Here is a 46912-nt window from a genome sequence, read left to right as displayed (position 1 = left end):
GCAAGCTGCGGTGCTCGACCACTCGCGTCACAAGCCTCGTCCGAGCGGTCATGACCCTGCATTTGGCCAGCTCAGACCGATGATGGAAAAGGCTCCGTGTCGTGAAAGGACAGAAAAGTGTTGAACCGGGTAAAGCGAGTTTCGGCGGGTCTGGCCCTGATCGCGGTGGCGGCGACCGGAACTGTAGCGGTCACCGCAGGCTCCGCCTCGGCAGCCGCTCAATACACCTATGTCAATGACTTCGTACGCGAATTCAGCCCGCAGACGGACCCCAACAGCCCCGTTACCCCCCAGGGCCTCTGCTTGGAAGCTAAGCAGACCTACAACATGTCTGTATACGGCAACGTCAACGGCGGTGGTGATCAGTACTACTACTGCGCCACGCGATCCGACGGCGGAGAGAATATGTGGTGGCGGCACAGGGTGTAAGCGGTAGGCGGGGTCGGTAGCTGCACCCTGCGCCAGGCCTACCGCCGGCTCGTTACCGACGGCCTGATTCCACACACCCCGCCCCACATGGCGTCCGTGCCGGCCTCGCCCCATACTTTCTGGCCCTGGCGGTAGGACTGAAGGTGAGACGTGAGAGGGTGCGAGGCGTGAGTGAGACACCGTCGAACACCCTGCAATACCGCTTTGACGGGCCAGAAGACGCCCCCGTCCTGATCCTCGGTCCCTCACTGGGTACCACCTGGCACATGTGGGACCGCCAGGTCCCCGAGCTGGTGCGGCAGTGGAGGGTCTTCCGGTTCGATCTGCCGGGGCACGGCGGCGCCCCCGCCCACCCGGCCGGTTCGGTCGGCGACCTCACTGCACGGCTGCTGGCCACGCTGGACGGCCTCGGCGTGCACCGCTTCGGGTACGCCGGCTGCGCGCTCGGCGGCGCGGTCGGCGTCGAGCTGGCCCTGCGCCACCCCGAGCGCCTCGCCTCCCTCGCGCTGATCGCCGCCTCGCCGCGCTTCGGGACCGCCGACGAGTTCCGCCAGCGCGGTGTGATCGTCCGTACCAACGGCCTGGACCCCATCGCCCGCAGCTCGCCCGACCGGTGGTTCACCGGCGGGTTCGCCGCCGCGCAGCCCGCGATCACCGAGTGGGCCGTGCAGATGGTCCGCACCACCGACCCCGGCTGCTACATCGCCGCCTGCGAGGCGCTCGCCTCCTTCGACGTCCGCCCGGAACTGGGCCGCGTGGGCGTGCCCACCCTGGTGCTGGTCGGCTCCGAAGATCAGGTCACCGGCCCCGCCGAGGCCCGTACCCTGGTCGCCGGCATCCCCGACTCCCGCCTCGCCGTCGTCCCCGGCGCCTCCCACCTGGTGCCGGTCGAGCAGCCCGCCGCCGTCACCGACCTCCTGGTACGGCACTTCGGTACGGCCTGGCAGCCCGCCGCCGACGCCACCGGCCAGACCGTCATGCCCGCCGTCCCGCCCAGGCCCGCCACGGTCCCCGTACCGCAGCAGTCCGCGCCGGTCGCCGAGATCGCCCCGCCCGCCGCCCCGCCGCGCGCCCAGGGCCGACCCGACCGGTACGAGACCGGCATGCGGGTCCGCCGCGAGGTGCTCGGCGACGCGCACGTCGACCGGGTGCTGGCCGAGGCCGGCGACTTCTCCGGCGACTTCCAGGAACTGCTCACCCGGTACGCCTGGGGCGAGGTCTGGGACCGGCCCGGCCTGGACCGCCGTACCCGGAGCTGCGTCACCCTCGCCGCGCTGATCGCCGGCGGCCACCTGGAGGAACTGGCCCCGCACCTGCGGGCCGCGCTGCGCAACGGGCTCACCCCGGACGACATCAAGGAAGTGCTCCTCCAGACGGCCGTCTACTGCGGGGTGCCGGCGGCCGGCCGCGCGTTCCGCGTCGCCCAGCAGGTCGTCCTGGAGGAAACCACCCCCTCCGAGTGACCCGTGCGGACCCCGGGGCCAGGATGGAGACATGAAGCTCACGAAGATGTCCCACGCCTGCGTCCGCCTGGAGAAGGACGGACGGACCCTCGTCCTCGACCCCGGGGGCTTCACCGAGGAGGACGCCGCGCTCGGCGCGGACGCCGTCCTCGTCACCCACGAGCACCCCGACCACTTCGACGAGTCCCGGCTGCGCGCCGCCATGGAGGCCGACCCGGGCACCGAGATCTGGACGCTGCGGGCGGTCGCGGAGCAGCTCTCGGCCGCGTTCCCGGGCCGGGTGCACACCGTCGGCCACGGCGACACCTTCACCGCCGCCGGCTTCGACGTCCAGGTCCACGGCGAGCTGCACGCCGTGATCCACCCGGACATCCCGCGGATCACCAACGTCGGCTACCTGATCGACGGCGGCAAGGTCTTCCACCCCGGCGACGCCCTCACCGTCCCCGGCAGCCCGGTCGAGACGCTGATGCTGCCCGTGATGGCCCCCTGGAACAAGATCTCCGAGGTCATCGAGTACGTCCGCGAGGTCCGGCCGCACCGCGCCTACGACATCCACGACGCCCTCCTCACCGATCTCGCCCGCCCGGTCTACGACCGCCAGATCGGCGCGCTCGGCGGCGGCGCGGAGCACCTGCGCCTGGCACCGGGGGAGTCCGCACAGGTCTGAGACGGCGTTGTCGGTGCCGCCGGGTAGGTTGTGGGACATGCGTATCGCGACCTGGAACGTGAACTCGATCACCGCCCGTCTGCCGAGGCTGCTGGCCTGGCTGGAGAGCAGCGGCACCGATGTGCTCTGCCTCCAGGAGGCCAAGGTCGCCGAGGACCAGTTCCCGTTCGACGCGCTGCGCGACCAGGGCTACGAGGCCGCCGTCCACGCCACCGGCCGGTGGAACGGGGTGGCGGTGATCAGCCGCGTCGGCCTCGAAGACGTGGTCAAGGGCCTGCCCGGCGACCCCGGCTACGAGGGTGTGCGGGAGCCCCGCGCGGTCTCCGCCACCTGCGGCCCGGTCCGCGTCTGGTCGGTGTACGTGCCCAACGGCCGCGAGGTGGACCACCCGCACTACGCGTACAAGCTCCAGTGGTTCGAGGCGCTGCGCGCCGCCGTCGCCGGCGACGCCGCGGGCGGCCGTCCGTTCGCGGTGCTGGGCGATTACAACGTGGCGCCGACGGACGACGACGTCTACGACCGCGCCGCCTTCGAGGGCGCCACCCACGTCACCCCCGCCGAGCGCGCCGCCCTCACCGGCCTGCGCGAGGCCGGCCTCGCCGACGTGGTCCCGCGCCCCCTGAAGTACGACCACCCGTTCACGTACTGGGACTACCGCCAGCTCGGCTTCCCCAAGAACCGCGGCATGCGCATCGACCTGGTGTACGGCAACGAGCCGTTCGCGAAGGCCGTCACCGACGCCTACGTGGACCGCGAGGAGCGCAAGGGCAAGGGCGCCTCCGACCACGCGCCCGTCGTCGTGGACCTCGACATCTAGGGCCTGTCGTCCGGATCAGCCCGCGGACGCGGGGCCCGGCACGCACATCCGCGGCGTTGCCGTCGGTTGTCGACGCTCCGCGCTGCCGCCCTCCTCCGCCTCGCATCCGCACGCACCAGGGCCCGCTCACCGGCATGAGAAGGCGCGGCAGACTCCCTGCGACCTGATCCGAACGACAGGCCCTGGAACGGCGGCCGGAGGTTCACGACCGGGAGTCCGCCGTCGTGGACCCCGGCGTCCGGGCCAGCAGCCGCAGGTCCACCGACCGTGCCAGGGCCGCGAGGCCCGTGTCGCCGGGGTGCAGGTGGTCGCCGCTGTCGTAGGCGGGCCGCATCCGGGCCGGGTCGGCCGGGTCGCGCAGCACGGCGTCGAAGTCGAGCACGGCGTCGAAGGCCCCGGAGGCCCGAATCCAGGCGTTGACCTCGGCCCGCTCGGCGTCCACGGCGGCCGTGCACCTCGACCGGCCCCCGCACGGCAGGACCGTCGCCCCGAGCATCCTGAGCCCGCCGGCCCGCCCCCGGTCGGCGAGGGCGCGCAGGCCCGCGATCACGCGCCGCGCGTCGGTGCCCGCCAGCAGGTCGTTGACGCCCTCGAACACCACGGCCGTCCGCGCCGAGGTCTGGGCGAGGACATCGCGGTCGAAGCGGTTCAGGGCGCTCACCCCGGCCTGGTCGGCCGAGACCCCGTCGCCGGGATAGCGGTCGGCGACCACGCGGTTGCCGGAGACGCCGTGGTTGAGCACCCCGTAGCGCGGCACCGCGTCCTGCGCCCGCAGACGCCGGGCCAGTACATCGGGCCACCGCCGGTCGGCGTCCACGGTCGACCGGTCGCCGTCGGTGATCGAGTCCCCGAGCAGTACCACCGACCCGGGCCCGCCCCCGACGTCCACCCCGGCCAGCAGCGGCCAGCTCGTCAGGGCCGGGGTGTACGGCGCGCCCGAGGCGTCCGCCGTGTGATCACCCGCCCCGCTCAGATACGACCGCTGCACCGCGAGCCGGTGCACGGGCGCCGCCGCCACCCGCCGGGGCAGATGGAAACTCACCAGCAGGTCCGCACCGGCCGGGACGGCGAAGCGCAGCGGGTCGCTGTACGCCTGCGCCCCCGCCGGGATCTCCACCCCGCTTCCGCCGCCGAACGACAGCGCCACCGGCCGGCCCCGCGCCGCCGCGCCGGACGCCCGTACCGCCACGGTCGCGGCGCCGATCCGTACCGGCGCCGCCGCGAAGGTGTTGTCGAACCGCACCCGTACCCGGGACCCGCCGGCCGAGGTGTGCACCACCAGCCGCAGCGTCCGGTCCGCCCACGGTCCCACCGCCGGATACCCGGACGTCGACGCCGCCCAGCTCCCCGTCCAGCCCCGCGAGGAGTCCCGTACCGACACCGCGAACACGTGCAGACCGGCCGCGTGCGGCAGGCGCACCCCGGCCACCTCGCGTCCGGGCGCGACGGGCACCGTCACCGCGTACAGCCGGGCCCGCTCGGTGAGCCGGCCGGACGGGGTGTTGATGTGCGGCAGGGCGACGGCCTTGGTGGCGAGCGGGCCGGTGCGCCAGTGCGGGGCGGTCAGCGTGTACGCCGAGCGGCCGCCGTCCGCGTACACCACCTCGCCCCGGCCGCCGGCCTCGGTGCCGGAGGTGCCCGCTACCAGGAACGCCAGGGCGTCACCGCGCCCGGCGAGGCGGACCGTCTGCCCGGCGGCCCGCACGTTGTCCGGCTCGCCCGGACGCCGGGCCGGCCAGGTCAGCCGGGCCCCCGCACGGTGAGGACGCGGCCCGGGGTCCAGCCCGCGGCGGTCAGGTCCCGCGCCGACAGCGAGGCGCCCGCGCCGTCGAAGCCGGCCTCGCCCGGACGGGCGTCGGCACTGACCGCCGTGTTGTCGAAGTACCGCTCCAGCGGAAGCCCCACCGCGGGCCGCGCCCCGGCGGCCGGGCGCTCGGCGTCCCGCCCCGCGGCGGCCGGCGCGGGGGCACCCGGGCCGAGCAGCGTCAGCAGCGCCAGCGTGAGCGCACCACCACGGACCCACCGGAGCACCCCGGTTCCTCCCCTTCGACGGACAGCCGCACCGAGAAGCTAGAAAGAGCCGCGTAAAGGGTCAACACGCCATGCCGCAACGGCCGGTGAACCCGTCGAGAAGCCAAGGCCCGCGCGCCTGTGGTGCGTACGGCGGTACGAATGACAGGCTGAGGGTATGAAGATCCCCTTCCTGGGCAGGCGGCGCGAGGACCCCGGGGCACTGGACCCGGAGGGCATCGCCGATCTGCTCGCCGAGTGCGAACTGCTCCGCTCCCAGGCCACCCAGGAGGGCGTCCGGCTGGACGACTCCCCGGCCTCGCTGGAGGAACTCGACCAGTTGGTGCCGCGCTGGCGGGACGACGAGGAGAACCTGCACCGGCTCGGCAACGACGCCGGTCTCTACCTGGGCACCGTCATCGTCCGGACCGTGCCCGGGGCCGCCTGGCGGTTGTGGCCGGACGGCCATCCGGTCGTCCGGCTCGACTCCGGCCGGGAGTTCGACGTCGTCGCCTCGGGACAGGAGTGGGCGGCCAGCGGCGCGCCCGAACTGTCCCAGGTGTACGCGGAGGTCGCGGAGTACTGACGCAAGATGCACCGACGCGAGATGTGCTGACGCGCGGTGCACTGGCGGACCGGGCACTGGCGTACGATCTACTGGCGTGCGGCGGCGGCGCGGTACGACGGTCCTACAACACCGGCCGTAAATACGGCTTATGCCCGGAAAGTGCGTGTCGGGTGTGAGGCGTCACCCGCGCTCGATACGTTGCGGCAGCCAGGACGCGGCTGATCGACAGGGCAGCCGCGAGCCCCCCACCGACCCGGACCCGCCCGGCGCCGGCCGCAGATCACTCCTCCTGCCGGGGGAGAAGGTCAGCTTGCGCCGGCGGGTGGGGTGCGGACCCTCCACGGCCCCGCGGGTGCGGCGCCCTCCTGGATCACGGTCCGGCCTGTTCCCCGCGGCTCGCTGAGAAACAATCACCTCGCGGGCGCCGGGGGAGTCGCAACACGGCCGGGCCGAGTGGGTTTCCGATTCTCCCTTCGGTCGGGTTGCGGGTCGCCGCGAATCGGCTCGCGCCCGCGGAGCGTTCACGTTCGGTCGCGTATTCATCGAAAAACCCATGGGGCCGGTCCCGCACCGGCTCGGGAACCCCGGCTGTCACACGCTCTTCTGCGCATACGGCAACCAGGCCCACGCATTCCCCACCAGCTCACTCACGCACGGCTAATGACCCTGAACCCAAAGCGTCCCGGATCGATATGAGTACACACATGCCCGCGCACGGAAAGATGCAACGCGTGCAACACGGAAACTGAATTGCGCTGGCATGACCGTCCTATCTCTTGAGCACGATTCACCTCGGCATACGGACCGGACTGACTTTTCGAACAAGTGAGAGGGCGCCCATGCCGAACCCGATCCGCACCGGAGACCGGAACCGTCAGACAAAAGATCACATGAGTTCGAAGGATCTGCTCATGTGGCGCCTGGAGAAGGACCCGAGGGTACATCCCGTCATCGTGCTGCTGGTGGTCCTCGACGACACGGTGGACCTTTCGGCCCTGTACGCGTGGCACCGGCAGGCCGCTCATTTCGTGCCGCGGATGGCGGGCAGGGTGGTCACCCCGAGGAACCCGTTCGCAGCTCCCTACTGGGTGTCCGACGAACTGTTCGACCCGGCCCAGCACATCCGACGCCTCACTCTCGAAGGCAAGGGAACGGAGAAGGACCTTTTCGCGCTGGTGGAGTCATTGACGCCGCTGCCGTTCGTGCCCCGTCGCGCCCCTTGGGACGCCTACCTCATCGACGGGCTGGAGGGCGGACGTACCGCCTACCTGCTCAAGATCTCCCACACCATCGTGGACGGCATGCGCCTGCGGGACATGTTCCTGCGGCAGCCTCCCACTGTGGTACCTCCTGCCGCGGTGACCGACGCGGCGAGGCCGGCGGAAGGGAGTGCGACCACCGCGACGGCGAGGCCGGCGCGTCGGACGGGGCGCACGCGGCGCACGTCCAGGGTCCGGCGCTGGGGCGCCTGGGCCCGTCTGGCGGCGGAGATCACCCAGCAGGTGGTGCACCGTCCTCAGTTGCCCCCGGCGCACGGTGACGGGGTGAGCCGTCGGTACACCGGCCTGGACGTGCCGGTGGCGGCGCTGCGTGCCGCCGGCGCCGAAGGCGGGGGCAACGAGCAGGACGCGCTCGTCGCGGCCGTCACCGCCGGCTGCCACCGCTATTACCGCTCTGCCGGGGTCGACCGCCCCAAGTTCTACACCCTGGCCCCCTACGCCCGAGCGCCGTTGACCCGCCAGGACCCGAACCCCGTCGGCAACCACTGGTTCGTCATCCGCATGGGCCTGCCCGCGGCCGGCGCGTGGACCGACCGGGTGCGCGCTGCCCGCCGGGGCGCGATCCGCGCCTACCACCCCAACGCACCGGACTGGTTCGGCGCCGGCGCCCAGGCGATCCGGGTCGCTCCGGGGGCCTGGTTCCCCTCCGTGTTCCACCGCTTCTGTGCCACGTTCGACTTCCTCAGCACCAGCATCCCCGGCCCGAGACGAGCGGCGGTGCTCGCCGGGACGCCCGTGGCGAAGGTGTACGGCATCGCTCCCACCCTGGGCAGCGGAGCCACCGTGACGACCGTCACCTATGCCGGCCGCTGCCACCTCACCCTGACCGTCGACCCGTCGGTCGTTCCGGACCCGGACGGGTTGGCCCAGCACATCCGGCGGAGCGTCATGGAGGCGGTCGGCCTCGACGAGTCCCCGGGGGCCGCTGCCGCGGGCACCGACCGACCGGTGTCGGGAGGTCCCGCTCGCGCCGCGGACTGACGTCCGGTCCGCGGCGGACCACACCACCCGCCGCGACGGTACCCGGCGGGACGGCTGTGGCGATCACCGCCGGCACGTCCCGGGTGACACGTCGCCGGCACGTCCCGGGTGACACGTCCGAGCGGCGGCCGCCGGGCACGACAGCGGGACACCCGACCATCGCGAACCGGCGCGCAGTGGCCGGCCCGCCCCGCGCGGGGCGACTCCGCCCGGTTCCCGCCCGCACCACCTCGCAACCTGACAGGGAGGCATCATGCCCGGGAAACGCCCTGCCAACGCGTCACTGCGCGCGCTGCTCGCCGAGGCCGAGTGGACGGAAGAACAACTGGCACGGAAAGTGAACGAGATCGCCGTGGAAAACGGTGAGCAGGCTCGCTACGACCGGTCCTCGGTGTCCCGCTGGCTCAGCGGTACGGTGCCGCACTCCCGGCGCAGGCAGTTCGTCATCGAGGCGCTCAGCCGCCGGTTGCGCCGTTCCCTGGGCCCCGCCGACGCCGGCTGGCCGCCGGAGCCGGAACAGGAGGCGGTGCCCAGCGACCCGCTGGCTCGCCTCGAACCGTTGCTGGAGTCCCGCTCCCTCCTCACCGGCGAGTTCACCTACCGGGTCTTTCCGCCACCGGTGGCGCCCGTCCTCGGCGACGCCGCGGACGCCCCTTCCCGCCTGGCGCCCGAGGATTCGATCTCGCGGACGCTGAACGACGCGGTGTCCTTCTTCGCCCAGGCGGCCGACGTGGGAGGGTGGCGGGCCCGGACCGCTCTGGCGGCCTACGTGCGCCACGAAGCCATACCGTCCATACGCGTCAGCGGCCCGACCGCGGGGCCACGCCTGGCCGACACGGCCCGGCTCGTCCACCTGCTCGCCCGCATAGCCCAGGACGACGACGCCAGCGGGCTGGCGCAGCGCTACTACCATGCCGCCGCCGATCTCGCGGTCGCGGCCGGCGACAGCGTCACGTACGCCACCGTGCTGCGCGCCATCAGTGCCCAGGCCTCACTTCTGGGGCACCGACGGCATGCTCTGCGAGTTGCCGAACGTGCCCGGGAGGCGATGGACGCGAGTGCCCCGGCCGGGGTCCGCGCCTACGTCCTCACCCAACTCGCGGTGTCCCAGGCCCTCCTCGGGGAAGCGCGGCGCGCCTACGACAATCTCGGCCTGGCCGAGCGTGCGTACGGGGAAGGACACGCGTCGGAGCACGAGCACATCCCGCCCGCGTTCAGCACGTACACCGAAGCGTCGTTCCGGTATCAGAAGGCCCAGGTCCTCGTGGCGGACGGGCGCCGGTCGCTCGCCGTCACCGAGTTGCTCCACTGCCTCCGGCAACGGCCCCTGGGCAGCGGCCAGGCAGCCGCCCAGACCCAGCTTCTCCTCACCCGGCTGCTGTTGCGGGAGAAACGGATCGACGAGGCCTGCGGCAGTTGCCGGCAGTTGCTGGAGTTGCCACACCTGATGCGCTCGCGTCGGCAGCGGCGGGGACTGGCCGAGCTGCGGAGGGAGTTCCGGTCCTTCGCGGCCTTACCGTCCGTACGGGATCTGCTGAGCACCGCGGAACTCGGCCACGCACCTCCGGCTCCCCTGCACCGGAGCCGCACCTGAACTCCTGTCGTGGAGGACCGGTCGCGGGCGACGGCGAAGGAAATACAACTCATGCAACAGGATGACCGCGGCCCGACGGCATGGCAGTGGCACTTTCTGAGTACTTTCGTTCTGAGGCGCATCCGTCGAATCGGAGTGCCGAAAGGGTGATGAGGGACCCATGCCGACCCGGCCTTTCCCTCCCCACCGAACCACGGGAAAAGCATCGCGTGAGCCCGCTGGATCGACTCACGCGGAGCATGGAAACCGACGCTCCATCCCACTCACTCGAAGAAGGGCATGTCATGAGCTCTCGACGACGCGGCCGACGCACCCCGGTCACCCGTTTCCTGGACGAGGTGATCGACAGCGCACGGGATCTGACCGATGACGTCCTCGACCGGATGAGCGATTCGGAACGGGACATGCGGCGCGGCATCGTCCGCCTGGTGCGGGTCGACGGTCGACGACGTCGGCGTTCGCGCAGGTGGGACGACGACCGCAGGGAGCGCGGTGAGTCCGCTCGGCGGGACGACCGGAGGGACGAGCGACCCGCCATCGACTCCGACGACGACCGCGACCGCAGCGCTCCGAGCGGCGCGTCCGCCGGCGCGTCCATCCGTGCGTCCGGTGGTGTGTCCGGCGCGTGAGCCCCGGCATGTGCCACCGCACGTAGACCGCAGGAGCACCCCGGGCGGGATGGGGAGGCCCGTCCGGGGTCCGCGCCGAGAAGGAGGAGCACGGTGAGTGGTATGGCTGTCGGACTCGGACGGTGTACCGGTGTGCCGGTGTACGGCCGGCCGTCGTGAGTGCCGGGCGGTTACGGCTGCTCACCCGGGTCACCGGCGAGCTGCTGAGGCGCGAGATCACCGAACGGAGGTCCGCGGGCAACGTCGAGGAAGCCGCCAGGAGACGCGCGATCGCGGTGCGGGAGGCGTTCGAGCGGCTCGGGCCGCTGTACATGAAGGTGGGGCAGATCCTGTCGACCCGTCCGGACATCGTCCCGCCGGTGCTGGCCGAGGAATTGGAGAAGCTGCACGACCAGGCGGAGGTCCTGCCCTTCGCGGCCATGGAGCCCGTACTGGCGGCGGATCTGGGACCGGCGTGGCGCAGCCGTTTCGCCTACCTCGATGCGGCCCGCCCGCTGGGCGCGGCCTCACTGGCCCAGGTGTACGGCGGCCGGTTGCGCGGCGGTGAGGACGTGGTCGTCAAGGTGCAGCGTCCCGGGATCGCACCGGTGATGAACGCCGATATGCGGCTGCTGCGCCGGGCGACCAAACGCCTCGCGCGTTGCGCCCCGCACTTCAGCGAAACGGTGGATCTGCCGGCCATGCTCGCCGTGGTGTTCGACGCCATCCGTCCCGAACTCGATTTCCGGGCGGAAGCGCGGAACATGGACACGGCTCGCAAGCACGTGCACGGCTTCGGCAGTCTGAGCGTGCCCGATGTGCTGCACGCCACCGAGAGAGTGATGATCCAGACCTTCGCCCCCGGAGTGAACATCCGCGACGCCGACCACACCGCGTTCAAGGACGACGACCGCGAAGCGATCGGCCGGGACCTCCTCGCTTTCATGCTGCGCGGGTACTTCGAGAGGCGCTTCTTCCACGCGGACCCGCATCCCGGGAACATCCTGGTGGACCCGGAACACGGTGCCGCGGTCATCGACTGGGGTTCGATCGGTCAGATCGATCGCCACACGAGCATGCAACTGATGCTCGTCCTGCTGAGCGTCTCGCAGAATGACGGGCAGGGTGCCGCTCGCGCCTGGACGGCCATGGGCAAAGCCACACCACGGGCCGACCTGCCCGGATTCAGCGCGGACATCAGTCTGCTGACGCCCCAGGTGTTCGCAGCGACGATGGAGGAGCTGAATTTCGGCAGCCTGTTCGCGGCGGTGCTGCAGCGCAGCACGAGGAGAGGAATCGCGACCAACCCCATCGTCTCGGTGCTCGGTAAGTCCTTCGCGAACATCGACGGGTCCGTGCGCTACTTCACGCCGGAGATCTCCGTGATCGACGTGTTCGTCGAAGTGCTCGGCCAGATCGTGCATTCCCTGGTCGAAGAGGCGACCTCCGAGATCCAGCTCACCCGCACGCTGCTGGAAGGACTCACGTCGGCCAGCGCCGTGCCCGCTCAGTTGCAGGACATCGTGCGTGACATGGCCAACCGGGAGACCACGCTCAGGTCCTTCAACCGTTACGACGAATCGAGATCGATCAGCATACGGACGAAGCAGTTGGCACCGCTCGTCGCGGTCTATCTGCTGTGGCGCGGACGGAGGACGAGGTGACCGGTCCCGATCACGCGCGGGAAGTGAGCCGGCAGCACGTGCGCCCCACTCGACCGCTCGCCCCCGGCGCCGCCCAACGGCCGGGGAGCGGCTCCCGCCCGCCGCAGGACGTACGACTGCTGAGTCTGGTTCCCCCCGCGTACCGGTCTCTGATACTCGACTCCACTCCGCCCACGCCGGCGCAGCGCTGGCTGGCCGACCGCACCCAGGACCTGCCCGCTCCCGGGCCGGTACTGATACCGCACGGGGAGGCGACGCTCCTGACGCTGCTCGCGGCCTCGTGCAACGCCCGGCGCATCGTGGAAGTGGGGACGTTCACCGGTTACGCGACACTCGCGCTGGCCATGGGTGTCCCTCCTGGCGGCCAGGTCGTCAGTTGGGAAGACGTTCCCGACTGGGCGCTGATCGCCACGGAGGCGTGGACCAGGGCCGGAGTCACCGACCGCATCGACTTCCATGGCAGGTGTCCCGGGAGTGCTGACTACCGCGGTGCGCGGGATACCGGGCCCGCACCACGCCGCGGCGCCGAGGAGGACCGGAGGCTGGACCTCGTGGTCGTGGATTCGGGGCGGGTCGAGTACCACACGTACTGGGACCTGCTCGTTCCCCATGTGCGGCCGGGTGGGATCTTCGTGGTGCGCTTCGCGCGCCCTCCGGCTCCCGGCCCCGCAACCTTGTCACTCCAGGACGTGGTGAGCCGGGTACGGGGCGACGATCGGATGCAGGACATGTCACTGCCGTACGCGCGAGGGCTCGTCGTGGCGCGCAAGCTGAGTGACGAAGACGTCATGTCCGAATTCGCCGGGACGGATCGGAGCGACGGGCCGGCGGACTGAACACGATGTGACGAGGAGGAGGCCCCCTGCGGGCACACCGATGAACTCCCTCGACGCCGGGAGGCGACAATGTTCTTCCGTGGACGCGGCCTGACGTTCTGGCTCCTCTTCACCACCTTCTTGTACCTCGTCGCCACGCGCCCCGTGGACACGGCGGACGCCCTCATTGCCGCGGTGCTCGCGACGATACGTTTCCTGCGTTCCGTCGGACATTTCTTCGACGCCCTGAGGACGTAGTCGGCTCCGCTCATGTGCCCGTCGGAGACCCTCATGCTCCGGGGAAGGAACCCATGATCATCGGTAAGGTCGTCGTCGGCCTCCTGGCGGCTGCCACTGGTCTGATCGCCGCGTTGACCTACTCGCTCCAGCACCCGAGGCCCGGCGCCACCGTGCACATCACCGTGCCGACGGCGGCGGCCTCGCCCGTTCCGTCGTCCGCGCGCACGGCCAGCGCGCCCTCGTCGGTTCCCCCGGCCCTCCGCGCGGCGCCACCTCCCGCCGTCACCCGCCGGGTGACCGTGTCTCCCACTCCCTGGGCGCCGGCCCGGTCCACGCTCGCCACGCCGCCGCCCGGCCGGCCTTCCGCCTCCCCCTGCGTCAGCCCTTCTCCCACGGAGTCCGCACCGGAGGACCCGGCACCACCACGAACCCTTCCGCGGGCACCCACCGCGACGGCCGACGCCGGTCCAGGCGGCCTGCCGCCCGGCACCCTCGGTCCTTCCCCGCACTCGTCACCCTCGCCACCGGCCGAGACGGAAACCCCCTCACCGTCACCGCGTCCCGCGTCGTCGGCACCCCTTACCCACGAGCCGCTCCCCGGCCGGCACGACACACCAGCCGTGCCCCCCACCGAAGCGACGCGCCCGCTCCCGGCTCCGGAGCCCTCCGGCTGCCGGCCGTGACGGCCCACCCCACCCGTAGTCACTCGGTCACCCGAGAGGATGCCATGACCAACCCGCCGGCACGTATCACCCGTGGGCGCCTGCTTTCCGTCGTCGGCGCCCACGCCGTGCGCCTTCTGCCCGCACGCCCCCGACGGCAACTGCTGGGCCGTGCCCCCTGTCACTTCGCGGCCAAACTGTCCTTCGGGGACCTGCACCGGTTCCTGGAGACCGGAGGGCCCGCCGTCTCCTACGTACTGGACACCTCCGACCCCGTAGGCGTGTTACGCACCTACCCCGAGCTGGCCGACGTCACCGTACAGGAGGTGCGCCTGGGGCCGGGACGACCGCCCGCCCGCCTCTACACCGGCCCCGACACCTCGCCCCGCAGTGCCCTCGTCTGGACTCACGGCGGAGCTTTCGTCAGCGGCACGCTGGATGCCAACGAGTCGCACTGGGTCGCCCTCAGCCTGGCCGCACGCGGCCATCCGGTGCTCGCCGTCGACTACCGCAAAGCCCTGCACGGGGTGCGTCATCCGCTGCCCGGCGACGACATGGCGGCCGGCTGGTCATGGGCCGCGGGGCGCGCCGCCGACATCTTCGGCCTACCGCCCCACCGCCTCCACCTGGGAGGCGCGAGCGCCGGCGCCAACCTCGCCGCCTGCGTCGTCCGCCGCCTCCTCGACGACGGCTCCCCCCTGCCGGCCTCCCTGCTGCTCGCCTACCCCATACTTCACAGCAGCCTCTTCCCATGGAACCCCGCCGACCTCGCCGTCGTGCGCCGGGCCGCGGGCAACCTGTACTTCTCCCCGGACGTCATAGCCGACGCCTGCCTGAACTACGCCGGCGCCGACTTCCTCACCGACCATCGGGCCTTCCCCGGTGAGGCACCCGTCGACGAGAAGCACCCGCCGACCCTCGTGCTGACCTGCGAGCACGACTCCCTGCGCACCTCGGGTGAACTCTACGTCGAGGAGCTGCGGGCCGTGGGTGTCACCACCGTCCACCACCGCATCCCCGGCGCCCGGCACGGCTGCCTCGCCCGGCCCGCCACTCCTCAGGCACGCCAGGCGGCCGACCAGCTCGTCGCCTGGCTGAACCAAATGTGACGGCTCACCCGCGCCGGAGCTGTCACAACCCCGCACAGCCACCCGCCCGTGGCTCCCGCCCCCGAAGGAGACCCGCACCTGTCCCATCGCCGATCGGCCGTCGCTGATCCCATCACCTGACATCCGAGAGGACGTCGCGTCTCATGCCGTCCGACAGCAGCCCCTACGAGACCCGACGAAGGACTCCCCTTCGGTATCGATCTGCAATTCCCCCCGGATCACTGAGCGGCAGCGGAACCGCACCAGCCCCGAAAGAGAGGAGAAGGGACCTCGCCGGAAACGAAGGACTACGTCCTGGTGGTCGGGGCGGAAGTGCGTACGGGAGTCCACGTCGAAGGTGCGCATCTCGAAGCCGAGCGCCGTGTAGACGCCGGCGTAGTCCCAGCCCGGAGTGGAGGCGATGACGGCGGCCTTGCGCCCGGCAGTTGCCCGGCTGTCCTCCCACAGGAGCCGTCCGAAGTGGAACATGGCGTTGCGGGTGCTGTTCTGGGAAACCGCCACCTCATAGTCCCTTCCCGGCGCTGCGACGGCTTCGAGATGATGAGTGCCGGTGATGTACGTGCGCAGGATGGGTCGATGACCTCCTCCGGCGCGCGGCGGGACACCGAGGGATCGCCGGCGACACGTGGGAGGCGCAGAGGGCATCGGCGTACCGCTGGTGCCGCGGCGCCAGGCGAGGCGGTGTCGCCAGGTCGTGCAGCCCGTGGGCGGTGATGTCGCACACGACCTGGGCGAGCCGCCGCAGGGCCTGGGCGGCGAAGGCGTCGTGGCAGACGGCCGTACGCCGGACCCGGAAGAACGCGTCGATGATGTCGGCCTCGGCTTCGGTGGGCCGCCGGCCGGCCTGCCGACCGGCTTGTCGAAGCAGAGAATGCCCGGTGGGCACGAGTCGGCCCGCGACGGCCATGTGCACATGGCGGTTGAGTCCGACCGCCGCGGTGAGCGGAGCCAGGAACGCCGCGGAATGGGTGGCCCGCGCGTTCCGCAGCAAGCCGGGGAGGACGGCGTGGTCGCGGTGCCATTCGCCGCTGAGCGCGGGGTGCCAGGCGGCCATGTCGGCCCGTACCGTCATCGCGTAGCGCTCGGCCGAGCAGCTTCCCGTGTACTGGAGGAGCAGGGTGTAGAGGTCGTACAACCGCGTTGCCCGGTCGACCACCTCGGCGGCGGGAACACGGGCGAGGTCCGCCAGGGCGCGGCCGGTCAGCCTCCAGACGACGAACGCCAGGTGGTGACCGACCAGCCAGCGACGGCGGATGCGGTCGTCGGGGTCGTCGGGCGCCGACAGCCAGGGCGGCACTGTGCCCCCGGCGGCCAGGGTCAGGGACCGCAGGTCGCTCTCGATGTACTGAGCGGCGCGGTCGCAGGTGTCGGCGAGGCAACGGCGGCAGGGGACGAATTCCTCGTCCGGCATGGGCAGCACCAGCACCGTTGCCTCGCCGGTGCCGGCCGGACCCGGGCGCCGGGGCGGGACGGTCCGCCCGGGACGACCGGTGGTCGCGTCGCCCATCAGCGGGGTCCGTTCCCGGTGCCGTCGGGGAGGGCAACGACGTGCCGCCGGCCGGACCCGGGTACCGGCGCGGGCGGTGGCCCGCCGGGCGATCGGGATTCCTCTGCGGTCGAGGGCATGGAGCGGTCTCCTTCACAAGACGACGTCGCGGACCACCCGGCAGGTCCACGCGAGCGATGGTGACCTCGCATCGGAGCGCCCGGAAGCCTTCGCGTACTGACATCCTGTTCGGGGCGCCACCACCCCGGAACCCCCACAGGTCCGCCACGACGTTGTACGTGTTGTACGTTCGTCTCCTCCGGCGGGCTGCCCCGGTCGGCCCGTCGGGTGACCGTGTGCCGGGCGACGCCCCGGGGCCGTTCCGCGGCCTTCAGGTCCAGCTCGGCGACGGCCCGTCGGACTCCCCGTACGGCACCGGCCGGCCGGTGAAGGCGTCCAGGAGGATGCGGCCGGCGAGGGGCTCTCGTAGCTCGACCCCTACGCTCTCTTCCAGCAATGCGGCGGTGCAGGGGCCGCTCCGCGCCCCGGCGACCGAGGCGTACAGCACCACGCTCTCGTCCGTCTCCACGGCCTTCACGACGGGGCCGTCGTCGCAGGCTCCGTGGGTGGCCCTCACCGTGAGGGACCGGCCGTCCCCCGCGATCCCGGCGAGCCGGGCGAGGCGTTCGAGGCCGCCGGCGGACCCTGGTCCGGCCTGGGTGATCGGCGGTGCGGGAAGTTGCGACGGGACCGCCGCGACGCGCTCCAGGGGAGTGTCGTAGCCCTCCAGCGTGAACAGCCAAGCGGGTACGGTCGCCGTGCCGCGGCTCGTGGTGATCGTCGTCTCGCCGAGCCTCACTCCCGTCACGGTCAGACGGGGCCCCTCGCTGTCGCCGCGGGCGAACGACCGGTACGCCTTCCGGGCTCCCCACAGGGGACGGGACAGCGTGCCTCCGCTCTTCCAGACCACCTTGCCGTGCCCGGCGGAAGCCGTCGGCAGGTCGGTGCGCAGGGCGAAGTTCTCGCGTTCGTAGGCTTGCTCGTCCGCCTTGCCGCGCCAACCGGATCGCGGTATCCGCACCGCGTCGGCCATCGGGTAGTAGCCCTCGCTCCACGCGGCGGCGGACGCGGAACCCCGCCAGGCGTCGGCCACTTGACGGGCGCGCCCCTCCTGTTGCCGCTGCTGGAGCGACCGGGCGTGGCCGTCGCCGGCGTGCGGGCCGCCGCCGCAACCGGTCAGGAGGCAGGCACCCAGCAGGAGGGCGAGGAGCAGGCCGACAGGGTGTTTCGCTCGCACGTCCATACAGTTCCCTCGCACGGTTGCCGACGCGGTCCCCACCTTCGACGCGGAGGAGGCCCCGCGGGTTCACCCGGCGGTACGGGTGGGCCGGCCCAGCGCGGCGCCGCCGTCCGCGGCGGTGGCACCCGGGACGATGGAGCGCACGTCGTCGGTCGGAGCGCGGGCGGAGGCGGGCACTCGTCCGGTACGCCCCTGACGAGGTCATGACGATGAACTAAGCTGCCCGGACGGCCTGTTCCCTGGAGGTGCGGATGCGTCGCCCTGTCTCACGGAAGCTGACGGTTCTGGCGGTCTCGGCCGCCATCGTGTCGGTGGGCGCGGCCGCGCCACCCGCCACCGACGCGCCACCCGCCGCGCCGCGCGGGCCGGCCGGCAAGGTCCCGGTCGCCACCGGCTACGGCGGCGCGGTCGCCAGCGTCGACGCGGACGCCTCCGCCGCCGGCATCGAGGTGCTGCGCAAGGGCGGCAACGCCGTGGACGCGGCCGTCGCCACCGCCGCCGCGCTCGGCGTCACCGAGCCCTACTCCGCCGGCGTCGGCGGGGGCGGCTACTTCGTGTACTACGACGCCGAGTCCCGTACCGTGCGCACCCTCGACGGCCGGGAGACCGCGCCGCTCACCGCCGACTCCGGGCTGTTCCTGGAGGACGGCAAGCCGATCCCGTTCGCCGACGCGGTCAGCAGCGGCCTGGCCGTCGGCACCCCGGGCACGCCCGCCACCTGGGACAAAGCCCTGGACCTGTGGGGCAGCCGGTCACTGGGCACGCTGCTGAAACCGGCCGAGAGGCTGGCCCGCGACGGCTTCACCGTCGACGAGACCTTCCGGTCGCAGACCGCCGCCAACGAGACCCGGTTCCGCTACTTCCCCGACACCGCCGAGCTGTTCCTGCCGGGCGGCCGGCTCCCGGCCGTCGGCTCCACGTTCAAGAACCCCGACCTGGCCCGCACCTACCGCGAACTCGGCCGCGAGGGCGTCGACGCGCTCTACCGGGGCGACCTCGGCCAGGACATCGTCGACACCGTCAACAAGCCGCCCGTGGACCCCGGCTCGGGCTGGAACGCCCGCCCCGGCGACCTCTCCGCCAAGGACCTCGCGGCCTACCGCGCCAAGCTGCAGCTTCCCACCAGCACCTCCTACCGGGGCCTGGGCGTGTACTCCATCGCCCCGTCCTCCTCCGGCGGCACCACGGTCGGCGAGGCCCTCAACATCCTGGAGCGCACCGACCTCTCCGAGGCCGGCAAGGCCCAGTACCTGCACCGCTTCATCGAGGCCAGCCGCATCGCCTTCGCCGACCGGGGGCGCTGGGTCGGCGACCCCGCCTTCGAGGACGTACCGACGAAGGAACTGCTCTCCCAGCGGTACGCCGACTCGCGCGAGTGCCTGATCCGCGACGACGCCGCGCTCACCAGCCCCCTCGCGCCCGGCGACCCGCGGCACCCGGCGTCCTGCGCGGGCGCTGGGACGGCGGCGCCGACGACGTACGAAGGGGAGAACACCACGCATCTGACGGTGGCCGACAAGTGGGGCAACGTCGTCGCCTACACGCTCACCATCGAGCAGACCGGCGGCAGCGGCATCACCGTGCCCGGCCGGGGCTTCCTGCTCAACAACGAGCTGACCGACTTCTCCTTCGCCCCGGCGAACCCGGCGGTCCACGACCCGAACCTGCCCGGCCCCGGCAAGCGGCCCCGCTCCTCCATCGCGCCCACCATCGTGCTGGACCGGCACGCCAAGCCGGTCGTCGCGGTCGGCTCGCCCGGCGGCGCGACCATCATCACCACCGTGCTGCAGACCCTCACCGGGTTCCTCGACCGGGGGCTGCCCCTGGTCGACGCGATCGCCGCGCCGCGCGCCAGTCAGCGCAACGCCGCGCAGACGGAGCTGGAGCCCGGCCTGTACGACAGTGATCTGCGCCGGCGACTGGAGGCGCTCGGGCACTCCTTCAAGCTCAATCCCGAGATCGGCGCCGCGACCGGGGTGCAGCGGTTGCCGGACGGGAAGTGGCTGGCCGCGGCGGAGACGGTACGGCGCGGCGGCGGCTCGGCGATGGTGGTGCGGCCCGCCCGGTGAGCCGCACCGTGCGGCGCCGTCGCGACGTGCCGCGCCCACCCGGCGGTGCCGCATCACACGACCCGGCCCCGCGCCCCTAGGGGACGGTCGCGACCGGCGTCCGGAAGACCAGGTGTCCGCTCTCGACGTCCACCGTCACCCGGCCGCCCTGGGACACGCGGCCGTCCAGGAGGAGGCGGGACAGCTCGTTGTCCACCTCGCGCTGGACGGTGCGGCGCAGCGGGCGGGCGCCGTACTCGGGCTGGTAGCCGCGTTCGGCGAGCCAGTCCACGGCGGCGTCGGTGAAGTCCACCGTGATGCCCTGGGCGGCGACCATCCGCCGGGTCTGGTCCAGCAGCAGGCTGGTGATCTGCCGCAACTGCTCGCCGCTGAGCTGGCGGAAGACCACGATCTCGTCGATGCGGTTGAGGAACTCCGGCCGGAAGTGCTCGCGCAGCGGACGCAGCACCTGCTCGCGCCGGGCCTCCTCGTCCGCCTCGGCGCCGCCCGGCCCGAAGCCCAGGGTCGCGCCCCGGCGGGTGATCACGTCCGAGCCGAGGTTGCTGGTCATCACCACGACCGTGTTGGTGAAGTCGACCGTGCGGCCCTGGGAGTCGGTGAGCCGCCCGTCGTCGAGGACCTGGAGCAGGATGTTGAACACGTCCGGGTGCGCCTTCTCCACCTCGTCCAGCAGGAGCAGCGAGTACGGGTGGCGGCGGACCACCTCGGTGAGCTGCCCGGCCTCCTCGTGCCCGACGTACCCGGGCGGGGCGCCGACCAGCCGTGAGACGGTGTGCCGTTCCTGGTACTCGCTCATGTCGAGGCGGACCATGCGGTCCTCGCTGCCGAACAGGGCCTCGGCCAGCGCGCGGGCCAGCTCGGTCTTGCCGACGCCGGTCGGGCCGAGGAAGAGGAAGCTGCCGATCGGCCGGTCGGCGCTGGACAGCCCGGCCCGGGAACGCAGTACGGCGTCCGAGACGACCCGGACGGCCTCGTCCTGCCCGACCACCCGTTCGTGCAGGTGGCCCTCCAGGCCGAGCAGGCGGTCCTTCTCCTCCTGGGTGAGGCTGGCCACCGGGATGCCGGTCTGCCGGGACACCACCTCGGCGATCGACTCCTGGCCGACGACCAGGTTCTGCCCCTCGTCGGCCTGCCCGTCGCCGCCCTGCTCGGAGATCCGCTGCTTCAGTTCGGTGATCCGGTCCCGCAGCCGCATGGCCTCCTCGTACTGCTCGTCGGCGACCGCCTGGTCCTTGTCCCGGACCAACTGCTCGGCCTCGCGCTCCATGGCCCGTACGTCCGTGCCCTTGGTCCGGGCCCGCAGCCGCACCCGGGCGCCGGCCTGGTCGATCAGGTCGATCGCCTTGTCCGGCAGGCGCCGGTCGGTCAGATAGCGGTCGGACAGCTCCACGGCCGCCACCAGCGCCTCGTCGGTGTAGCGGACCTGGTGGTGGGCCTCGTACCGGTCGCGCAGACCGCGCAGGATCTCGATGGTGTCGCCGGTGCTCGGCTCGGGCACCAGGATCGGCTGGAAGCGGCGGGCGAGGGCCGCGTCCTTCTCGATCCGGCGGTACTCCTCCAGGGTGGTGGCACCGACGATGTGCAGCTCGCCGCGGGCGAGGGCGGGCTTGAGGATGTTGCCCGCGTCCATCGAACCGGACTCCCCGCCGCCGCCCGCGCCGACCACCGTGTGCAGCTCGTCGATGAAGATGATCAGGTGGTCGGAGTTGGCGCGGATCTCCCCGACGATGGTGTTCAGCCGCTCCTCGAAGTCGCCCCGGTAACGGGTGCCCGCCACCACACCGGTCAGGTCGAGGGCCACCACACGCCGCCCGATCAGTATGTCCGGCACGTCCCCGTCGGTGATCCGCTGGGCGAGGCCCTCCACGATGGCGGTCTTGCCGACGCCCGCGTCACCGATGAGCACCGGGTTGTTCTTGCCCCGCCGGGAGAGCACCTCGACGGTCTGCTCGATCTCGTCGTCCCGGCCGATCACCGGGTCGATCCGGCCCTGGTGGGCGAGGTCGGTGAGGTCGCGGCCGTACTTGTCCAGGGTCGGGGTGTTGGAGGTCCGCTGGGCCTCGGGGCGGCCCTGCCCGGCCTCCTGGGCCTCCGACGGCAGGCCCGAGGGCGCGAACCGGGCGGCGTTCAGGATGTGCCCGGCGGCCGAGTCCGGATTGGCGGCCAGGGCGCTGAGCACGTGCTCGGGGCCGATGTACCCGGTGCCGGAGGCGCGGGCCAGCTCGTGCGCGTCCAGCAGGGCCCGTTTGACGGCGGGCGTCAGGGAGAGCGAGGTCGGCGGCGGGGCGTCGTCGGGGCTGTGCTGCGCCGGGCCGGTCCGCTCGTCGATCTGCGAGGCGAGCGAGTCGGGGTCGGCGCCGGCCCGGCTCAGCAGGCTCCGGGTCGGTTCCTTGGACAGCGCCGCCCGCAGCAGGTGCTCGGTGTCCAGGTCCCGGCTGCCGTGCTCGGCGGCGTACTGGGCGGCGCCCCGCACCAGCTCCCGGGCCGGCTGGCTGAGCAGCCGGCCGATGTCGATCCGGCGGGGACCCTGGCGCGGGCCGCCGAAGAAGCGGGCGAAGAACTCTGCGAAGGGGTCGTAGTCCCCCGGTCCGGTGAAGCCGCTGGTCATGGCCTTCCCATCCGGCGTCCCGCGCCGGTCCGGGACGCCCTCGCTGATCGACGTGCCAAGGTCGGGTGACCCGGGGCGGAGCCGGTCGGGCACCCCCGGGGCGCGCTCCTGACCACCTTGGCACGATCGATCCACGCGGGCATCCGCAGCGCCCGCGGAGGGGTATGGCCGGTGGGCGCGGGCGTCCGCAGCGCCCGCGGAGGGGCGCGGGCGTCGGGTGCGCCTGTCGAGGGAGCATGGACGGCGGTCGTGAGCATCGAGCGGCGCTCGCCGAGGAGTGCGGGCCGGCGCCGGGCGCCCCGAGGACGCTCGCCGAAAACTCTTCGTAGCCGCGCTGTAACACGGCTGGTGTTCCCTACCGACCGGACCGGATGCTCCAGTGGGTGGGAGTCGAACGATGGCCGTGGAACAACTGCCGGGCCGCGTACGGGAGTTCGCGCACTACCTGACGGATCTGCTGGACCGCCTCGACCAGGGCGACGGCTGGTGCGGGGTGTTCTGGCAGCGCGACCCCGACGGGATGCGGGCCTGCCTCGGCGGGCGCGAGGTGCCGCCCTGGGACGTGGTGGAGGCGCTGCTGCGGGACCTCGCCGCCCGGTACGCGCCCGCGACGGCCGCCGCGGAGGCGGAGCGGGCCCGCGCCCTGCACGACGCCGCGCTCGCCGCCCACGACGCCCTTCCCGGCGTCCGGGACGCCCTCGGGGACCGGCTCGACGCGATGCTCCGCGAGCAGCGGTACGCCGCCGACCGGCAGGCCGCGCTGAGCCGTCGCCTCGCCGCCGCGACCACCCGCGCGGAGGCCGACGCCCTCCGCCTCGACCTCGCCTGGGCCCGCGACGACCACACCCGCGCGACGGCCCGCTGCGCGGAACTCCGGGGGCGCTTGGCCCGGCTGGGCGGGCGCGGCGGCGTGGGCGCCCCTGCCGGGGACGGGTACGGCGGCGAGGACGCCCTCGCCGGCGGCTCCGAAGGCTCCGGAGGCTTACGCGTTGCCGACGCCGACGCCGACGCCGACGCCGACGCCGACGCCGCGGGCACGCGCGGCGCGCGGGACGCGTACGGCGACCAGCCGGCGCCCGCGCGAACGCGCCCCGGCGCGCGCTCCTCCGACATACCCGCGCCCGCGCACACACCCGCCCCCGCCCCCCGCCCGACCACGCACAGCAAACCCCGCAGGCGCCCCCGGGGCAGTGCCCGCTTCGCCGGGATGGCGCCCGACGAGGGGGACGCCCCCATGGCCGTACCGCCCGCCGACGCACCACCCCCCGCCGTACCGCCCGCCGGGGCGCGCGCCCCGCGCGGGGCGCGTTTCGCCGGGGCGGCGGACGGCACACCCGAGCCGCCCGTCCCGGCGGAGCCGGTGAGCGACGACGGCCGGGCGGCGGTCGCCCGTACCGTCGCCCGACTGGCCGGGCTGCGCCGGGCCGGACGCACCGGTGAGGCGCACGCCCTGCTGGCCGAGGCCGCGCACTGGCCTCCCGCCCGTCTCCCGCTGCTCGCCGCCGCGCTGCGCGAGGCCGGACTCGGCGCCGACTGGGCGACCCTGCTGTGGGAGGCGGCGTCGCTGCCCGCCGGACGCCTGGTCGCCGCCGCCGACGCGCTCGCCGCGGCCGGGCACGGCGCCGACGGCGAGCAGATCCTGCGCCACGGCACCGCCCGCCCCGCCGCCGAGATCGGACACGGCGTGCTCGGCCTGGTCACCGAGGGCCGCGACCGCGAGGCCCGGGTGCTGCTCGACGCCTACGTCCGGGGCCGCACCGCGGAGGAGGCCGCGCGCAGCGCCGCACCCGACCCGCCGCGTCTCGTACCGCTGTTGCTGCGCGCCGCCCGGGGCGTCTCCGAGGAAACCCACTGGGACCTGGTGCACGCGCTCCGGGTGGCCCAACTGGCCACCTGACCTCGGCCGACGGCCGCTCCTCCACCGGAGTGCGAAACGCGTTCGACACCACGGCTCGGCGACGATGGTCTTGGCAAGCCCGTCCGGGAGGCTTACGTTCGTCCCTCTACGCCCTGCTCTACGGGCGTAGAGGCTCTGACGTCGCGTCGAAGGAGCAGCTCATGGCGAACGTCGTACGTGCCGCTCTGGTGCAGGCGACCTGGACCGGCGACACCGAGTCCATGGTGGCGAAACACGAGGAGCACGCCCGCGAGGCCGCCCGCCGGGGAGCGAAGATCATCGGCTTCCAGGAGGTCTTCAACAGCCCCTACTTCTGCCAGGTCCAGGACCCCGGGCACTACCGCTGGGCCGAGCCGGTCCCCGACGGGCCGACCGTCCGCCGGATGCGGGAGCTGGCCCGCGAGACCGGCATGGTGGTCGTCGCCCCGGTCTTCGAGGTGGAGCGGTCCGGCTTCTACTACAACACCGCTGTCGTCATCGACGCCGACGGCACCGTCCTGGGCACCTACCGCAAGCACCACATCCCGCAGGTCGAGGGATTCTGGGAGAAGTACTACTTCCGGCCCGGCAACCTCGGCTGGCCGGTCTTCGACACGGCCGTGGGCAAGGTCGGCGTCTACATCTGCTACGACCGGCACTTCCCCGAGGGATGGCGGCAACTCGGCCTCAACGGCGCGCAGTTGGTCTACAACCCGTCCGCCACCCACCGCGGCCTCTCGGCCCACCTGTGGAAGCTGGAGCAGCCCGCGGCGGCCGTCGCCAACGAGTACTTCGTCGCCGCGATCAACCGGGTGGGCCAGGAGGAGTACGGCGACAACGACTTCTACGGCACCTCGTACTTCGTCGACCCGCGCGGCCGGTTCGTCGGCGACCCGGCCAGTGACAGCGAGGAGGAACTCCTCGTCCGCGACCTCGACTTCGGCCTCGTCGAGGAGGTGCGGCGGCAGTGGGCGTTCTACCGCGACCGCCGCCCCGACGCCTACGAAGGGCTGGTGCGGCCGTGACCCACGACCTGCTGGGCCGGCACCGGGCGGTGCTGCCCGACTGGCTCGCCCTGTACTACGAGGAGCCGCTGGAGATCACCCGCGGCGAGGGCCGGCACGTCTGGGACGCGGCCGGCAACAAGTACCTCGACTTCTTCGGCGGCATCCTCACCACCATGACCGCGCACGCCCTGCCCGAGGTCGGCAAGGCGGTCGCCGAGCAGGCCGGACGGCTGCTGCACTCCTCGACCCTCTACCTGAACCGGCCGATGGTCGACCTCGCCGAGCGCATCGCCCAGGTGAGCGGCATCCCCGACGCCCGGGTCTTCTTCACCACCTCCGGCACCGAGGCCAACGACACCGCCCTGCTGCTGGCGACCACGTACCGGCGCGGCAACACCGTGCTGGCGATGCGCAACAGCTACCACGGCCGCTCCTTCGGCACCGTCGGCCTCACCGGCAACCGAGGCTGGTCCCCGACCTCCCTGTCCCCGCTCCAGACCCTGTACGTGCACGGCGGCGTCCGCACCCGCGGCCCGTACGCGCACCTGGACGACCGGGAGTTCATCGCCGCCTGCGTCGAGGACCTGACCGACCTGCTCGGCCACACCCGCCCGCCCGCCGCGCTGATCGCCGAACCCGTGCAGGGCGTCGGCGGGTTCACCTCCCCGCCCGACGGCCTGTACGCCGCCTTCCGCGAGGTGCTGCACGAGCGCGGCGTGCTGTGGATCGCCGACGAGGTGCAGACCGGCTGGGGCCGCACCGGCGACCACTTCTGGGGCTGGCAGGCACACGGCCGCAGCGGCCCGCCGGACATCGTCACCTTCGCCAAGGGCATCGGCAACGGCATGTCCATCGGCGGGGTCATCGCCCGCGCCGAGATCATGAACTGCCTCGACGCCAACAGCATCTCCACCTTCGGCGGCACCCAGGTCACCATGGCCGCCGGCCTCGCCAACCTCACCTACCTGCTGGAACACGACCTCCAGGGCAACGCCCGGCGGGTCGGCGGACTGCTCATCGAGCGGCTGCGGGCCGCCGCCGCCCACGCGCCGCACGTCCGCGAGGTACGCGGCCGGGGGCTGATGATCGGCATCGAGCTGACCCGGCCCGGCACCGACGAGCCCGACCCGGCCGCCGCCTCCGCCGTACTGGAGGAGGCCCGCGCCCGGGGACTGCTGATCGGCAAGGGCGGCGGGCACGGCACCACCGCGCTGCGCATCGCCCCGCCGCTCACCCTCACCGTCGCGGAGGCCGAGCAGGGCGCCGCGATCCTGGAACGCGCCCTGATGAGCCTGTGACCGCCGTGCCCGCACCGAAGGGAGCAGCATGAGCACGCGTACCGTCGTCCGGGGCGGCCTGGTCGTCACCGCCTCGGACGAGATCCACGCCGACGTCCTGATCGAGGACGGCCGGGTCGCCGCCCTCGCCGCCACCGGCACCCCGGCCGCCGAGGCGTTCACCGCCGACCGGGTCCTCGACGCACGCGGCAAGTACGTACTGCCGGGCGGCGTCGACGTCCACACCCACATGGAGCTGCCGTTCGGCGGCACCTCCGCCTCCGACACCTTCGAGACCGGCACCCGCGCCGCCGCCTGGGGCGGCACCACCACCATCGTGGACTTCGCCGTCCAGTCCAAGGGCAGGTCGCTGCGCGAGGGCCTGGACGCCTGGCACGCCAAGGCCGAGGGCAACTGCGCGATCGACTACGGCTTCCACATGATCGTCTCCGATGTGCGCGAGGAGACGCTGAAGGAGATGGACCTGCTGGTGGAGGAGGGGGTCACCTCCTTCAAGCAGTTCATGGCCTACCCCGGGGTCTTCTACTCCGACGACGGCCAGATCCTGCGCGCCATGCAGCGCTCCGCCCGGAACGGCGCACTGGTCATGATGCACGCCGAGAACGGCATCGCCATCGACGTCCTGGTCGAACAGGCCCTGGCCCGCGGCGAGACCGATCCCCGCTACCACGGCGAGGTCCGCAAGGCCCTGCTGGAGGCGGAGGCCACGCACCGCGCCGTCCGGCTCGCTCAGGTCGCCGGGGCGCCGCTGTACGTGGTGCACGTGTCGGCGGCGGAGGCGGTCGCGGAGCTGACCCGGGCCCGGGACGAGGGGCTGCCGGTGTTCGGCGAGACCTGCCCGCAGTACCTGTTCCTGTCCGCCGACCACCTCGCCGAGCCGGGCTTCGAGGGCGCCAAGTACGTGTGCAGTACGCCGCTCAGGCCGCGCGAACACCAGGCGGCGCTCTGGCGGGGCCTGCGCACCGACGACCTCCAGGTGGTCTCCACCGACCACTGCCCGTTCTGCTTCACCGGGCAGAAGGAGCTGGGCCGGGGCGACTTCTCCAAGATCCCCAACGGGCTGCCGGGCGTCGAGAACCGCATGGACCTGCTCCACCAGGCCGTCCTCGACGGGCACATCGGCCGCCGCCGCTGGATCGAGATCGCCTGCGCCACCCCCGCCCGGATGTTCGGCCTCTACCCGAAGAAGGGCACCATCGCGCCCGGCTCCGACGCCGACATCGTCCTCTACGACCCGGCCGCCGAGCAGGTGATCTCCGCCGGGACCCACCACATGAACGTCGACTACTCGGCGTACGAGGGCCGGCGCGTCACCGGCCGGGTCGAGACCGTGCTCTCGCGCGGCGAACTGGTCGTCACCGACCGGGAGTTCACCGGACGCAAGGGACACGGCGTCTACCTCCCGCGCTCCACCTGCCAGTACCTGCGCTAGTCCCTGCCCCCCGTGCCCGTACCGGCCCCACAACCAGGAGCGGCGCCCATGGACTTCGGACTCGTCCTCCAGACCGACCCGCCGGCCTCCCGGGTCGTCAGCCTGATGAAACGGGCCGAGCGGAACGGCTTCCGCTACGGCTGGACCTTCGACTCCGCCGTGCTCTGGCAGGAACCGTTCGTCATCTACAGCCAGATCCTCGCCAACACCACGAAGCTCACGGTCGGCCCGATGGTCACCAACCCGGGCACCCGCACCTGGGAGGTCACCGCCTCCTCCTTCGCCACCCTCAACGACATGTTCGGCAACCGCACGATCTGCGGCATCGGCCGCGGCGACTCCGCGATGCGGGTGGCCGGCCGGGGTCCGAACACGCTGGCCCGGATGAGCCGGGCGATGAAGGTCATCCGGGCGCTGGGCAGGGGAGAGGAGGCCGACCTCGGCGACGGCGCGAAGGTCCGCTTCCCCTGGATCGGGCCCGGCGCCGAACTCCCCGTCTGGATGGCCGCGTACGGGCCGAAGGCGCTGCGGATGGCCGGGGCGGAGGCCGACGGGTTCATCCTCCAGCTCGCCGACCTCTACCTCACCGAGTCCATGGTGCGCACCGTCAAGGACGCCGCCGTGACCGCCGGCCGCGACCCGGCCGAGGTGACGATCTGCGTCGCCGCCCCCGCCTACGTCACCCCCGACGACTCGCCCCGGTCCCTCGCCCACGCCCGCGAACAGTGCCGCTGGTTCGGCGGCATGGTCGGCAACCACGTCGCCGACCTGGTCGCCCGGTACGGCGAGCGTTCGGAACTGGTGCCGCGCGAGCTGACGGAGTACATCGCGGCCCGCGAGGGCTACGACTACACCCACCACGGCCGCTCGGGCAACCCGGACAGCGCGTTCGTCCCCGACGAGATCGTGGACCGCTTCTGCCTCCTGGGCCCGCCCGCCGCCCACGTCGAGAAGCTGCGCGCGCTGCGTGAGCTGGGCGTGGACCAGTTCGCGGTGTACGCGATGCACGACGCGCGGGAGAAGGTCATCGAGGAGTACGGCAGCCACGTCATCCCCGCACTGCGCGCCTGAACCCCCCGCGACGGCCGGGGCCGGCCCCGCGCGAGAGGACCGGCCGGGCAGCTCAGCCGGCGGCGGCCGTCCCCTCCAGCGCCGCCACCGCCTCCTTCGCCGCCTTGATGGCGCCCTTGTTGATCGTGTCCGTGCCCGGTGCCTTCTTCGACTCGAAGTCGCTGCCGTCGTACGTGATGACCACCAGCGCGTTGGCGGCGCGGACCACCACCGTGCCCTCGCGGGTCTGCTGCTTGTCCTCGGTGGTCAGCTCGACCACCGAGTACGCCGCGTCGCCGAGACCGGGCACCTCGCCGCCGCCGCTGTCTTCGGCGATCCGCTCCCGGTACGTCGTCAGCGCCTCCTCGTCCGTCTCCGACAGCTCGAAGGAGACGTCGAGCCAGCGGTAGTCGTAGCCCTTGAGCGCGTTCCAGGAGCAGGTGCGGCGCACCTCGGCGTCGGTCGACGGGATCTCCTTGCCGGCCGGCTTCGCCCCCGGCACCAGCGCGGTCACCGTCTTCTTCGCCAGGCTCGCGCAGGGATCGGGGGCCGCGGCGTACGTCTTCGCCGCGGCCCGCGTCGCCGGTGCCGAGGCGGACGGCCGGGTGGCCCGCGGCGACGGCTCGGGCGTGGCGGCCGAGGTGGTGTCCGGGCCGGACGACAGCGCCCAGCCCGCCGTGGCGAGCACGGCGACGGGGGCCAGGCGCGCGGTCAGGGCGAGCGGCAGAGGCAGTGAACGCACGGCGCACTTCTCGGGGGGGACGGTGCGGAGAGGGTCCGCACTGCGGACGGGACGTCAGTGTCACACGTCTCCCGGTGCGGCGGAAGGGCGAACTCGCTCCGTACCCGGGCGGTGACACGGGCGTGCCGGACCCCCGTACCGGCGGCCGGTGACACGCGGCCCGGCCGGGGTTACGGGGCGCGGTGGGCCGAGCGCGCGGACAGCGCGGTCTCCACCCGGTCGACGGCGCCGAACGCGCCGTAGGCCACCAGGTGCACCAGGCAGTGGTCGGTGTGCTCCGGGCGCCGCCAGGCCGCCACGTCCTCGTCGGTGATCCGGTACGGCGCTAGCGCCGCCAGCAGCACCAGCCGTGCGCCCGGCCGCTCCCGCCGGCTCGGGAAGCCGTCGGGGGAGAGCGGCGGATGCCCGCCGTCCCAGCGTGCCAGCTCCGCCCGTACGAGGGACTTCTCCTCGGGACCGAGCAGGCCCTCGCCCCGCAGGGCCGCCGTGCGCAGCGCCGCGTACGCCGGTCCGACGGCCGTCCCGGCGGCCCACTGAGGCCCCGGGCCCGGATCGTCCAGCAGGGCCAGCGCGGCGCCCGGCACCGCGGTGCGGCGCACGGTGCGCGACAGCGTGCGGCCCCCCAGGCTGCGTACCGCGCGCAGCTTCTCCGCGTTGCCCGGCAGCAGCTTCTCGGTCAGCAGCGCCGCGCTGCTCGACGCCGAGGAGGGCATCGAGGTGGTCGGCGAGGCGGCCGACGGCCTGCGGGGAGTGGAGCTGGTGCGCGCCGAAGTGCCGGACATCGCCCTGATCGACGTACAGATGCCGGTGATGACGGGGATCGAGGCGACCCGCCGGATCGCCGCCGACCCGGCGCTGGCCGCCGTCCGCGTCGTCATCCTCACCAACTACGGACTCGACCAGTACGTCTTCGACGCGCTGCGGGCGGGCGCGGGCGGTTTCCTGCTGAAGGACACCGAGCCGGCCGACCTGCTCCAGGCCATCGAAGTGGTGGCGCGCGGAGAGGCCCTGCTGTCCCCGTCGGTCACCCGCACCCTGATCGGCGAGTTCGTCTCCCGCCCCCCGGACCGGACCGGCGCGCCCGGCCTGGAACACCTCACCCGCCGCGAACGCGAGGTCACCGCCCTCGCCGCGCGGGGGCTGAGCAACGAGGAGATCGCCGCCCACATGGTCATCAGCCCGCTGACCGCCAAGACGCACATCAGCCGGGCCATGACCAAGCTGGGCGCCCGCGACCGCGCCCAACTCGTCGTCTTCGCCTACGAGACGGGACTGGTGAGCGCCCGCACGACCGGGTGACGACCACCGCTCGGGCGAGGGCGAGGGCGCGGGCGAGGGCGCGGACCGGTCACGCGAACGCGCGACGCCGCTGACGGCACCGGGGCCGCAAGGCGCGCGGGGCGGCCTACGGCACCCGGGCCGTCCACTCCGGCGAGGAGAACTTCTCGCGGGCCAGCTTCTCCGCGCGGGCCGACTCCTCGTCGGTGACCTTGCCCCGGACCAGTCCGTACCGGCCGCGGAAGGAGTCGATCATGCGGTCGATGACGGCCTCGCGGGGCAGGCCGGTCTGCCGGCGCAGCGGGTCGACGCGCTTCTTGGCGCTGCCCGTGCCCTTGTCGGAGAGCTTCTCGCGGCCGATGCGGAGCACCTCGACCATCTTGTCGGCGTCGATGTCGTACGACATGGTCACGTGGTGCAGCACGGCACCGGGGCCGCCGCCGGGACCCACCATCCGCTTCTGCGCGGCACCCGCGATCTTGCCCTGGTCGGTGGCGATGTCGTTCAGCGGCTGGTACCACGCCCGGATGCCCATGTCACCGAGGGCGCCCAGCACCCAGTCGTCGAGATAGGCGTAGCTGTCCTGGAAGGAGAGGCCCTGCACCAGCGCCTCGGGCACGGACAGCGAGTACGTGATCGTGTTGCCCGGCTCGACGAACATCGCGCCGCCGCCGGAGATCCGGCGCACCACCTCCACGCCGTGCCGGGCGGCGCCGTCGGGGTCCACCTCGTTGCGCAGGGACTGGAAGCTGCCGATGATCACCGAGGGGGAGGCCCACTCCCACACGCGGAGCGTCGGGGGGCGCCGGCCGGCGGCGACCTCGGCGGTCAGTACCTCGTCCAGCGCCATGTGCAGGGCGGGCGGCTGCGGCCCCTCGTGGATCAACTGCCAGTCGTAGTCGGTCCAGTCCGTGGCGTGCGCCAGGGCGCGGCGCACGGCGATGCCGACGCCCTCCGAGGTCAGCCCGTACATCACGGTGCCCTCGGGGAGCGCCGCGTCGATCCGGGCGGCCAGGCCGGCGGCGTCGGTGTCCGCGGGGGCGCCCTCCAGCGCGCCGTTCACCGCGTCGAGCGCCTCGTCCGGTTCGAGGAAGAAGTCGCCCGCCACACGCGCGTGACGCAGCACACCGTCCTCGACCTCCACGTCCACGACGACGAGCTTGCCGCCGGGCACCTTGTACTCACCGTGCACTGATCCGCCTCCGCATGTTCCGGTACAGAAGGGGAACGACGGCGCGGACCGGGGTGTTCCCGGCCCCGGCTCACACGAGGGTGACGAGGAACGGCCCGGCGGTGGAGGTGAGGCACTGGGGGGTCGTGCGGGCGAGCGGGGCGGACGGTCCCGGTCCGCCCCCGTCGCCGACGGCTCGCTGGAGCTGCCCGCCGGTTGCGCGCCCCTCACGGAAGCCGCTGGTCCCGGAAGTCGTCGATGATGCCGTCCAGGCAGTGGTCGACCACCGCGGCGATGGTCAGGGCCGGGTTGACGCTCCCGGTGGTGCCGGGCAGGAGGGCGCCGTCGAGGCAGTAGAGGCCGGGATGTCCGCGGAGTCTGCCGTGCCAGTCGGTGACCGTGCCCAGCCGGACTCCGCCGGTCGCGTGGGTGACGACCGGCCGGGAAGGGTTGACCGGGGTGAGGCCGGCGTCCGGCAGCAGCCCGGTCACCTCCCGCATCAGGTCCTCGGCGCGTGCCCTGGCCCCCGCTTCGTACCGGGCGTCCCAGTCGAGCCGGACCCGGCCGTCCGGGCCGGTCGTCCACCTGCCGAACCGGTCGGCCGTCCCCATCCCGAGCAGCACCATCCCGCCCGCGTTCAGGGGCGCGGCGAGCGGCGAGTGCATCAGGCCGACGGTCCCGGTGGCGTCGTGCACCATCGTCGCGGAGGGTCCCCCCTGGACGGTGTCCGCGGGCAGGCCGGAGGTGTGGACGACGGCGAGGTGGTCGCCGTTGGCCCCCCACCCCTCGCCGACGGACGGATGCAGGTGCGGCAGGCCGCCGTCCCGGCGGGCCGCGAGCAGCAGACGCGGGGTGTGCACACCGGCGGCGAGCACCAGCCGGCCGCACCGGAAGACGACCCGGTCGACGACCGTGCCGTCCTCCGCGAGGTGCTCGGCGAGCACCCGGTAGCCGCCGGGCCGGTCCTGCTCCAGGGACGTCACCCGGTGCAGGGCGCGCACGGAGGTCAGCCCGGTGGCCCGTGCGCGGGCCAGGCAGGTCCGGTCGACGCTGGCGCGGGCCCCGCTGTCGCAGCCGGTGAAGTGGTACTGGCCGACTGTCGCGGCCCGCGGCCGGGTGCCGCGCAGTTCGTCCCGTACGGCGTCGAAGTCGAAGGCGCTGCGGATCGTCTCCACCGGCAGGCCGGTGGCGCGTGCCGCCCGGTCGAACAGGGCGTGCGCGGTGTAGGGAGCTTCGTCCAGCAGGTCCGCCGGGAACGGGGCGGCGTCCAGCCAGTCGCGGGCCCGTGGGTAGTGGACCTGGTCGAACCGGTCGTGGTCGAGCGCCGGGAAGACGGCCCGGAAGGCCGGCTCGGGGGGCTGGGCCAGCACCGCCCCGTACACCAGCGTCCCCCCGCCGACCCCCGCGCCGCACACGATCACCGCCGGTTCCTCGGTCACGACGTCGAGCAGCCCGGTGGACCGTGGCAGGGCTGCCTCCACGGCCGTGAACAGGGTCGACCACGGTGCGTCGCGCAGCGGGGGGAAGGGGGTGGAGTCGTCGTCCAGCCAGATCAGCCGGCGGTCCATCGACGGGAAGTGCGGGAAGGTGCCTCCCTTCGGGTCGAGGGGCCAGTGCCGGCCGCGTTCCAGCACCACGGAGCCGACGCCGGCCTCGGCCAGGCGGCAGGCGGTGATGGCGCCGCCGATCCCGGAGCCGACGATGACGACGTCATGGCGTTCCTCCCGGGCGGAGGCGGCTTCCGCGGCCGGAGCGTGCCGCGAGCCGGTTCCGCGCTTCGCGATGTGCCCTCGGATCAGCTTCCGCAGCGACATGGGGCCACCCTTCAGCGGTGGGGGAGGAACGTTTATGCGCGGGGGTGGTCCCGGCGGAGCGGCAACAGGCCCAATTGCCCGTAGTAGTCCTTCGCCACTTCGATCGCACTCAGCGCTCGCGGAAATCCGGCGTAGGCGCCGGTGTGGGTGAATACCGCGATCACCCTCTCCGGGCTCACTCCCAGGCGGTGGGCGATACGCAGGTGCAGCTTGAGCTGTTCGGTGGTACCGCCGAGTGCGGCGAGTACCGCGAGTGTGATCAATTCCCGTTCACCGTGACTCAGTACGGGATCGGCGTGCAGTTTCTCGAACGCGGTGTCCAGGACGAGGTCGGCGATGTGGCTCCCGACAGGGGCGAGTTCCTCGATGAATTGCCTCACCGCGGCCTCGCCCGCGACCTCGACCGCGGTGGGGTGACGGGTTTCCGCCGTCTCCGCGGAAGGGCTGTCCGGGCCGCCGTCATTCACCATGTGCGCACCCTCCCCATGGCCCGAACGTCCGGCCGCGGGAAATGCGGCATGTGCGGGGGAATCCTGTCACCCGAAAAGTACAGATCACCGTCGGCGGGAGGGGAAGAGCACGGGGAGGTTTCGGCGGAAAACCACCGTCCCGACCCGGATCGTGCGCGCGCTCGGCATCGCCCGTCGGCTTCCCTTTCCGTGAGGCGTGCGCAGTGAGGCGGCGGCAGTGACCGCCACCCCCACCGCTCCAGTGGCGGGACTGCGGGACGGGGCGCGGGTGACATGGTGGGCGACCGGGACCCGCCCGCCGCCCGGACCCGGCCCGCGGGTGTATTCGAGACACGAGCCGCGCTCAGCCCCAGGTCCCGCCGGCCGGCTCCTCGACGGTGCGGCCGATCCGGCGTCACCCGTCAACTCCCGCGCCCCTTGCGCCGATAGCCTGCTGCGGGAGCGGGCGGGACGGGCCCCTCGGGACGGGCACCGGCGGAAACTCCCCGGGCCGGCCCGCCCCCGGGGCCCGCCCCGCGTGCCCGACGTCCTGGCCGGTACAGCAGACAGTGAGGTGAGAGCCCCGTGTTCACCACCCGCCCCACCCTCCAGGGGACCTTCGGCATGGTCTCCTCCACCCACTGGCTCGCCTCGCAGTCCGCGATGGCCGTGCTGGAGGACGGCGGCAACGCCTACGACGCCGCCGTGGCCGGGGCGTTCGTCCTGCACGTCGTCGAACCGCACCTCAACGGGCCCGCCGGAGAGGTGCCCATACTGATCGCCCCGGCGGGCGGCGAGGTACGGGTGCTCTGCGGTCAGGGCGTGGCACCGGCCGGGGCGAGCGTCGCGCACTACCGGGGCCTCGGACTGGACCTCGTCCCCGGCACGGGCCCCCTCGCCGCCGCCGTGCCCGGCGCGTTCGACGCCTGGATGCTGCTGCTGCGCGACCACGGCACCAAGTCCCTCGCCGACGTCCTGAAGTACGCCATCGGCTACGCCGAACACGGGCACGCGCCCGTGGAGCGCGTCGGCGAGACCGTGGCGACCGTACGCGAGCTGTTCGCGACGCGGTGGACGTCGTCGGCGGAGGTCTACCTGCCCGGCGGGCACCCGCCCCGCCCCGGCGAGCTGCTGCGCAACCCCGCGCTCGCCGCCACCTGGAAGCGCCTGCTCGCCCGGACCGAAGGGGCCGGCGACCGGGAGGCCCGGATCGAGGCCGCCCGCGAGGTCTGGCGCACCGGGTTCATCGCCGAGGCCCTGGTCCGGCAGGCCGCCCGCCCCACCCTGGACACCAGCGGCGAGCACCACACCGGCACCCTCACCGCCGCCGACCTCGCCGCCTGGAGCGCGACCTACGAGCCGCCGGCGACGTACGACTGGAACGGCTGGACGGTGTGCAAGGCCGGGCCCTGGAGCCAGGGACCGGTGCTGCTCCAGCAGCTCGCCCTGCTCCCGCCCGAACTGCCCCCCTACGGCTCCGCCGACTACGTCCACCTGCTCGTCGAGGGCTGCAAACTCGCCATGGCCGACCGGGAGGCGTGGTACGGCGACGCGGCCGACGTCCCGCTCGGCGACCTGCTGTCGGCCGAGTACAACGCCGCGCGGCGGACGCTGATCGGCCCGCGGGCCTCCTTCGAGCTGCGGCCCGGCAGCCCCGGCGGGCGCACCCCGCGGCTCAGCGCCCACGCGTGCGTGGCGGCCGTCGCGGTGCCCGACGGGGCGGCCTTCGACGCGCTGGGGATCGGGGAGCCGACCGTCGCCAAGTCCCCGGCCTCCCCGGTGCCGGGAGAGCCGGACGTCGCCGCCGACGGCGGCACGCGCGGGGACACCTGCCACCTGGACGTCGTGGACCGCTGGGGCAACATGGTCGCCGCCACGCCCAGCGGCGGCTGGCTCCAGTCCAACCCGGTCGTCCCCGAACTGGGCTTCCCGCTCGGCACCCGGCTGCAGATGACCTGGCTGGAGGAGGGCCTGCCGAACTCCCTCACCCCCGGCCGCCGCCCCCGCACCACCCTCACGCCCTCCCTGGCCCTGCGCGACGGCGAACCCGTCCTGGCGTTCGGCACACCCGGCGGGGACCAGCAGGACCAGTGGCAGCTCCACTTCCTGCTGGCGGTCGCGCTGCGCGGCCCGGTCCGCGGCGGCCTCGACCTCCAGGGCGCCATCGACGCCCCCAACTGGCACAACGACAGCTTCCCCGGCTCCTTCTTCCCGCGCGGCATGCGACCGGGCAGCGTGACCATGGAGGCTCGGACGCCGGCCGAGGTCGTCGCGGCACTGCGCCGCCGGGGACACGACGTCCTGCTCGGCGACCCCTGGTCCGAGGGCCGCCTCTGCGCCGTCGCCCGGGACCCCCGCACCGGCGTGCTCTCGGCGGCGGCGAACCCCCGCGGCATGCAGGGGTACGCCGTCGGCCGCTAGGGCCGCGCACCCGGTGTTCGTGACGATTCCACCTGGTGTGCACCGGCCGGGCGGGGATTGTCAGTGCCGCGTGGTCTCATGGACACATGATCGAGGACAACGAAACCATCGACGAGTTTCTCGCCCGGCACACCGATGACGTGGAGGAAGCGGTCCGCAAGGCCGCCGCCCAGGAGGTCATGCCGCGCTGGCAGCGGCTCGCCGAGCACGAGGTCGACCAGAAGACCGGGCCGCACGACCTGGTCACCGACGCCGACCGCAAGGCCGAGCTGATCCTGACCGGGGCGCTGCCCGCCCTGCTGCCCGGCTCGGTCGTCGTCGGCGAGGAGGCGGTGCACGCCAACCCGGCCTCCTACGAGGCGATACGGGGCGGGGCGCCGGTGTGGATCGTCGACCCGGTCGACGGGACACGGCAGTTCGTGCGCGGCGAGACCGGCTTCTGCACGCTCGTCGCGCTCGCCCACCGCGGGGTGGTGCGCGCCTCCTGGACGTACGCGCCCGCCCTCGACCGGCTGGCCACCGCGGTCCGCGGCCGGGGCGCCCACCTGGACGGCGAGCGACTGCACGCCGGCCCTCCGGAGCCCGGCCGTGACCTGCGGGTCGCCACCTCCCACCCGGACTACACCACGGACGAGCAGAAGCGTGCCCTGCTCGCCCTGCGCACCCCGGGCGTGGCACCCCGCCCCTGCGGCTCGGCCGGACTGGAGTACCTGGCCGTGGCCCGCGGCGAGTGCGACGCGGTGGCGTTCTCCTGGGAGGCGGCCTGGGACCACGCGGCGGGCCTGCTGCTCGTCGAGGAGGCGGGCGGCACCCACCTGACCGTCACGGGCGAGCCCTTCCGCGTCACGGGGGGCAACGAGTTGCCGTTCACCGCCGCCCGCGACGCCGCCACCGCCCGCCGCCTGGTGGCCCTGCTCTCGGGGGAGGCCGCCTGATCCGCCGGGCCCGTCCGGCGGCCCGCTCCGGCGCCGGTGCCCGTCCGGCGGCGCGCTCTGGCGCCGGTGCCTGTCGGCGGGCGGCCGGTGGGTGCCCCTTCGCGCCGGTGCCTGCCGATGCCCGCCCAGCGGTACGCGCCCGCACCCCTGTCCGTCCGTGCCCGGCGGCGGTGCACCCCGGCGCCCGGCGGCGGTGTGCGTCGGCCTCCGTGACGGCCGGCGCCCGGCGGCGGTGTCCCCCGGCCCCCGTGCCCGCCGGTGCTCGGGCCTATCCTGATCCGAGTGGCCGTCGGCTGACGAAGGGGTCCGAAGGTGCCGATGCTGGACGCGGTCGTGGTGGGGGCGGGGCCGAACGGGCTGACGGCCGCCGTGGAGCTGGCCCGGCGCGGTTTCTCCGTCGCCGTCTTCGAGGCCCGGGACACCGTGGGCGGCGGCGCCCGCACCGAGGAGCTGACCCTGCCCGGCTTCCGGCACGACCCGTGCTCCGCGGCGCACCCCCTCGCCATCAACTCACCGGCGTTCCGCGCCCTGCCCCTGGAGCGCTACGGCCTGCGATGGCTGCACGCCCCGCTGCCCATGGCGCACCCCTTCCCCGACGGCTCCGCCGCCGTGCTGTCCCGCTCGGTCGGCGAGACCGCCGCCTCCTTCGGCCCCCGGGACGCGGGCACCTACCGCAGACTGGTCGAGCCGTTCCTGCCCCGCTGGGACACCCTCGTCCGCGACTTCATGTCCCTGCCGCTCAGCGCCCTGCCGCGGGACCCGGTCACCCTCGCCCGCTTCGGCCTGGCCGGGCTGCCCCCGTCGACCTGGCTGATCCGCCGGTTCCGCGACGAGAAGGCGAAGGCCCTGTTCGCCGGGCTCGTCGCGCACGTGATGGCCCCGCTCAGCGGCCTGGCGACCGGTGCCGTCGGCCTGGTCTTCGCCCTCGCCGCGCACGCCCGCGGCTGGCCCGTCGCCCGCGGCGGCTCGCAGGCGATCTCGGACGCCCTCGCCGCCCACCTCCTCGACCTCGGCGGCACCGTCCACACCGACTACGAGGTCAAGCGCCTGGACGACCTGCCGCCCGCCCGCGCCTACGTCTTCGACACCTCACCCACCGCCCTCGCCCGCATCGCCGGCCTCGGCAACCACTACGACACCTTCCGGTACGGCCCCGCCGCCTTCAAGATCGACTACGCGCTGGACGGACCGGTCCCGTGGACCGCGCCGGAGGCCCGCACCGCCGGCACCGTGCAGATCGGCGCGGACAGCGCGGAGATCGGCGCCGCCCTGCACGCGGCGGCCCGCGCGGGCCGGGCCCCGGACAAGCCGTTCCTCATCACGACCCAGCCCGGCGTCGCCGACCCCACCCGCGCCCCCGCCGGCAAACAGGTCTTCTGGGCCTACGGCCACGTCCCCAACAACTGGACCGGTGACCTCACCGACGCGATAGAACGCCAACTGGAGCGCTTCGCCCCCGGCTTCCGCGACCGGGTCCTCGCCCGCGCCGTCGCCGGCCCGCCCCAGTTGGCCGCCCGCAACGCCAACTACGTCGGCGGGGACATCGCCTCCGGCGCGGCCTCCGGACTCCAGCTCCTGCTCCGCCCGAAACTGTCCCTGTTCCCGTACTCCACCCCGCACCCGGCCGTCTTCATCTGCTCCTCGTCCACCCCGCCGGGCCCCGGCGTGCACGGCATGTCCGGGCACAACGCGGCGAAGGCCGTCTGGCGGAGGCTGCGGCAGACATGACCGCCATCACCCTGGTCCAGGGCGACATCACCCTGCAGAGCGCCGACGCGATCGTCAACGCGGCCAACTCCTCCCTCCTCGGCGGAGGCGGCGTCGACGGCGCCATCCACCGCCGGGGCGGCCCGGAGATCCTCGCCGAGTGCCGAGGACTGCGCGCCTCGCGGTACGGCAAGGGCCTGCCCACCGGCATGGCGGTCGCCACCACCGCCGGTGCGCTGGACGCGCGCTGGGTGATCCACACGGTCGGCCCGGTCTGGTCCGCCACCGAGGACCGCTCCGCCCTCCTCGCCTCCTGCTACCGCGAAAGCCTCCGCGTCGCCGACGAGTTGGGCGCCCGCACGGTCGCGTTCCCGGCCGTCTCCGCCGGTGTCTACGGCTGGCCGATGGACGACGCGGCCCGCATCGCCGTGGAGACGGTACGGGCCACGCCGACCGCCGTCGAGGAGGTCCGGTTCGTCCTCTTCGACGCCCGCGCGCACGAGGCGTTCACCCGACGACTCGGCTGACCCCCCGCCCGGCCCCACCCCCGCCCCGGCCCGCACCACCCCCGCCCGCGCACGAACCGACAAAGTCCGACGGGGTAATTGATTCGGTTGTGTTCGGGTCCTAGGGTGACCGTGTTTCCGTAGTCGCTCCCTCACCCGCAGTCGCGACGCACCCCCTTCCGCAACTGCCCCGCCCGCACCGTGCGTTGAGCCGCCCCCACGATCCTCACGGAAGGCCACGGTCATGCCGCACCCGCCCGTGTCACCCGCCGCCCGCCCCCGCCCGGTGGTCAGCCGCCGCCGGCTCCTGGAGGGCGGTGCCGCTGTCCTCGGCGCGCTCGCCCTGTCCGCCCCGCCCGGCAGGGCCGGCGCGGCCACCCCAGACGGCCCCCCGGAGTGGAACGACTTCGGGGTGTTCCGGGTCGGCACCGAGCCGCCGCACACCACGCTCATGCCGTACCCCGGCGTCCGCGAGGCCCTCGCCGCCGACCGCACCCGCTCCCCGTACCGGCTCAGCCTCGACGGCACCTGGAAGTTCGCCTACGCGGACCGCCCCGGCGACCGCGACCCCGACTTCCACCGCACCGACCTGGACGACGGCGACTGGGACCGCATCCCGGTCCCCTCCGTCTGGCAGACGCACGGCTACGACCGGCCGATCTACCTCAACATCACCTACCCGTACTGGGGCCCCAACGGCCTCGGCGAGGACCCGCAACCGCCCGCCGCGCCGACCCGCTACAACCCGGTCGGCCAGTACCGGCGCACCTTCACCGTCCCCCGCGACTGGTCCGGCCGCCGCACCTTCCTGCACTTCGAGGGCGTCAAGTCCGCCCACTACGTGTGGATCAACGGCGAGCTGGCCGGCTACGACGAGGACTCCTGCACACCTTCCGAGTACGACATCACCGACCGCCTCAGGCCCGGCACCAACCAGATCGCCGTGGAGGTCTACCGCTACTCCGACGGCGACTGGCTGGAGGACCAGGACATGATCCGGCTGAGCGGCATCTTCCGCTCGGTCTACCTGTACTCCACCCCGGCCGTGCACCTGCGCGACTTCAAGATCGACACGCTGCTCGACGACACGTACACCGACGCCGAACTGTCCGTCACCGCCGCCGTGCGGGCCTACGGCGGCGCCGGGGCCGGGCGGCACACCGTGGAGACCCAGCTCTACGACGCCCGCGGCCACGCCGTCTGGTCCCGGCCGCTGCGGGCCGCCGCCGATCTCGGCACGGTCGGCGCCGGCGAGGATCTCACCGTACGCTCCGCCAAAGGTGTGCCCGCGCCGAAGCTGTGGTCGGCCGAACACCCGCACCTCTACACCGCCGTCCTCCAACTGCGCGACCCCGCCGGGAAGGTGATCGAGACCCTCTCGCACCGCGTCGGCTTCCGGGAGTTCGCGCTCAGGGCCGGCCTGATGCGGATCAACGGCAGGCCCGTCTCCCTGCGCGGCACCAACCGCCACGAGATGCACCCCGACCACGGCACCGCCCTCACCCGCGAGAACCTGGTCGAGGACATCCGGATCATCAAGCGGATGAACATCAACAGCGTCCGCACCTCGCACTACCCCAACCACCCGCTCTGGTACGAACTCGCCGACGAGTACGGCCTGTACCTCGTCGACGAGACCAACCTGGAGACCCACGGCATCCGCGACGACTACCCCGGCAGCCACCCCGAGTGGACCGCGGCGTGCGTGGCCCGCGTCCAGAACATGGTCCACCGGGACAAGAACCACGCCAGCGTCGTCATCTGGTCCCTCGGCAACGAGGCCGGCACCGGCTCCACCTTCACCGCCATGCACGACTGGGTCCGCTCCTACGACACCACCCGCGTCATCCAGTACGAGGGCGACGACCGCCCCGGCATCAGCGACATCCGCTCCGAGATGTACGACACCCCCCAGCGCGTCGAACAGCGCGCGAAGGACACCACCGACACCCGGCCGTACGTGATGATCGAGTACGCCCACTCGATGGGCAACTCCACCGGCAACCTCTTCAAGTACTGGGACCTGATCCGCCGTTACGACGTCCTCCAGGGCGGCTGGATCTGGGACTTCGTCGACCAGTCGCTGACCTGGCCGGTCCCCGGGCGCACCCTGCTCACCGAGACGGGCCCCGCCGGACTGCGCGGCGAGATCCTCACCGCCGCGGGCCGCTTCGACCGCACGGAGGGCCTGTCCGGCCCCGCGGTCTTCGCCCGCGACGAGAGCCTGGACCTGACCGGCTCGCTCACCCTGGAGGCGTGGGTCACCCCGCACTTCACCGGCTACCACCAGCCGGTCATCGCCAAGGGCGACACCCAGTACGCGCTCAAACTGAACAACCGCACCCTGGAGTTCTTCCTGTACTCCGGCGGCCAGTGGATCACCACCACCTGGACCGTGCCGGCGGACTGGACCGGCCGCGAACACCACCTCGCGGGCGTCTTCGACGCCGACGCCGGCACCCTCACCCTGTACGTCGACGGCGAGCGCCGGGCCACCCGCACCACCGACCGCCGCCCCGCCGTCACCACCGCGCCGCTCGCCCTGGGCACCGACGCCGACAACCAGACCCGCGAGTTCAGCGGCACCATCCGCCGCGCCCGCGTCTACGCCCGCGCCCTCACCGCCGCCGAACTCGCCGACGACGGCCGCGGCCCCGGCGACGACGGCGTGCGCTTCTGGTTCGACGCGGCGACCGTGAAGACGGACCGGAAACGCCCGGAGCAGAAGACCTTCTTCGCGTACGGCGGCGACTGGGGCGACAACCCCAACGACGGCCCCTTCGTCGCCGACGGCATCGTCACCGCCGACCGCGGCCACACCGGCAAGGCCGCCGAGGTCAAGCGCGTCTACCAGGCGATCGGCGTCGAGCCCCGCTCCGGCGGACCCGGCGCGGTCACCCTGGTCAACGAGTACCTGTTCACCGACCTCCGCGAGTTCGACGGCCACTGGCAACTCGTCGCCGACGGCGAGACCGTACGCCGCGGCCGGCTCACCCGCGACCAGATGAGCGTGGCACCGCTGTCCCGCGAGGACATCACCGTCCCCGTACGGCTCCCCGACGACCCGGCGCCCGGCACCGAGTACTTCCTCGAAGTGTCCTTCACCCTCAAGGCGGACACCCCCTGGGCGAAGGCCGGCTTCGAGGTGGCCCGGCGGCAGCTCCCGCTCGACGCCGGTGTCCCCGCCGTCACCCCCGTACCCCTCGCCCGGGTCCCGTCGCTGCGCCACCGCGACGGCGCCGACGAGGTCACCGTCGACGGCCGCGGCTTCACGGTCACCGTCGACAAACGCACCGGCACCATCACCTCGTACGTCGCGCGGGGCGTCCGGCTGATCACCTCCGGGCCGGTGCCCAACTTCTGGCGGGCGCCCACCGACAACGACCACGGCAACGGCCAGCACACCCGCAACCAGACCTGGCGCGACGCCGGCGCCCGGCGCGAGGTGACCGGCGTCGAGGTCCGCGCGCACGGCGGGCGGGCCGTCGAGATCCGGGTGGCCGGCACCCTGCCGACCACGGTGCGGTCCTCGTACACCACCACCTACACGGTGTTCGGCAACGGCGAGATCAAGGTCGACAACACGCTGCACCCGGGCGCCCCGAACCTGCCCTACCTTCCCGAGGTCGGCACGATCCTGTTCCTGCCGCGCCGCCTGGACCGGCTGCACTGGTACGGCCGGGGCCCCGAGGAGAACCACTGGGACCGGAACACCGGCACCGACGTCGGCCGGTACTCCGGGACCGTCGCCGGGCAGTGGACGCCCTACATCCGGCCCCAGGAGAACGGCAACAAGACCGACGTCCGCTGGGCCGCCCTCACCGACGCCCGCGGCACCGGGCTGCTCGCCACCGGCGAACCCCTGCTGGAGGTCAACGCCTCGCACTTCACGCCCGAGGACCTCTCCACGGGCGTCCGGCACGACTACCAACTCACCCCCAGGGACGCCGTCGTACTGCGGCTGAACCACCGTCAGATGGGGGTGGGCGGCGACAACAGTTGGGGCGCGCACACCCACGACGAGTTCAAACTCTTCGCCGACCGGGACTACGCCTACACCTACCGGCTGCGCCCGCTGACCGACGTCCGGGACGCCACCGGGATGTCGCGCCGGCCCACCGCACTGGATTAGCGGTCCGGGAGCCCGGGGTAACCGGGCTCCCATGGGTGACGTACTGGTCGGAGCATGCGGGTGGACGGACCGGCAACTGGCCGCCAGCGGTTGGTATCCGCGCGGGCGGCGGGACGCCGAGGGGAGGCTGCGGCACTACGCCTCCCGGCTGCCGGTCGTCGAGGTCGACTCCGGGTACTACGCGCTGCCCCGCCGCCGCAACAGCGAACTGTGGGTGGAGCGCACCCCCGAGGGCTTCCGCTTCGACGTCAAGGCGTTCTCGCTGCTCACCGGCCACCCCACCCGCCGCGAGGCGCTGCCCGCCGATCTGCGGGCCCGCGGCGACGGACCGGCGGGCCCGGCGCTGCTGGACGAGGTGTGGGGGCGGTTCGCCGAGGCCGTCGAGCCGTTGCGCAAGGCGGACAGGCTGGGCGGCGTGCTGTTCCAGTTCCCGCCCTGGTTCGCACCCGGCCCGGACGCCGAGCGCACGCTGGAGGAGTGCGCGGAACGCACCGCGGGCTGGCCCCTGGCCGTGGAGTTCCGGCACCCCGGATGGTGGTCGCCGACGTGCGCCGAGGACACCCGCGCGCTGCTCACCGGCCTTGGCGCCACCGCCGTCGGCGTCGACATGGCCCAGGGCCTGTCCGGCTCCCTGCCGCCCGTCCTGCCGGTGACCCGGCCCGGCCTCGCCGTCGTCCGCTTCCACGGCCGCAGCAGGTCCTGGGGGAGGGGCAGCAAGGAGGACCGGTTCCGCCACGACTACGACGTCACCGAACTCGCCGCGTGGGTGCCCCGGCTCCGGCGCGCGGCCCGGCACACCGAGGAACTGCACGTGCTGTTCAACAACTGCTGCGGCGACGCCGCCGTACGCGCCGCCGAGACCATGCGGGACCTGCTCAGCCGGCCGGGTCGCTGAGCCCCAGCCGCAGATGCTCCACGTGGTACACGGCCTGGTCGAGCAGCTCGGCGACATGGGCGTCGTGCAGCGCGTACACCACCGACCGGCCGCGCCGCTCGCCCACCACCAGACCCAGGTTGCGCAGCAGCCGCAACTGGTGGGAGCACGCCGACTGCTCCATGCCGACCTCCGCCGCCAGCTCGGTGGCGGGCAGCGGCCCCTCGCGCAGCTTGGCCAGGATCAGCAGCCGGGACGGCGTGGACAGGGCCTGGAGGGTGGTGGCGACCTTGGCGACATTGCCCGCGTCCAGACGCACCCGCTCGGCGGTGTCCTTCGCGGGGGTGGCGGCTCCGTGACCCATGCGGCCATCTTACGCACCGCCCCCGAGACGCCCCCCGGCCCCGGTGAGCGGGAGGTCGATGTCGGAATCTCGCCAGCCCCGGCGGGTCCGCACCGCCATCCTGGAGGCATGCGGAACGCGATGCACACCGACACCGAGCGCTGCGTGCGCGCCGTCCGGTCCCAGGACGCGCGCTTCGACGGCTGGTTCTTCACGGCCGTCACCACGACCGGCATCTACTGCCGGCCGAGCTGCCCGGTGGTGCCGCCCAAGCCGGAGAACATGACCTTCTACCCGAGCGCGGCCGCCTGCCAGCAGGCCGGGTTCCGGGCCTGCAAGCGGTGCCGCCCGGACACCAGCCCCGGCTCCCCGGAGTGGAACCACCGCGCCGACCTCACCGCCCGCGCGATGCGGCTGATCGCCGACGGCGTCGTGGACCGCGCCGGCGTGCCCGGCCTCGCCGCCCGGCTCGGCTACAGCACCCGGCAGATAGAACGCCAGCTCCTCGCCGAACTCGGCGCCGGACCCCTCGCGCTCGCCCGCGCGCAGCGCGCCCGGACCGCCCGGCTGCTCATCGAGACGACCTCGCTGCCGATGGCGGAGATCGCCTTCGCCGCCGGGTTCGCCTCCGTGCGCGCCTTCAACGACACCGTCCGCGAGGTCTTCGCCCTCTCCCCGACCGAGCTGCGCGCCCGCGCGCCCAGGACCGGCCCCGGCACCGCCCCGGGCACCCTCGCCCTGCGCCTGCCGTTCCGCGCCCCCCTCAACCCCGACAACCTCTTCGGCCACCTCGCCGCCACCGCCGTACCGGGCGTGGAGGAGTGGCGGGAGGGCGCCTACCGCCGCACCCTGCGCCTGCCCTACGGCCACGGCACCGTCGCCCTCGCCCCGCGCCCCGACCACATCGCCTGCCGGCTCTCCCTGAGCGACCCCAGGGACCTGACCGTCGCCATCAGCCGCTGCCGGCGCCTGCTCGACCTGGACGCCGACCCGGCCGCCATCGACGGCCAGCTCGGCGCCGACCCGCTGCTCGCGCCGCTGGTCGACAAGGCGCCGGGGCGGCGGGTGCCGCGCACGGTCGACGAGGCCGAGTTCGCCGTCCGCGCGGTCCTCGGCCAGCAGGTCTCCACCGCCGCCGCCCGCACCCACGCCGCCCGCCTGGTCCTCGCGCACGGCGACCCGGTGGACGACCCCGAGGGCGGCCTCACCCACCTCTTCCCCACCCCCGAGGCCCTCGCGGCGGCCGACCCCGGGGCGCTGGCGATGCCGCGCACCCGCCGGACCACGTTCACCACCCTGGTCCGCCATCTGGCCGACGGCTCGCTGGGCCTCGGCGTGGACAGCGACTGGGCGGACACCCGCGCCCGCCTCCTCGCGCTGCCCGGCTTCGGCCCCTGGACCGCCGACGTCATCGCCATGCGCGCCCTCGGCGACCCCGACGCCTTCCTCCCCACCGACCTCGGCATCCGCCGCGCCGCCCGGGACCTCGGGCTGCCGTCCACCC

The 46912-nt window shown here is 73.3% G+C and carries 36 protein-coding genes and 3 pseudogenes (1 of these 39 only partly in view); 27 read left to right on the top strand and 12 right to left on the bottom strand.

Translation table 11 applies throughout. The features are described 5' to 3' along the window. The 5 genes and pseudogenes from ACFY32_RS17795 to ACFY32_RS17775 form a co-directional block, all read left to right on the top strand. Positions 1–83: pseudogene (locus ACFY32_RS17795) on the top strand (IS5/IS1182 family transposase); the annotation flags it as partial. A gap of 34 nt (positions 84–117) precedes the next feature. After that, on the top strand, positions 118–429 hold the full coding sequence (locus ACFY32_RS17790; RefSeq protein WP_359197321.1) for a hypothetical protein: 312 nt from the start codon (positions 118–120) through the stop codon (positions 427–429). Between the two features lie 167 nt (positions 430–596). After that, on the top strand, positions 597–1892 hold the full coding sequence (pcaC, locus tag ACFY32_RS17785) for a 4-carboxymuconolactone decarboxylase (protein WP_359197319.1): 1296 nt from the start codon (positions 597–599) through the stop codon (positions 1890–1892). A 31-nt stretch (positions 1893–1923) separates the two neighbouring features. Beyond that, positions 1924–2562, top strand: coding sequence for an MBL fold metallo-hydrolase (locus ACFY32_RS17780; RefSeq protein WP_359197316.1), 639 nt, complete (start codon positions 1924–1926; stop codon positions 2560–2562). A gap of 37 nt (positions 2563–2599) precedes the next feature. Next, positions 2600–3379 carry an exodeoxyribonuclease III gene (locus tag ACFY32_RS17775; protein WP_390674648.1) on the top strand — a complete coding sequence of 260 codons (780 nt, stop codon included), beginning with the start codon at positions 2600–2602 and terminating at the stop codon, positions 3377–3379. 202 nt (positions 3380–3581) lie between these two features. Here ACFY32_RS17775 and ACFY32_RS17770 read toward each other — a convergent pair. Next, positions 3582–5410 (bottom strand): annotated as a pseudogene (locus ACFY32_RS17770) (SGNH/GDSL hydrolase family protein). A gap of 157 nt (positions 5411–5567) precedes the next feature. Between ACFY32_RS17770 and ACFY32_RS17765 the strand changes: the two are divergent. The 7 genes from ACFY32_RS17765 to ACFY32_RS17735 all read left to right on the top strand — a co-directional run bounded on the left by ACFY32_RS17765 (position 5568) and on the right by ACFY32_RS17735 (position 13157). Then, positions 5568–5975 (top strand): DUF6278 family protein, encoded by a 408-nt coding sequence (locus ACFY32_RS17765; protein WP_359197308.1) that lies wholly within the window; start codon positions 5568–5570, stop codon positions 5973–5975. An 872-nt stretch (positions 5976–6847) separates the two neighbouring features. Beyond that, positions 6848–8218, top strand: coding sequence for a wax ester/triacylglycerol synthase domain-containing protein (locus ACFY32_RS17760; RefSeq protein WP_390674647.1), 1371 nt, complete (start codon positions 6848–6850; stop codon positions 8216–8218). A 253-nt stretch (positions 8219–8471) separates the two neighbouring features. Next, positions 8472–9812 (top strand): hypothetical protein, encoded by a 1341-nt coding sequence (locus tag ACFY32_RS17755; protein ID WP_390674646.1) that lies wholly within the window; start codon positions 8472–8474, stop codon positions 9810–9812. Positions 9813–10096: 284 nt separating this feature from the next. Beyond that, positions 10097–10441, top strand: a complete 345-nt coding sequence (locus ACFY32_RS17750; RefSeq protein ID WP_390674645.1) for a hypothetical protein — start codon at positions 10097–10099, stop codon at positions 10439–10441. Between the two features lie 155 nt (positions 10442–10596). Continuing rightward, on the top strand, positions 10597–12084 hold the full coding sequence (locus ACFY32_RS17745) for an AarF/UbiB family protein (protein WP_359197296.1): 1488 nt from the start codon (positions 10597–10599) through the stop codon (positions 12082–12084). Positions 12085–12122: 38 nt separating this feature from the next. Continuing rightward, the gene (locus ACFY32_RS17740; RefSeq protein WP_390674644.1) at positions 12123–12920 is read left to right on the top strand and encodes an O-methyltransferase; all 798 of its coding nucleotides are present in this window, start codon (positions 12123–12125) and stop codon (positions 12918–12920) included. A gap of 69 nt (positions 12921–12989) precedes the next feature. Further along, positions 12990–13157, top strand: coding sequence for a hypothetical protein (locus ACFY32_RS17735; RefSeq protein ID WP_359197290.1), 168 nt, complete (start codon positions 12990–12992; stop codon positions 13155–13157). A 118-nt stretch (positions 13158–13275) separates the two neighbouring features. Here ACFY32_RS17735 and ACFY32_RS17730 read toward each other — a convergent pair whose 3' ends face one another. Further along, positions 13276–13533, bottom strand: a complete 258-nt coding sequence (locus ACFY32_RS17730; RefSeq protein WP_390674643.1) for a hypothetical protein — start codon at positions 13531–13533, stop codon at positions 13276–13278. 333 nt (positions 13534–13866) lie between these two features. Here ACFY32_RS17730 and ACFY32_RS17725 point away from each other — a divergent pair, with 333 nt between their 5' ends. Beyond that, positions 13867–14910, top strand: coding sequence for an alpha/beta hydrolase (locus ACFY32_RS17725; protein WP_390674642.1), 1044 nt, complete (start codon positions 13867–13869; stop codon positions 14908–14910). Between the two features lie 141 nt (positions 14911–15051). Here the strand turns inward: ACFY32_RS17725 and ACFY32_RS17720 are convergent, their stop codons facing one another. The 3 genes from ACFY32_RS17720 to ACFY32_RS17710 form a co-directional block, all read right to left on the bottom strand. After that, positions 15052–15411, bottom strand: coding sequence for a hypothetical protein (locus ACFY32_RS17720; RefSeq protein WP_359197282.1), 360 nt, complete (start codon positions 15409–15411; stop codon positions 15052–15054). A 1-nt stretch (position 15412) separates the two neighbouring features. Continuing rightward, positions 15413–16417 carry a hypothetical protein gene (locus ACFY32_RS17715; protein ID WP_390674641.1) on the bottom strand — a complete coding sequence of 335 codons (1005 nt, stop codon included), beginning with the start codon at positions 16415–16417 and terminating at the stop codon, positions 15413–15415. A gap of 370 nt (positions 16418–16787) precedes the next feature. Then, positions 16788–17699 (bottom strand): hypothetical protein, encoded by a 912-nt coding sequence (locus ACFY32_RS17710; protein WP_390674640.1) that lies wholly within the window; start codon positions 17697–17699, stop codon positions 16788–16790. 248 nt (positions 17700–17947) lie between these two features. On the opposite strand from ACFY32_RS17710, the gene ggt reads away from it, so the two are divergent. Beyond that, on the top strand, positions 17948–19765 hold the full coding sequence (gene ggt, locus ACFY32_RS17705) for a gamma-glutamyltransferase (RefSeq protein WP_390674639.1): 1818 nt from the start codon (positions 17948–17950) through the stop codon (positions 19763–19765). A gap of 76 nt (positions 19766–19841) precedes the next feature. Here the strand turns inward: ggt and ACFY32_RS17700 are convergent, their stop codons facing one another. Beyond that, positions 19842–22373, bottom strand: a complete 2532-nt coding sequence (locus ACFY32_RS17700) for an ATP-dependent Clp protease ATP-binding subunit (RefSeq protein WP_359197270.1) — start codon at positions 22371–22373, stop codon at positions 19842–19844. Positions 22374–22770: 397 nt separating this feature from the next. Here ACFY32_RS17700 and ACFY32_RS17695 point away from each other — a divergent pair, with 397 nt between their 5' ends. The 5 genes from ACFY32_RS17695 (at position 22771) to ACFY32_RS17675 (ending at position 29057) form a co-directional block, all read left to right on the top strand. Then, positions 22771–24270, top strand: a complete 1500-nt coding sequence (locus ACFY32_RS17695; protein WP_390674638.1) for a hypothetical protein — start codon at positions 22771–22773, stop codon at positions 24268–24270. Positions 24271–24431: 161 nt separating this feature from the next. Further along, entirely contained in the window at positions 24432–25274 is an 843-nt protein-coding gene (locus ACFY32_RS17690; protein ID WP_359197264.1) for a nitrilase-related carbon-nitrogen hydrolase, read from the top strand. Further along, positions 25271–26554 carry an aspartate aminotransferase family protein gene (locus ACFY32_RS17685; RefSeq protein WP_390674637.1) on the top strand — a complete coding sequence of 428 codons (1284 nt, stop codon included), beginning with the start codon at positions 25271–25273 and terminating at the stop codon, positions 26552–26554. The genes ACFY32_RS17690 and ACFY32_RS17685 overlap by 4 nt, the downstream gene beginning before the upstream one ends. A gap of 28 nt (positions 26555–26582) precedes the next feature. Beyond that, on the top strand, positions 26583–27986 hold the full coding sequence (gene hydA, locus ACFY32_RS17680; RefSeq protein ID WP_359197258.1) for a dihydropyrimidinase: 1404 nt from the start codon (positions 26583–26585) through the stop codon (positions 27984–27986). A gap of 48 nt (positions 27987–28034) precedes the next feature. After that, a complete protein-coding gene (locus tag ACFY32_RS17675; RefSeq protein WP_390674636.1) occupies positions 28035–29057 on the top strand; it encodes a TIGR03842 family LLM class F420-dependent oxidoreductase in 1023 nt (340 codons plus the stop codon). 52 nt (positions 29058–29109) lie between these two features. Here ACFY32_RS17675 and ACFY32_RS17670 read toward each other — a convergent pair whose 3' ends face one another. Both ACFY32_RS17670 and ACFY32_RS17665 read right to left on the bottom strand, forming a co-directional pair. After that, positions 29110–29778, bottom strand: coding sequence for a hypothetical protein (locus tag ACFY32_RS17670; RefSeq protein ID WP_359197252.1), 669 nt, complete (start codon positions 29776–29778; stop codon positions 29110–29112). Between the two features lie 170 nt (positions 29779–29948). Next, positions 29949–30467 (bottom strand): annotated as a pseudogene (locus ACFY32_RS17665) (DNA-binding protein); the annotation flags it as partial. Here ACFY32_RS17665 and ACFY32_RS17660 point away from each other — a divergent pair. Next, positions 30433–31077 (top strand): response regulator, encoded by a 645-nt coding sequence (locus ACFY32_RS17660; protein ID WP_390674635.1) that lies wholly within the window; start codon positions 30433–30435, stop codon positions 31075–31077. The pseudogene ACFY32_RS17665 and the gene ACFY32_RS17660 sit on opposite strands and share 35 nt — an antisense overlap. A gap of 106 nt (positions 31078–31183) precedes the next feature. Here the strand turns inward: ACFY32_RS17660 and ACFY32_RS17655 are convergent, their stop codons facing one another. The 3 genes from ACFY32_RS17655 to ACFY32_RS17645 form a co-directional block, all read right to left on the bottom strand. Continuing rightward, positions 31184–32248, bottom strand: a complete 1065-nt coding sequence (locus ACFY32_RS17655; protein WP_359197247.1) for a biotin/lipoate A/B protein ligase family protein — start codon at positions 32246–32248, stop codon at positions 31184–31186. Positions 32249–32454: 206 nt separating this feature from the next. Then, positions 32455–34041 (bottom strand): GMC oxidoreductase, encoded by a 1587-nt coding sequence (locus ACFY32_RS17650; protein WP_390674634.1) that lies wholly within the window; start codon positions 34039–34041, stop codon positions 32455–32457. Positions 34042–34073: 32 nt separating this feature from the next. Continuing rightward, the gene (locus tag ACFY32_RS17645; RefSeq protein WP_390674633.1) at positions 34074–34511 is read right to left on the bottom strand and encodes a carboxymuconolactone decarboxylase family protein; all 438 of its coding nucleotides are present in this window, start codon (positions 34509–34511) and stop codon (positions 34074–34076) included. Between the two features lie 564 nt (positions 34512–35075). Here ACFY32_RS17645 and ACFY32_RS17640 point away from each other — a divergent pair. The 6 genes from ACFY32_RS17640 to ACFY32_RS17615 all read left to right on the top strand — a co-directional run bounded on the left by ACFY32_RS17640 (position 35076) and on the right by ACFY32_RS17615 (position 45086). After that, entirely contained in the window at positions 35076–36911 is a 1836-nt protein-coding gene (locus ACFY32_RS17640) for a gamma-glutamyltransferase family protein (protein ID WP_390674632.1), read from the top strand. An 86-nt stretch (positions 36912–36997) separates the two neighbouring features. Next, positions 36998–37846 (top strand): inositol monophosphatase family protein, encoded by an 849-nt coding sequence (locus ACFY32_RS17635; protein ID WP_390674631.1) that lies wholly within the window; start codon positions 36998–37000, stop codon positions 37844–37846. A 318-nt stretch (positions 37847–38164) separates the two neighbouring features. Further along, positions 38165–39574, top strand: a complete 1410-nt coding sequence (locus tag ACFY32_RS17630; protein WP_359197349.1) for an NAD(P)/FAD-dependent oxidoreductase — start codon at positions 38165–38167, stop codon at positions 39572–39574. Beyond that, a complete protein-coding gene (locus ACFY32_RS17625; RefSeq protein WP_359197232.1) occupies positions 39571–40080 on the top strand; it encodes an O-acetyl-ADP-ribose deacetylase in 510 nt (169 codons plus the stop codon). The genes ACFY32_RS17630 and ACFY32_RS17625 overlap by 4 nt, the downstream gene beginning before the upstream one ends. Before the next feature lie 223 nt (positions 40081–40303). Continuing rightward, positions 40304–44191 carry a glycoside hydrolase family 2 TIM barrel-domain containing protein gene (locus ACFY32_RS17620; RefSeq protein ID WP_390674630.1) on the top strand — a complete coding sequence of 1296 codons (3888 nt, stop codon included), beginning with the start codon at positions 40304–40306 and terminating at the stop codon, positions 44189–44191. A 31-nt stretch (positions 44192–44222) separates the two neighbouring features. Beyond that, positions 44223–45086 (top strand): DUF72 domain-containing protein, encoded by an 864-nt coding sequence (locus ACFY32_RS17615; RefSeq protein WP_359197227.1) that lies wholly within the window; start codon positions 44223–44225, stop codon positions 45084–45086. Here the strand turns inward: ACFY32_RS17615 and ACFY32_RS17610 are convergent. Further along, on the bottom strand, positions 45067–45429 hold the full coding sequence (locus tag ACFY32_RS17610; RefSeq protein ID WP_359197224.1) for a metalloregulator ArsR/SmtB family transcription factor: 363 nt from the start codon (positions 45427–45429) through the stop codon (positions 45067–45069). The two genes, ACFY32_RS17615 and ACFY32_RS17610, sit on opposite strands and share 20 nt — an antisense overlap. Positions 45430–45549: 120 nt before the next feature. Here ACFY32_RS17610 and ACFY32_RS17605 point away from each other — a divergent pair, with 120 nt between their 5' ends. After that, positions 45550–46912: the 5' portion of an AlkA N-terminal domain-containing protein gene (locus tag ACFY32_RS17605; protein ID WP_390674656.1), read on the top strand. 107 nt of this gene lie beyond the right edge of the window; 1363 of the gene's 1470 nt are visible here — the first part of the coding sequence; it begins with the start codon at positions 45550–45552; its stop codon lies beyond the right edge, outside the window.

Origin of the sequence: Streptomyces sp. NPDC000134 (assembly GCF_042899225.1) — a bacterium.
Classification (GTDB): Bacteria; Actinomycetota; Actinomycetes; order Streptomycetales; family Streptomycetaceae; genus Streptomyces.
This window is presented reverse-complemented; position numbering and strand designations above follow the sequence as displayed.

What these genes read in the sequence shown, in the direction of transcription:
- ACFY32_RS17780 (WP_359197316.1), top strand. Translation starts at nt 1,924, where the DNA reads ATGAAGCTCACGAAGATGTCCCACGCCTGCGTCCGCCTGGAGAAGGAC.
- ACFY32_RS17775 (WP_390674648.1), top strand. Translation starts at nt 2,600, where the DNA reads ATGCGTATCGCGACCTGGAACGTGAACTCGATCACCGCCCGTCTGCCG.
- ACFY32_RS17765 (WP_359197308.1), top strand. Translation starts at nt 5,568, where the DNA reads ATGAAGATCCCCTTCCTGGGCAGGCGGCGCGAGGACCCCGGGGCACTG.
- ACFY32_RS17760 (WP_390674647.1), top strand. Translation starts at nt 6,848, where the DNA reads ATGAGTTCGAAGGATCTGCTCATGTGGCGCCTGGAGAAGGACCCGAGG.
- ACFY32_RS17755 (WP_390674646.1), top strand. Translation starts at nt 8,472, where the DNA reads ATGCCCGGGAAACGCCCTGCCAACGCGTCACTGCGCGCGCTGCTCGCC.
- ACFY32_RS17750 (WP_390674645.1), top strand. Translation starts at nt 10,097, where the DNA reads ATGAGCTCTCGACGACGCGGCCGACGCACCCCGGTCACCCGTTTCCTG.
- ACFY32_RS17735 (WP_359197290.1), top strand. Translation starts at nt 12,990, where the DNA reads ATGTTCTTCCGTGGACGCGGCCTGACGTTCTGGCTCCTCTTCACCACC.
- ACFY32_RS17725 (WP_390674642.1), top strand. Translation starts at nt 13,867, where the DNA reads ATGACCAACCCGCCGGCACGTATCACCCGTGGGCGCCTGCTTTCCGTC.
- ACFY32_RS17715 (WP_390674641.1), bottom strand. Translation starts at nt 16,417, where the DNA reads ATGGGCGACGCGACCACCGGTCGTCCCGGGCGGACCGTCCCGCCCCGG.
- ACFY32_RS17710 (WP_390674640.1), bottom strand. Translation starts at nt 17,699, where the DNA reads ATGGACGTGCGAGCGAAACACCCTGTCGGCCTGCTCCTCGCCCTCCTG.
- ggt (WP_390674639.1), top strand. Translation starts at nt 17,948, where the DNA reads ATGCGTCGCCCTGTCTCACGGAAGCTGACGGTTCTGGCGGTCTCGGCC.
- ACFY32_RS17700 (WP_359197270.1), bottom strand. Translation starts at nt 22,373, where the DNA reads ATGACCAGCGGCTTCACCGGACCGGGGGACTACGACCCCTTCGCAGAG.
- ACFY32_RS17695 (WP_390674638.1), top strand. Translation starts at nt 22,771, where the DNA reads ATGGCCGTGGAACAACTGCCGGGCCGCGTACGGGAGTTCGCGCACTAC.
- ACFY32_RS17690 (WP_359197264.1), top strand. Translation starts at nt 24,432, where the DNA reads ATGGCGAACGTCGTACGTGCCGCTCTGGTGCAGGCGACCTGGACCGGC.
- hydA (WP_359197258.1), top strand. Translation starts at nt 26,583, where the DNA reads ATGAGCACGCGTACCGTCGTCCGGGGCGGCCTGGTCGTCACCGCCTCG.
- ACFY32_RS17675 (WP_390674636.1), top strand. Translation starts at nt 28,035, where the DNA reads ATGGACTTCGGACTCGTCCTCCAGACCGACCCGCCGGCCTCCCGGGTC.
- ACFY32_RS17650 (WP_390674634.1), bottom strand. Translation starts at nt 34,041, where the DNA reads ATGTCGCTGCGGAAGCTGATCCGAGGGCACATCGCGAAGCGCGGAACC.
- ACFY32_RS17645 (WP_390674633.1), bottom strand. Translation starts at nt 34,511, where the DNA reads ATGGTGAATGACGGCGGCCCGGACAGCCCTTCCGCGGAGACGGCGGAA.
- ACFY32_RS17635 (WP_390674631.1), top strand. Translation starts at nt 36,998, where the DNA reads ATGATCGAGGACAACGAAACCATCGACGAGTTTCTCGCCCGGCACACC.
- ACFY32_RS17630 (WP_359197349.1), top strand. Translation starts at nt 38,165, where the DNA reads ATGCTGGACGCGGTCGTGGTGGGGGCGGGGCCGAACGGGCTGACGGCC.
- ACFY32_RS17625 (WP_359197232.1), top strand. Translation starts at nt 39,571, where the DNA reads ATGACCGCCATCACCCTGGTCCAGGGCGACATCACCCTGCAGAGCGCC.
- ACFY32_RS17620 (WP_390674630.1), top strand. Translation starts at nt 40,304, where the DNA reads ATGCCGCACCCGCCCGTGTCACCCGCCGCCCGCCCCCGCCCGGTGGTC.
- ACFY32_RS17615 (WP_359197227.1), top strand. Translation starts at nt 44,223, where the DNA reads ATGGGTGACGTACTGGTCGGAGCATGCGGGTGGACGGACCGGCAACTG.
- ACFY32_RS17610 (WP_359197224.1), bottom strand. Translation starts at nt 45,429, where the DNA reads ATGGGTCACGGAGCCGCCACCCCCGCGAAGGACACCGCCGAGCGGGTG.